The 57671-nt window shown below is 56.7% G+C and carries 52 protein-coding genes (2 of these 52 only partly in view); 21 read left to right on the top strand and 31 right to left on the bottom strand.

The features are described from left to right. A protein-coding gene (locus ORG26_RS03345) for a beta-propeller fold lactonase family protein (protein WP_266367108.1) crosses the window boundary here: on the top strand, positions 1-1978 show its 3' portion. 443 nt of this gene lie to the left of the window's left edge; only the last 1978 of its 2421 coding nucleotides appear in the window; the start codon falls outside the window, past its left edge; its stop codon occupies positions 1976-1978. Positions 1979-2064: 86 nt separating this feature from the next. Here ORG26_RS03345 and ORG26_RS03340 read toward each other — a convergent pair whose 3' ends face one another. From ORG26_RS03340 to ORG26_RS03325, 4 genes are all read right to left on the bottom strand, one after another. Continuing rightward, positions 2065-2742 carry a hypothetical protein gene (locus tag ORG26_RS03340; RefSeq protein ID WP_266367107.1) on the bottom strand — a complete coding sequence of 226 codons (678 nt, stop codon included), beginning with the start codon at positions 2740-2742 and terminating at the stop codon, positions 2065-2067. A gap of 36 nt (positions 2743-2778) precedes the next feature. Beyond that, positions 2779-3153, bottom strand: a complete 375-nt coding sequence (locus ORG26_RS03335; protein WP_266367106.1) for a GntR family transcriptional regulator — start codon at positions 3151-3153, stop codon at positions 2779-2781. Positions 3154-3156: 3 nt separating this feature from the next. After that, the gene (locus tag ORG26_RS03330) at positions 3157-3939 is read right to left on the bottom strand and encodes a hypothetical protein (RefSeq protein WP_266367105.1); all 783 of its coding nucleotides are present in this window, start codon (positions 3937-3939) and stop codon (positions 3157-3159) included. A 129-nt stretch (positions 3940-4068) separates the two neighbouring features. Further along, positions 4069-4917 carry an ABC transporter ATP-binding protein gene (locus ORG26_RS03325; RefSeq protein WP_266367104.1) on the bottom strand — a complete coding sequence of 283 codons (849 nt, stop codon included), beginning with the start codon at positions 4915-4917 and terminating at the stop codon, positions 4069-4071. 172 nt (positions 4918-5089) lie between these two features. Here ORG26_RS03325 and ORG26_RS03320 point away from each other — a divergent pair, with 172 nt between their 5' ends. Beyond that, positions 5090-6142 carry a PA14 domain-containing protein gene (locus ORG26_RS03320; protein WP_266367103.1) on the top strand — a complete coding sequence of 351 codons (1053 nt, stop codon included), beginning with the start codon at positions 5090-5092 and terminating at the stop codon, positions 6140-6142. A 5-nt stretch (positions 6143-6147) separates the two neighbouring features. Here ORG26_RS03320 and ORG26_RS03315 read toward each other — a convergent pair whose 3' ends face one another. Continuing rightward, the gene (locus ORG26_RS03315) at positions 6148-8832 is read right to left on the bottom strand and encodes a DUF5686 and carboxypeptidase regulatory-like domain-containing protein (RefSeq protein WP_266367102.1); all 2685 of its coding nucleotides are present in this window, start codon (positions 8830-8832) and stop codon (positions 6148-6150) included. A gap of 224 nt (positions 8833-9056) precedes the next feature. Next, on the bottom strand, positions 9057-10136 hold the full coding sequence (fbaA, locus tag ORG26_RS03310; RefSeq protein WP_266367101.1) for a class II fructose-bisphosphate aldolase: 1080 nt from the start codon (positions 10134-10136) through the stop codon (positions 9057-9059). A 213-nt stretch (positions 10137-10349) separates the two neighbouring features. Between fbaA and ORG26_RS03305 the strand changes: the two genes are divergently transcribed. The 4 genes from ORG26_RS03305 to ORG26_RS03290 are packed head-to-tail and all read left to right on the top strand — an operon-like array spanning position 10350 to position 12300. Continuing rightward, positions 10350-11159 (top strand): sugar phosphate isomerase/epimerase family protein, encoded by an 810-nt coding sequence (locus tag ORG26_RS03305; protein WP_266367100.1) that lies wholly within the window; start codon positions 10350-10352, stop codon positions 11157-11159. Positions 11160-11208: 49 nt separating this feature from the next. Then, a complete protein-coding gene (locus ORG26_RS03300; RefSeq protein ID WP_266367099.1) occupies positions 11209-11415 on the top strand; it encodes a hypothetical protein in 207 nt (68 codons plus the stop codon). Continuing rightward, positions 11405-11794 (top strand): type II toxin-antitoxin system VapC family toxin, encoded by a 390-nt coding sequence (locus tag ORG26_RS03295; protein ID WP_266367098.1) that lies wholly within the window; start codon positions 11405-11407, stop codon positions 11792-11794. Before ORG26_RS03300 ends, ORG26_RS03295 begins: the two co-directional genes overlap by 11 nt. A gap of 2 nt (positions 11795-11796) precedes the next feature. Further along, on the top strand, positions 11797-12300 hold the full coding sequence (locus ORG26_RS03290) for an MOSC domain-containing protein (protein WP_266367097.1): 504 nt from the start codon (positions 11797-11799) through the stop codon (positions 12298-12300). 66 nt (positions 12301-12366) lie between these two features. On the opposite strand, the gene ORG26_RS03285 is transcribed toward ORG26_RS03290, so the two are convergent. The 5 genes from ORG26_RS03285 to ORG26_RS03265 all read right to left on the bottom strand — a co-directional run bounded on the left by ORG26_RS03285 (position 12367) and on the right by ORG26_RS03265 (position 17704). Next, the gene (locus tag ORG26_RS03285; RefSeq protein ID WP_266367096.1) at positions 12367-13107 is read right to left on the bottom strand and encodes a hypothetical protein; all 741 of its coding nucleotides are present in this window, start codon (positions 13105-13107) and stop codon (positions 12367-12369) included. An 87-nt stretch (positions 13108-13194) separates the two neighbouring features. After that, positions 13195-14211, bottom strand: a complete 1017-nt coding sequence (locus ORG26_RS03280) for an alkaline phosphatase D family protein (protein ID WP_266367095.1) — start codon at positions 14209-14211, stop codon at positions 13195-13197. 72 nt (positions 14212-14283) lie between these two features. Next, positions 14284-14988: an HAD family hydrolase gene (locus ORG26_RS03275; protein WP_266367094.1), complete on the bottom strand. Its 705-nt coding sequence runs from the start codon at positions 14986-14988 to the stop codon at positions 14284-14286. 107 nt (positions 14989-15095) lie between these two features. Beyond that, on the bottom strand, positions 15096-16214 hold the full coding sequence (locus ORG26_RS03270; protein WP_266366121.1) for an IS110 family RNA-guided transposase: 1119 nt from the start codon (positions 16212-16214) through the stop codon (positions 15096-15098). Positions 16215-16510: 296 nt separating this feature from the next. Next, the gene (locus ORG26_RS03265; protein WP_266367093.1) at positions 16511-17704 is read right to left on the bottom strand and encodes an MFS transporter; all 1194 of its coding nucleotides are present in this window, start codon (positions 17702-17704) and stop codon (positions 16511-16513) included. 295 nt (positions 17705-17999) lie between these two features. Here ORG26_RS03265 and ORG26_RS03260 point away from each other — a divergent pair, with 295 nt between their 5' ends. From ORG26_RS03260 to ORG26_RS03250, 3 genes are all read left to right on the top strand, one after another. Beyond that, a complete protein-coding gene (locus ORG26_RS03260; RefSeq protein WP_266367092.1) occupies positions 18000-18854 on the top strand; it encodes a helix-turn-helix domain-containing protein in 855 nt (284 codons plus the stop codon). A gap of 42 nt (positions 18855-18896) precedes the next feature. After that, positions 18897-19394 (top strand): GyrI-like domain-containing protein, encoded by a 498-nt coding sequence (locus tag ORG26_RS03255; RefSeq protein ID WP_266367091.1) that lies wholly within the window; start codon positions 18897-18899, stop codon positions 19392-19394. A gap of 135 nt (positions 19395-19529) precedes the next feature. Continuing rightward, positions 19530-20669 carry an NAD(P)-binding domain-containing protein gene (locus ORG26_RS03250; RefSeq protein WP_266367090.1) on the top strand — a complete coding sequence of 380 codons (1140 nt, stop codon included), beginning with the start codon at positions 19530-19532 and terminating at the stop codon, positions 20667-20669. Positions 20670-20695: 26 nt separating this feature from the next. Here ORG26_RS03250 and ORG26_RS03245 read toward each other — a convergent pair whose 3' ends face one another. The 10 genes from ORG26_RS03245 to ORG26_RS03200 form a co-directional block, all read right to left on the bottom strand. Continuing rightward, a complete protein-coding gene (locus ORG26_RS03245; protein WP_266367089.1) occupies positions 20696-22033 on the bottom strand; it encodes an SWIM zinc finger family protein in 1338 nt (445 codons plus the stop codon). Between the two features lie 77 nt (positions 22034-22110). Continuing rightward, entirely contained in the window at positions 22111-22722 is a 612-nt protein-coding gene (locus ORG26_RS03240) for a hypothetical protein (RefSeq protein ID WP_266367088.1), read from the bottom strand. 226 nt (positions 22723-22948) lie between these two features. Then, a complete protein-coding gene (locus ORG26_RS03235; protein WP_266367087.1) occupies positions 22949-23308 on the bottom strand; it encodes a DUF4279 domain-containing protein in 360 nt (119 codons plus the stop codon). Further along, complete coding sequence (locus ORG26_RS03230; protein WP_266367086.1) at positions 23309-23539, bottom strand: hypothetical protein; 231 nt, start codon at positions 23537-23539, stop codon at positions 23309-23311. It lies immediately after the preceding gene. 197 nt (positions 23540-23736) lie between these two features. Continuing rightward, positions 23737-26838, bottom strand: coding sequence for a DUF6493 family protein (locus ORG26_RS03225; protein ID WP_266367085.1), 3102 nt, complete (start codon positions 26836-26838; stop codon positions 23737-23739). Positions 26839-26978: 140 nt separating this feature from the next. Continuing rightward, positions 26979-27716 carry a sugar phosphate nucleotidyltransferase gene (locus tag ORG26_RS03220; RefSeq protein ID WP_266367084.1) on the bottom strand — a complete coding sequence of 246 codons (738 nt, stop codon included), beginning with the start codon at positions 27714-27716 and terminating at the stop codon, positions 26979-26981. A 22-nt stretch (positions 27717-27738) separates the two neighbouring features. After that, positions 27739-28896, bottom strand: a complete 1158-nt coding sequence (locus ORG26_RS03215; RefSeq protein WP_266367083.1) for a LegC family aminotransferase — start codon at positions 28894-28896, stop codon at positions 27739-27741. 95 nt (positions 28897-28991) lie between these two features. Continuing rightward, a complete protein-coding gene (locus ORG26_RS03210) occupies positions 28992-29966 on the bottom strand; it encodes an NAD-dependent epimerase/dehydratase family protein (RefSeq protein WP_266367082.1) in 975 nt (324 codons plus the stop codon). Then, positions 29963-31141: a glycosyltransferase family 4 protein gene (locus tag ORG26_RS03205; protein WP_266367081.1), complete on the bottom strand. Its 1179-nt coding sequence runs from the start codon at positions 31139-31141 to the stop codon at positions 29963-29965. The genes ORG26_RS03210 and ORG26_RS03205 overlap by 4 nt, the downstream gene beginning before the upstream one ends. A 156-nt stretch (positions 31142-31297) precedes the next feature. After that, positions 31298-33415: an outer membrane protein assembly factor BamB family protein gene (locus ORG26_RS03200; protein ID WP_266367080.1), complete on the bottom strand. Its 2118-nt coding sequence runs from the start codon at positions 33413-33415 to the stop codon at positions 31298-31300. 144 nt (positions 33416-33559) lie between these two features. Between ORG26_RS03200 and ORG26_RS03195 the strand changes: the two genes are divergently transcribed. Both ORG26_RS03195 and ORG26_RS03190 read left to right on the top strand, forming a co-directional pair. Then, complete coding sequence (locus ORG26_RS03195; RefSeq protein WP_266367079.1) at positions 33560-35014, top strand: L-serine ammonia-lyase, iron-sulfur-dependent, subunit alpha; 1455 nt, start codon at positions 33560-33562, stop codon at positions 35012-35014. 96 nt (positions 35015-35110) lie between these two features. Beyond that, positions 35111-36184, top strand: a complete 1074-nt coding sequence (locus tag ORG26_RS03190) for an AI-2E family transporter (protein WP_266367078.1) — start codon at positions 35111-35113, stop codon at positions 36182-36184. A gap of 192 nt (positions 36185-36376) precedes the next feature. Here ORG26_RS03190 and ORG26_RS03185 read toward each other — a convergent pair whose 3' ends face one another. Continuing rightward, positions 36377-38335, bottom strand: a complete 1959-nt coding sequence (locus tag ORG26_RS03185; protein ID WP_266367077.1) for a glycoside hydrolase family 127 protein — start codon at positions 38333-38335, stop codon at positions 36377-36379. Between the two features lie 284 nt (positions 38336-38619). Here ORG26_RS03185 and ORG26_RS03180 point away from each other — a divergent pair, with 284 nt between their 5' ends. The 3 genes from ORG26_RS03180 (at position 38620) to ORG26_RS03170 (ending at position 41269) form a co-directional block, all read left to right on the top strand. Next, positions 38620-39711 (top strand): cellulase family glycosylhydrolase, encoded by a 1092-nt coding sequence (locus ORG26_RS03180; protein ID WP_266367076.1) that lies wholly within the window; start codon positions 38620-38622, stop codon positions 39709-39711. Positions 39712-39951: 240 nt separating this feature from the next. Further along, entirely contained in the window at positions 39952-40677 is a 726-nt protein-coding gene (locus ORG26_RS03175) for an endonuclease/exonuclease/phosphatase family protein (RefSeq protein ID WP_266367075.1), read from the top strand. A 94-nt stretch (positions 40678-40771) separates the two neighbouring features. Continuing rightward, complete coding sequence (locus ORG26_RS03170; protein ID WP_266367074.1) at positions 40772-41269, top strand: vitamin K epoxide reductase family protein; 498 nt, start codon at positions 40772-40774, stop codon at positions 41267-41269. Here ORG26_RS03170 and ORG26_RS03165 read toward each other — a convergent pair. Next, on the bottom strand, positions 41266-41529 hold the full coding sequence (locus ORG26_RS03165; protein ID WP_266367073.1) for a hypothetical protein: 264 nt from the start codon (positions 41527-41529) through the stop codon (positions 41266-41268). The two genes, ORG26_RS03170 and ORG26_RS03165, sit on opposite strands and share 4 nt — an antisense overlap. 136 nt (positions 41530-41665) lie before the next feature. Between ORG26_RS03165 and ORG26_RS03160 the strand changes: the two genes are divergently transcribed. From ORG26_RS03160 to ORG26_RS03145, 4 genes are all read left to right on the top strand, one after another. After that, a complete protein-coding gene (locus ORG26_RS03160) occupies positions 41666-42202 on the top strand; it encodes a GAF domain-containing protein (protein ID WP_266367072.1) in 537 nt (178 codons plus the stop codon). A 73-nt stretch (positions 42203-42275) separates the two neighbouring features. Further along, entirely contained in the window at positions 42276-43238 is a 963-nt protein-coding gene (locus ORG26_RS03155; RefSeq protein WP_266367071.1) for an MBL fold metallo-hydrolase, read from the top strand. A 101-nt stretch (positions 43239-43339) separates the two neighbouring features. Continuing rightward, positions 43340-43531, top strand: coding sequence for a cold-shock protein (locus ORG26_RS03150; protein ID WP_266367070.1), 192 nt, complete (start codon positions 43340-43342; stop codon positions 43529-43531). A gap of 146 nt (positions 43532-43677) precedes the next feature. Continuing rightward, positions 43678-44898, top strand: coding sequence for a L,D-transpeptidase family protein (locus ORG26_RS03145; protein ID WP_266367069.1), 1221 nt, complete (start codon positions 43678-43680; stop codon positions 44896-44898). A gap of 124 nt (positions 44899-45022) precedes the next feature. Here the strand turns inward: ORG26_RS03145 and ORG26_RS03140 are convergent, their stop codons facing one another. Together ORG26_RS03140 and ORG26_RS03135 are read right to left on the bottom strand one after the other, a co-directional pair. After that, complete coding sequence (locus tag ORG26_RS03140; protein WP_266367068.1) at positions 45023-45706, bottom strand: murein L,D-transpeptidase catalytic domain family protein; 684 nt, start codon at positions 45704-45706, stop codon at positions 45023-45025. 73 nt (positions 45707-45779) lie between these two features. After that, positions 45780-47657, bottom strand: a complete 1878-nt coding sequence (locus ORG26_RS03135) for a sensor histidine kinase (protein ID WP_266367067.1) — start codon at positions 47655-47657, stop codon at positions 45780-45782. 222 nt (positions 47658-47879) lie between these two features. On the opposite strand from ORG26_RS03135, the gene ORG26_RS03130 reads away from it, so the two are divergent. Together ORG26_RS03130 and ORG26_RS03125 are read left to right on the top strand one after the other, a co-directional pair. Then, positions 47880-48524 carry a M48 family metalloprotease gene (locus ORG26_RS03130; RefSeq protein WP_266367066.1) on the top strand — a complete coding sequence of 215 codons (645 nt, stop codon included), beginning with the start codon at positions 47880-47882 and terminating at the stop codon, positions 48522-48524. 41 nt (positions 48525-48565) lie between these two features. Beyond that, complete coding sequence (locus ORG26_RS03125) at positions 48566-49207, top strand: response regulator (RefSeq protein WP_266367065.1); 642 nt, start codon at positions 48566-48568, stop codon at positions 49205-49207. 113 nt (positions 49208-49320) lie between these two features. On the opposite strand, the gene ORG26_RS03120 is transcribed toward ORG26_RS03125, so the two are convergent. The 3 genes from ORG26_RS03120 to ORG26_RS03110 form a co-directional block, all read right to left on the bottom strand. Next, positions 49321-50799, bottom strand: coding sequence for a M48 family metalloprotease (locus tag ORG26_RS03120; RefSeq protein ID WP_407704822.1), 1479 nt, complete (start codon positions 50797-50799; stop codon positions 49321-49323). Between the two features lie 249 nt (positions 50800-51048). Further along, positions 51049-52482 carry a hypothetical protein gene (locus tag ORG26_RS03115; RefSeq protein WP_266367063.1) on the bottom strand — a complete coding sequence of 478 codons (1434 nt, stop codon included), beginning with the start codon at positions 52480-52482 and terminating at the stop codon, positions 51049-51051. 79 nt (positions 52483-52561) lie between these two features. After that, positions 52562-52909 (bottom strand): hypothetical protein, encoded by a 348-nt coding sequence (locus ORG26_RS03110; RefSeq protein ID WP_266367062.1) that lies wholly within the window; start codon positions 52907-52909, stop codon positions 52562-52564. A gap of 198 nt (positions 52910-53107) precedes the next feature. On the opposite strand from ORG26_RS03110, the gene ORG26_RS03105 reads away from it, so the two are divergent. Next, on the top strand, positions 53108-53905 hold the full coding sequence (locus ORG26_RS03105; RefSeq protein WP_266367061.1) for a fasciclin domain-containing protein: 798 nt from the start codon (positions 53108-53110) through the stop codon (positions 53903-53905). Positions 53906-54004: 99 nt separating this feature from the next. Here ORG26_RS03105 and ORG26_RS03100 read toward each other — a convergent pair whose 3' ends face one another. From ORG26_RS03100 to ORG26_RS03090, 3 genes are all read right to left on the bottom strand, one after another. Further along, positions 54005-56299, bottom strand: a complete 2295-nt coding sequence (locus ORG26_RS03100; RefSeq protein WP_266367060.1) for a glycoside hydrolase family 20 protein — start codon at positions 56297-56299, stop codon at positions 54005-54007. 113 nt (positions 56300-56412) lie between these two features. Continuing rightward, the gene (locus tag ORG26_RS03095) at positions 56413-57201 is read right to left on the bottom strand and encodes a DUF5958 family protein (protein ID WP_266367059.1); all 789 of its coding nucleotides are present in this window, start codon (positions 57199-57201) and stop codon (positions 56413-56415) included. Positions 57202-57307: 106 nt separating this feature from the next. After that, positions 57308-57671, bottom strand: partial view of an alpha/beta fold hydrolase gene (locus tag ORG26_RS03090; RefSeq protein ID WP_266367058.1) — the 3' end only. Its footprint extends 641 nt past the window's final position; the window shows 364 of its 1005 coding nt (coding positions 642-1005); its start codon lies beyond the right edge, outside the window; it ends in the stop codon at positions 57308-57310.

The following is a 57671-nucleotide window of genomic DNA, read 5'->3' as shown; positions in this document are numbered from 1 at the left end:
GGTGAAAATCTCAGTGGCCGGGGTTGAACTGGACGCCAAAGGCCAGACGGTGTACGCCGTCACCAAGGAGGACAGCGCCCTCTACATCTGCGACGCGGCGGCGGGCACCATCCGCTCCAAAGTAAAACTGGATGCCGAACCGTATACGGTGCTGCGGGCACCGAACGGCGAAGACCTCTACATCTCCATCTGGGGCGGCGAAAAAGTCGTCATTTTTAGTCCGGCACAGAACAAAATTACGGGACAAATCGCCACGGGCAGCCACCCCAACGACATGACCATCACCCGGGACGGCCGCTACCTGTTTACTGCCAACGCCAACGACAATTCGGTTTCGGTCATCGACCTGAAAGCCCGGAAAGTGGTCGAAACGCTCAATACGGCCCTGTTTCCCGACGCACCGGCGGGCAGCACGCCCAACGGCCTGGCGCTGACGCCCGACGGCAAAACGCTGCTGGTCGCCAACGCCGACAACAACTGCCTGGCCCTGTTCGACGTCGAAAAACCGGGTCGCAGCCGCTCCGTGGGCTTCATCCCGACGGGCTGGTACCCAACGGCCGTGAAGGTGGTCGGCAGGAAAGTGCTGGTCGCCAACGGGAAAGGCATGACCTCGCTGCCCAATCCGCAGGGTCCGAACCCGTACAAGCGGCGCGAAGAAGGCACCCAGTACATCGGCGCGCTGTTCAAAGGTACGCTCTCGGCGTTCGAACTGCCGGGGCGCGGCGAGATGGCGGCGTATTCGCAGGTGGTTTACCGCAACACGCCCTATTCGAAGGAAAAGGAAAAACTGGCGGCCGGAGAAGCCAACAACCCCATTCCGCGCCGTGTGGGGCAGAAATCGCCCATTAAATACGTCTTTTACGTCATAAAGGAAAACCGGACGTACGACCAGGTGTTTGGCGACATGAAGGAAGGCAACGGCGACGCCTCGCTTTGTCTTTTCCCGGAAAAAGTAACCCCGAACCAGCACGCGCTGGCGCGTGAATTTGTGCTGCTCGACAACTTTTACGTCGATGCTGAAGTGAGTGCCGACGGGCACAACTGGTCGATGGCGGCCTACGCGACGGATTACGTCGAAAAGACGTGGCCGACGAGCTACGGCGGCCGCGGCGGCACCTACGATTACGAAGGCAGCCGGAACGTGGCGTTTCCGAAGAAGGGCTTCATCTGGGATTACTGCCGTCGGGCGGGCCTCAGCTACCGCAGCTACGGCGAGTTTGAAGCATATTCCAAGAAGAAAGGAACGGCCCTGGCCGGGCACCTGAGCCCGAAGTACCCCGATTATGACTTGAAAATCAAAGACATCGACCGGGTGGAAATCTGGAAGCAGGAGTTCGATTCGTTGCTGGCCGCCAACGCCGTGCCGCGTTTCAACACGCTGCGGATGGGCAACGACCACACCAGCGGCGCCCGCCTGAACGCCCCAACGCCCGCCGCCCACGTGGCCGACAACGATCTGGCCGTCGGTCGGTTCATTGAGTACCTGTCGAACAGCCCTATCTGGAAAGAATCCGCGGTATTTATTCTGGAAGACGACGCCCAGAACGGCCCCGACCACGTGGATGCCCACCGTTCGCCCGCGCTGGTCATCAGCCCGTATACCAAACGGCGGCATGTCGAGCATACGATGTACTCGACCTCGGGAATGCTCCGGACGATGGAACTGATTCTGGGCCTGCCGCCGATGAGCCAGTACGACGCGGCGGCCTTGCCGATGTTTGCCTGTTTCACAAACCAGCCGAACCTGACGCCCTACAGGCACATTCCGACGAACATTGATCTGGAAGAAAAGAACACGGCCATGAACGAACCGGCCCGTAAGTCGGAGAAATTCGACCTGCGTCATGCCGATACGCTCAACGACGACGAGTTCAGCGAAGTGATCTGGAAGGCCGTGAAGGGCGAGAACGCCGTCATGCCCGCCCCGCGCCGGGGTGCCTGGGTGCGCCTGGCCGACGGGGATGACGACGACGATTGACCGTCAGAAAAAGGAAAAGGGACCGCCGGGCGGTCCCTCTAAAACCGTCCGCAAGACGGTTTTTTCATTTGCCCAACAGGAATCGCCTACAATTTGCTGAGCAGTGCGCCCGGCAGATCCACGTGGGCGGTGGAATCGACGGTCAGCGTAAGTTTGTCGAAGCGGTCGGCTTCGGCGGCGAACCTTGCCCGGTCGCGAACCTGGATGCGGGTGTCGCCGAGGCGGACGCTGTGGCCGGTTTGGAGCAGGGCGGTGGTCCGTACGGTGGCGTTCAGCCGCCCAATCCGGCTCTCGGCCAGCGCCAGCCCACCGGCCGAATCGCGGACGACGGCCGTAAGGCTATCGAGCTGCCAGTTCATTAATTTAACCGTGGCACCGTTCACATCCACGGCCGTCAGCCGCGGAGCCTGGATAAGAATATGCGGGCTGCTGGAAAAGTAGCTGCCGGCGTCGGCTCGATAGCCGTTGTTCTGGGGCAGGTGAACCACCAGCGTATCGCCCTGCATCCGGTACGAAACCTCTTCAGACGCATTTCGCTGGGACCGGAATTCGAAGTCCGGCCCGCTGGCAAGTCCGACCAGCAGGTCGTTGCGGCCTTCTATTCGCACCACCCGGAACGGTTTTAACGGCCGGGTTTCAAGCATGGAAAGCGGGTCTTTCGGATTTATCCGGGTCAGGTCTGCTTTCAGGGCAGCGTTGAAGGCCACCAGTCCGGACAGGCCCAGAAACGCAAGTCCAAGTATCAGTTTATTGCTCGTTTTCATGGTTTTCGCGCCCTTCGGCCGGGCGGTTTGGGGTGGTTACACCGGATAAGTTTCCTTGACAAAGTCCCGGTAGCGGCTCTCCAGCTCGTCCAGGCTGATGTTGAGCAGGTACATATTTCGGAACAGGTGAGGCAGTTCGCCCGCCAGAAACTGTTCGCGGCGGTAGGCGGTAATGCGGTCGGCGGCATCGTCGGCCACGAAATACCCGACGCCCCGTTTGTTGAAAATAACCTCTTTCTGCTGCAGGAATTCGTAGGTCCGTACCACCGTGTTGGGGTTGACTTCCAGTTTCGCGCCGAGGTCCCGCACCGACGGAATCCGTTCGCCGGGGGGCCACTGCCCGAGCAGCACCCGTTCGGCCACATAGTCCGCGATTTGTAAATAAATAGCTCCTTTTTCTTTAAAATCCATTCGTCAAAGTTCTTTCTCGGTAAACCGGATGTACGAAATTCCGTAAAGCGCCAGTATAAAAAAAGCCAGAAAAAGGTGGAGCCAGATCCGCAGGGAAGACGCCAGTTCCAGGGTAAGAAAACTGTTTTTCTGATTGGGCATGACCAGAATGGCGTTGAGAAGCGGAAATGCATTCCCAACGGTGCCAATGGCGGGGTCGCTGATGATCCAGTCGGCAATTTTGGTATTCACCAAAAAGGTGACGACAAAAAGGGCGAACAACAAAGCCGTTCCTTTGATAAAAGCCTGCCGAGGAAACAGCAGCGAGGCCAGCAGCGCGTAGGCGTGGACGCCGAAATACATACTGACGATGACTTTGAAACCGCTGTCGGGCCAGAAAAATACCTCTTTGGGATACTGACCGTTCGGGTCGGCTTCCCGGAAATAGTCGAGCATAACGGCCGTAATCGGGTAGTACAGCAGCAGCATCACCGGCAGGACCAGCAGCGAAAACAGGAAGGAGACCAGCCATTTCTCGAAGCGCGAGGCGGGCACCATCAGGAACGCAATGCCCCGGCCGGTCTCTGCAAACATGCCGAACGTGACCGACGCCTGAAAGCCGCCAAACAGCATGAGCGAAACGACCAGCAACACCGGCTGTCGGTCGTCACCGGGGCGGACCAGGGCGTGCCAGAGCAGCATGAATCCGGCCATGACCAGCATCCCGTAGCTGTACACGAGGCGGTGCTCGGCCCAGTGCCTGCGCACCATCAGCCCAAAGCGGTGAAAGTGGAAAGTTTGGTTCATAAACGGAAGGAGAGTTTATGGTTTAGGGTTTATGGTTTGGAGTTTAGGGTTTATGGTTTAGGGTTTGAAGCTTATGAATGTCTCTGATAGCTAGAGGCTTGCTGACTTTTTAACTCTAAACCATAAACTTTAAACCCTACCCCCCTTACCAAAAAGGGTTTTTACGCGGTCGCGGTTGTTGACGGCGGCATTGAAGAGCCGTTCGAGGTCGATTTTGCTTTCTTCGCCCGCGTCGTTTTCCATCACCACCGAATAGCCCCGCAGCGATGGCTCGGCGTACAGGACGCGGGTATCGGCTTCCACCTGCGGCAACGTGGCAAAACGCAGACGCTCGGTCACGTCGTCGAGCCGGTGGTTGAGCAGCAATTCACTATTGTCCAGAATCATCACGGTGTCGATCAGGTTGTCGAGGTCGCGGACCTGATGGGTTGAAATCAGAATGAGCCGGTCAGGGTCTACGGCCGAAGCAACCACTTTTCGAAACTTACTTTTGGACGGGATATCGAGCCCGTTGGTCGGCTCGTCCATGATGAGCAGGCGCGTGTTGGTGGCCAGGCCAAAGCTGATGAGCACCTTTTTTTTCTGCCCGTACGACATGTCCGTGAGCCACTGCCCGGTCGGCACGTCGAATTCGGACAGGTACCGCCGGAAAAGCGCCTCGTCGAACCTCGGGTAGAACGGGCTGATGGTGGCAAGGTAGCGTTCCAGCGACACGGTTGGCAGGTAGATTTCCTCGGGAATGAAAAACAGGTCTTCCAGCAGCGCGGGCGGGCGCAGGCGCGGTTCCAGGCCGTTCACCCGGATGGTGCCGCTCAGGGGAAACAGCAGCCCGACGATCAGCCGGAGCAGACTGGACTTGCCCGCGCCGTTTTTGCCGAGCAGGCCGTAAATGGAACCGGGCTTGAGCACCAGATTCAGGTCCCGAAACAATATCTTCCGGCGGCCGTACCCAAACGTTACTTGCGTGACGTTGACCATGAAAGGATTGGTTTAGTGTAATAGATAACTAATACACTGCAACAATCCAAAATTCCAACGGCAATTGCAAGTGTTTTACAAAAAATCCGAAAAATAAATTGTGCCGGGTTAAGTGGCTGGAATTGTGGTCGTTCGCTTACCTTGCTTTGGCCATAGGACTTCCCTAATCCCGATGAAAAATGCCCGTAACCGGATACTGCTCGGACTCTGGATCTGTCTGAGTCTTCAGGCCCGTAGCCAGCCGGGAGGGGCGGCTCCCTCGGCCGGCGACGGACTGCTGGGAGAATATTTTACGGACTGGAGCTTTCGGCAGAAGGTCGTTGCGCGCCGCGACCGGCAGATTGATTTCAGTTACGATGGCTACAGTGCGCCGGTCAAAGGGCTCCATCCGCAGCGTTTTTCGGTCAGGTGGACCGGACAATTGTACGCCCCCGTTTCCGGAAGCTATAAGTTCACGGCCGTCGTGGACGATGGCATCCGAATCTGGGTCAATGGCGTGCTGGCGATGGACGAATGGCGCTACCGGCGTCAGAAACTGACCGGACAAAGCATTCCGCTGAAGACCGGGCAGTTTTATGATTTCAAAGTGGAATACTACAACGCCAGGGCGGGTGGTTATGTGCAGGTCAACTGGAATCTGGTCAGTGGCAGTGCCGGTGGGTCAACGCTGACGGATTCGCCGCAGGAAAAAATCAACGGAAGTTATTTTTACAGCCAGCGACCGAAGCCTGCCGTCGCCGTTCCGCCGCCCAAACCCAAGCCGGTACCGCCGGTTGTGGCGAAAAAAGCGCCGAAGCCGACTGCGACCAGGTCACTTCCGCCCGGAAAACCCGCCGCGCCGGACAGCTCAAAAGCCGTTCTCACGCTGAAGCCACCGGTCGGGCAGATCAATCCGGCGATTATCCAGTTTCGACAGAGCGATTTCACCCTGCTTCCCCAGGCCTATCCGGAACTGGATAAATTAGCCGCCGCTTTGCGGAGCCAGCCTTCCGTTACCTTACAGGTGATCGGGCATACGGACAATGTGGGCGAGCCCCGACTAAACCAGCTGCTGTCGGAATACCGGGCGAAAGTGGTGGTCAGTTACCTCATCCAGAAAGGGATTGAACCGCATCGGCTGAGCGCCGCCGGCTGCGGCGGCACCAAACCACTGACCGGCAACGCGACCGAAGCCGACCGGGCGCAGAACCGCCGCGTGGAGTTCGTCCTCCGTTCGCCGCAATGACCGGATTACCGGCCGAATTTCAGCGTCGTGCCGACCCGGAAGCCAATATTCTGGTATTTGAAATCCTGCCATTGCGTCACGACTTCCAGCCGGAAGAACGGCAGCACGGCCGGAATCAGCCCGTCGAGGCCGTACACCAGTTCGGTATAGTTGCGCGAAGCGGGCGTGTACAGGTAGTGTACCGACACCTGTTCGCGTAGACCCGCCAGCCGGGCGTACAGAATCTGGGTCAGCAGAAACTTGCGGGTTTCGAGCAGGGCGTGGCCTTCTGCAAACCGGCGACCCGTGCTGTAGGTGTAGTACGGCAGCATCCGGAAGCGGCTCGTCGGGTCGCCCTGTTGCAGGAAAAACTGGTTGCCCAGGAAGTGCTTGAAATCCGGAAAATACACGCGCCGGTTCGTCAGGAAACCGCCCGCACTGAGCTGGTAGCTGAACTGGCTGCGAATCCCCGTTTCAAACGAATGGCCCAGCCCGACCTGCAAAAAGTCGTAATCCGACGACTGACCGCCCACCGGAATGGCTTTGCGGTACTGGATGCCGACCAGCGGGCTTTTGTTCCGGCTGGAAACCCGCTGGCCGTTCCGGATGAGGTAGCGGGTGTCGCCCAGGTGCATGGAAGCCCGCAGTTGCAGCACCAGCGCCTCGTGGGTCGGAAAGCCGCTGAAGGCTTCGGCATTAAACGGTCGGTTCGGCGTGAACGTCCGCCGGTCCCAGTTGATCCAGGGCCGAAGGTCTTCCCGGTAGTTTGCCAGTTCCGAGCGGCTGGCGTATTCCAGCCCGCCGAAGAAATCCGCTTTCTGCCGGATTCTGAGATAGGCATTCAGGTTCAGGAAGTCCTTCTGGTACAGCTTCATAAAATTCTGCTCGAACAGCAGCGTCGTGATGGTGTTGAGCGCCGGACTGATGGGATTGGCCGGGTTCAGTTGCTCCACCGTCCGCCCGCCGTTCAGGGAAACGCTGGTCGATTTGAAGCGGTAGCTTAGCGTGCCGAATCCAATGAAGCGCTGGCGGCCGAACTCGTACCGGCCCGTTGCACCCAGCGACCAGACGGGCAGCGGTTTGGCGGGGACTTTTTTCTTCGTGCTGTCTTTGGGCGGTACCGGGCTGTACCCCAGCGAAATCCCTGGCTGCAGCACGTAGCCTTCCACCGTGTTGTACGTAAAGCCCGTGAAGAGGCTTTCCCAGACCAGCGAAGTCTGCCGGTTAAGCTTCCAGGTGTTGCCGGTGATGAGTTGTTCGGGCGAGAATTTGGTTTTCTTTTTGGCTGATTTTTCCTTTTTGACCGAATCCTTCACCGCCTCTACTTTCCGGACGACCACCAGACTGTCGCCGCGGACGTAGCTTTTGATTTCGGCCTGGGTCAGCGGCACCGTGCGGAGGGAATCCCAGAAGGCGATGTTGCGGCGGTTGGCGAGGGAATCGGTGATGGTAGTGTCCGAACGCATGGGCGGAACTTCCTTTTTCTCACGCCGTTCCTGAGTCGCCTGGCGGTCGTACTCGCGCATGATGCGCCGCATGTCTTTGGCTGTCAGTTCCTTTTGCTGGGCGATCAGTTTGTCGAGGTCCTTGCCGCGGATGTCGCTTTTCTTCAACTGGGTGGCGGGTTTTTCCACTTTTTCGTCAATCACCTGCACATCCTCGGCGTATGCCGGATTGACTTTCAGGTCTTTGAATGTCTGGGTCACGACAAACTGTCCGTTACCCGCCACGCCCATCACGCGCCCGCCGATGTCGTACCGCTGGTTGACGGGCATCCAGACGTTCTGGACCGGGCTGAACTGCTGCCGAATTTTGACGGTAAGGCCCTGAAAAGCAATGGTTTCGAGCTGAAGGCTGTGAATGGCCCAAGTGTTTTCAATGATGTAAATCGTTCCCCGAAAAACGCCCTCGCCGTACGAGCGTGGGATAACGGTGATTTTGGAAATATCGACACCCTGTTCGCGGAAGGTGCCTTCGTATTCAAACTTGTAATAGGCGAACGCTTTGGGAGAGAGCGGCGAAACGGTACCGGCGACCTCCGGACGGTAAAAGCTGGCCTGAAAATACTGGTTGGGAGAGGGGAAATTGTTGTCCTGCGAATTGCGGGTGGCAATCACGCGCTGTTTGTAGGTGTTTGGCTGCCGGAAGGTGACCTCCACCACCGATTCGTTCAGCACCGGAACGCCTTTCTTGAAATTGGCTTCTTTCTCGGCTTCCTTGAGCTGCTTTTTGTACATAAACTCCATCGGCAGGTCCGTAATCGTCACCGAAGCCTTGGAATACACCCGGGCCGTATAACTGTCCACCTGGAGCAGGTGAATCCGGCTTTTGGCAATGGCGCGCCGCATGATGCTGTAAGCCGGGTCTTCCTTTCCTTTGCCCACCGCCACTTCGTTGAGCCGGAACGTTTGTTCTTCCAGTTTGATGTCCAGCGTCTGAAAGCCGTCGCTTATCTCCACCGGCCTCTGAACGGCCTGAAAACCAAGGTACTGAAAAATGATGTCGTGGCGACCCGGGGGCAGTACCAGTTCGTACCGGCCTTCTGCATTGGTGATGGTTCCGTTGGAGGTACCCCGGACGACGATGGCGGCGTAGGGGAGCGGTTCGCCTTTACTGGTCGTAACCGTGCCCCGCAGTCCCGAGGGGCGGGGCGTCTGGGCGGTTGTCAGGTGGAGAATAAAAAGGCAACCGACAAAAAGGAGGAAGCGCATAAGGACAGGTTAAAACAGTCAGGGAAAAATAAGCAATCCCGCCGGATGGTCAAAATCGGGAATGCCTGCTTATTTCCAGATGCCGTTTCGCCCTGAATGGTTGCCCCGGAGGGAGTTAAAAGTTACAAGTTAAGAGTTAAAAGTTGGCTCCGCCCATTCAGCTTTCTGATTAGGCGGAGCCAACTTTTAACTCTTAACTCTTAACTCTTAACTCTTAACTTCCTTTAGGCAAGGCGATTGATGCAGTTCAGGTCTTCGAACGCAACTTTCAGGCGTTTGACCATGCTGTCTTCGCCTTTGCGCAGCCATACGCGCGGGTCGTAGTATTTTTTGTTCGGCGAATCCGGACCTTCGGGGTTGCCGAGCTGCGACTGCAGGTAAGCTTCTTTCGACTGGTAATAGTCTTTTACGCCTTCCCACATCGACCACTGCATGTCGGTATCAATGTTCATTTTGATAGCGCCATACTGAATGGCCTCACGGATTTCTTCCCGGCTTGAGCCTGAACCGCCGTGGAAAACGAAGTTCACCGGCATCGGGCCCGTTCCGAATTTCTCCTGGATATAGTCCTGCGAGTTTTTCAGGATGACGGGCTGAAGCTTCACGTTGCCGGGCTTGTAAACGCCGTGGACGTTTCCGAAAGCGGCCGCAATCGTGAAGTTGGGGGAGATTTTCAGCAGTTCTTCGTAGGCATAGGCTACTTCCGAAGGCTGGGTGTACAGTTTGGAGTCATCCACGTCCGAGTTGTCCACGCCGTCTTCTTCACCGCCCGTTACGCCGAGTTCGATTTCCAGCGTCATGCCCAGCTTGGCCATCCGCTCGAAGTATTTGGCGCAGATTTCGATGTTTTCCTCGATCGGTTCTTCCGACAGGTCGAGCATGTGCGAGGAGAACAGCGGTTTGCCGGTTTGGTCGAAATGCCGCTCGCCCGCTTCCAGCAGACCGTCGATCCACGGCAGCAGTTTCTTGGCGCAGTGGTCGGTGTGCAGAATCACCGGGACGCCGTACAGTTCGGCGATATTATGCACGTGCAGCGCCCCGGAGATGGACCCGGCGATGGCTGCCTGCTGTTTGTCGTTGGGAAGGCTCTTGCCGGCGTAGAAAATCCCGCCGCCGTTGGAGAACTGGATGATTACCGGGGAGTTAACGGCTTTAGCCGTTTCCAGCACGGCATTGACAGAATTCGTACCGACTACGTTTACTGCGGGCAGTGCATAGTCGTTTTCGTTGGCATGACGGAAGATTTCGGAAACTCCTTCGCCCGTTACAACTCCGGGCGTGAAGCGGGTGGCTACCTCACTCATAGGCTTGTCAAAAAAGAGTTTTAACAAATAGGAATAAAAAAGGATAAAATTAGCCCCAGCAGGGTCAGGACTGGCTTTATCGGAATATCACCGCAAAGTACAATATATTTTAGAATTGGCCGGTCTCGCTTCCCGAAATCTTGTCTGTCGTTCTCATCGATTATTATTGGGGCTTTGTTATTTTGGGCGAAACATTCATCGTTTCCTAACCCTGTGAACACTCTTTTTTTCTGTCCGATGTGGGGACTGGAATCCCTCGGTTATGCGGAGGCAGCCCGCCGCGTGAAAGCCGCCGGTTACGACGGCATGGAAATCGCCGTCTGGGACGGTAAATACGACGAAGCCGTCAAGGCCGTCCGCGACAATAGCCTGGAACTGGTGCTGATGGCCTTCTGTGTCGGCAATACCTTCGACGAAATGAAACGGAGCTACCGGCAATGGCTCGACAAAACGACTTCCTACAAGCCGCTGTTTGTCAATTCGCATACCGGCAAGGACTTTTTCACCTTCGAGCAGAATGCCGAGCTGATTCGGCTGGCCGCCGAGGTGCAGAAGCAGACCGGCGTGCGGATCGTCCACGAGACTCACCGCGGCCGGTTCACCTACAGCGCCCCGGCCACCCAGCATTACCTGGCGAATTTCCCGGATCTGCGCCTGACGGCCGATTTTTCGCACTGGGTCAACGTGGCGGAATCCTATTTGGCGGACCAGCCCGAAAACGTCCGCCGGGCCATCGACCGTTCCGAGCACATCCATTGCCGGGTGGGCCAGCCCGAGGCCCCGCAGGTCAGCGACCCACGCGCGCCGGAATGGAAAGACGCGCTGGAAACCCATGCCAAATGGTGGGACGCCATCCGCACCGCCCAGCAAAAGGCCGGAGCCCGGACGCTGACCATCACCTGCGAATTCGGCCCGGCCCCGGGGTATCTCCCCACGCTGCCCTACACCCAGCAGCCCGTCGTCAGCCAGTGGGACGTGAACGTGTTCATGAAGGACTTCCTGAAAAAGCGGTGGAGCGTCTGAATGGTTTCCTGGCAGGTTTCGTTGAATAAATTATTCCATCACATGAGACATGGACAAGCAGCAGTTGATTGAAACAATAGATCGGCTGAACGATCAGCAACAACAGGAGTTACTGGAGTTCGCCCATCAACTCCTCCACAAATCGGAGAAGAAACAAAGACTGGCCCGGCTAGCGGGAACAATCTCAGAAGAAGATGCCGGTCGCATGAATTCAGCAATTGTCGAAAATCGAATAATTGACAGAAATGACTGGTAATTACCTTCTGGATACCAATATAATTGTAGCGTTCCTGAAAGGTGAGAGCAGTATTGTGGAGCGGGTCGTATCACCAATTGAACTGAAGGTCTGTTCAATAATTATCGGCGAACTACTCTACGGCGCCTACAATTCAACAAAAGTTGAAGCCAATTTGGAGCGAGTTGAGCAGGTGAAAGAACTGATTGATTCGATTCCGATTAATGACGGAACAGCAGCCGTATACGGGCGATTGAAACAGCATTTAAAGCGCAACGGCACTCCCATTCCTGAAAATGACGTCTGGATTGCGGCTATCGCTTTGCAAAATAACCTCACGCTGGCAACCCGGGACAGGCATTTTGACAAAATTGACGGGCTGGTCGTAGAAAACTGGTGACTATGGCTGAAACAATAAAAGACCTTTTTGAGGTCTTCCCCCGCCCCGGTCGGCTGGACTGGATCGGCATTCGGCCCGTTCGGCGGGAGGCCGTTGACGTTGTCAGTGAAGCGATCCTGAGCGAAACGGAAGGCATTCAGGGCGATCATTATTCGGGGCGGAGCGGCAACCGGCACGTCACGCTCATCCAGGCAGAACACCTGCCGGCCATTGCGTCGTTTGTCGGGCGTGAACAGCTCGACCCCGCCCTGCTGCGGCGAAATCTGGTCATTTCGGGCCTGAACCTGCTGGCGCTAAAGGACAAACAGATTCAGGTCGGGGAAGTGGTCCTGCAAATTACCGGACAGTGCCATCCCTGTTCCCGGATGGAGGAAACGCTCGGTCCCGGCGGTTACAATGCCGTGCGTAGCCACGGCGGCATGACGGCCCGGGTGGTGCAGGGCGGCCGGATTCAGGTCGGCGACACGGTCCATGTAAAACAGAGCAGCGCACCGTTGCCCGGTTAGGAAGTCCAGACGCGGACGCTGCTTTGTTACTATCAAAAAAAACACCGGAGCGCCGCTCCGGTGTCCTCAATGCATGCCTAAGGCATTCTGAAACTTCTTGTGTTTCTGTAAGATGGTATACGTCAGGTCGTAGTCCGAGGCGCTGAGGATGAAGTCGTCTTCCAGCTTACAGTAGTCCATAAACTGGTCGAGTTTGTCGCCGCTCAGGTCCGTGGCGTTGCCCGCGACCAGCCGGAAGCGGTATTCGGCGAGTTGTTTCCAGCGGTATTTCTGCCAGAGAACGGCCGCTTTCCGGTCGGCTTTGGCCTTTTTGCTGAACGCCTCGTAAAGCAGCGTCACGGGCGACTGCGCCAGCGAAAGGACCTGATCGCCGGTCAGCTTTTCGCGCAGCTCCGGCTCGGCCAGCGCCCGCTGCAACTCCCGGCGCAGCTCTTCTTCATGCTTGCCGATGACGGTTACTTCATTGAGCTGAACGACCTTTTCATCAGACAGTTCGCGTTTTGAATACATGACCTGCTCTTCCTGAACACCGTTCCAGCGAATGCCCGACCGGGCGTGCGTCTGGCTGGTGGCAATCAGCGAATCACCGGGCAGGGCCAGCACCACGAACCGACCGGCTTCGTTGGTCCGGGCTTTCTGGCCCGTGCGTTTGTTGAGGACCACCGCCCGGTTGACGCCTTTTTTGGTGTCCTGATCCAGCAGGCGACCCAGCACGTATTTCTGCGTGCTCTGGGCCTGCAGCGTTCCGGCAGAAGCCAGCAGCAGGATAAACAGGAACAGACGAATCAGTGGTTTTTGTGGCAACATCCCTTTTGGGTTGAGGGTAAGCTGCAAAATTAACGACCGCTGCCTTACTTTTTTGTTAAAATTTCCTAATTAAATGGCGCCGCCGGGTCAAAACCGGATTTCCTGCACCAGGTGAGTGGCTCGCTCGTCGCCGTTGATGCGAACCGTAGCCGTCAGCGGTTTCTGGCCCCAGTTGATCGTGATGAGCCCATAATTGAGCTGGGTGATCATGGCGCCGACCCGGTGCCGGTTGGGTTCCTCGTGCGGCTTCGAAACGTGCGTCAGGCCGCTGCTGGTGATGTCGAAAACGTCATAACCCAGCCCCGGAATACTTACCTTCGACACCTCCGCCATGTGCCGGTCGCCGCTGATGAATAGGGCTCCTTTGGGCTTGGTTTTGGCCAAAAGGTCCAGCAATCGCTGGCGGGAGGTTGGGAAGTTGGCCCATTTCTCGTACGGATGTTCTTCCGGCAACACCTGAACGCCGCTGCCGATGATGTGCACGTCGGCATCCGAGCCCGTCAGTTCGCGCTCCAGCCATTGCCACTGCGCTTCGCCCAGCATGTCGCCCGTGGGGTCCGGCACGTTGGCCCGGCCATCTTTTTTCAGCGGATCGCGGAAGTAGCGGGCGTCCAGCAGGATCACCTTCACCCGCTGCCCTTTCGGACCGTAAACGTGCGCGGAGTAGCCGCCTTCCTGCCGACGAAGCGGGCTGCTGGCGGGAACGTCCAGAAAATCGAGCATCAGCTGCTGGCTTTCTTTCCGGCGCGGGTATTCCTTGCCGCCATCGTTGACGCCGTAGTCGTGGTCGTCCCAAACCCCAATGATGGACGTCGATTGCCGCAGTTGCTGGTAGACCGGATTGGACTTCTGGCGGTTGTATTTCGCCTTCAACGTGTCCATATTTTCCGAATCCCCGTAAATGTTGTCCCCGAGCCAGACCCAGACGTCCGGTTTTTGGGCAACGATGTCATCCCAAAGCGGTTGCGGCCGTTTCTGGTCGCTGCACGAACCAAAGGCAAGGGTGGTGACGGGCTTTTGAGTAGATTGAGCGGTGTTTCGGGAGGACTGACAAGCGGAGAGCAGGGTACAGCCCAGCAAGCCAACGGCAATGAATCTGTTCATGATGATCAATTTGGTGGGGCAAAAATAAGCCAACTCCGCGCTGAAAACCCAGGTAGGGCGGCCTGAGCTCGATTATTTTTCCGTGAAATCTGCGCTTCCCGTCCGGCCGTAGGAACGTTCGGAGACCGGCATGTCCATCAACTGTTCCAGACGCAGTTCCGTAAAGTCGCGCACGACCAGGCTTACGTTGGTCAGTTCTTCCGGCTGGTGGGTAGTGGCCAGCCCGACGACTTTCGCCCCGGAAGCCAGTCCCGCCTGAATCCCCGGAATCGAATCCTCGAACACGACGGCCTCGGAAGGCTCGACACCCAGCCCGGCCATCGCCAGCAGGTAGATTTCGGGATGGGGCTTCGGATGCGTCACCCGCGAAACGTCCAGCAGCAGATCAAAATACGGCTCCAGACCCAGCGCCTCGACCATGAACGTCAGGTTTTCGGGCGGCGCAGAGGTCGCCACGGCGGTTTTGATTCCGGCGGCTTTCAATTCCTTCAAAAACGGAATCAGGCCCGGCACCGGCGCGGCATGCGGGGCGTAGACTTCCCGGAAAAGAGCTTCCTTGGCGTCGCCCATGCGGATGACCTCCTCCACGGGCAGGGTCTCGCCCTTCAGCAGGTACTCCACAATGGCGGCATTGGTGCGGCCGGAGACATGCCGGGCAAACTCTTCCTCGGTCAGTTCGTGGTTAAAATAGCGGCGGGCGTATTCCCCCCACGTAATCAGGTGATGCGGATTCGTGTCGGCAATCACCCCGTCCATATCAAAAATGGCAGCTTTCATTGGAAATGAATAATGAAAAATGAATAATGAACCGCGGCGGGCGGAGCAACCGCTGGTACTGTCGTGCTTTGCAAGTTTTGAGTTAGTATTTTTTCAATATCTTTGAATTACCTGTGGGACAAGATGGCTTCGGCCTCTTGATCCTGTGTAGTCCCGCTAGTCGGGACTATTTTTTTAGCCTGGTCCGATACGTTCTTTGTCGTAGTTGGAGAGTAACTAGGCTCGTACTCAGACCCGTTGCGCCAGAGAGCATAACATAGAGTAAGCAGCTTTTTCTGGACGGCTACATACGCTTTCATTTTGATGCGTGATCGGCTATAGACCCGCTCATAAAGGGCGGCACAGCCAGGTTCACCAAAACGCACCGCATTGAGAGCGGGTAGATGCAAGATACGACGAATGCGACTGTTCCCCTTTTTTGAGATGCGCGTCTTACCGATATGTTTGCCCGATTGGTTTTCCACTACGTCATAGCCAGCAAAGCTCACTAGTTGCCGTACGTTCTCAAAGCCCGTGAAGCCATTTGTCTCTGCCACTAGTGTAGCGGCCGACAGTCGGCCCAGCCCCTTGATGGCACTCAGCCGATCAATGCCTTCCCGTAAAGGTTGATCATCGTCCAGCAGATCATTAATGGCCTGACTGATTTCGGTCAACTGCCTGTCATAGAGAGTAATGAGGTTGTCAAGCTGTTTGAGGATGAACCCATCGCTGAACTGGCTGTACTCAATAGAGTGCTTTTGATTCTGGCTTTGGGTCTTCAGTTCCTGTAACCTTTGGTGTTGACGAGTTAGCATCCGCAGACTGTATATGTTCTTCGAGAGTGGTTGCCAAAGCGGCAGTTGCTGTTCAAGCGTCATACGAGCCAGCCCTTGTGCATCAATGCGGTCATTCTTAGACTTGAGACCCAGGCTTTTGAGGTAGTGCTTTGCTTTGTTTGGCAGGACCACACTGACCGATTGGTCTTTGGTAAACAGATACCAGGCCAGGGTCTCATGATAAACGCCTGTGGCTTCCATGACATAGCGAACCGGTAGGTCTGTCTGCTTACAGTGCTTTCCTAGCCAGGTCATTAGTCCTGAGAAAGCGGCCGCCTTGTTAACTAGTTTAGTGGTTCCTTTGACCGTCACTTTTCCGGTGGTGTCCATAACGGAAACACAAACGTGAATGGTGTCTTTGCCAATGTCAAAGCCCACCCCGTAACGTAGGAAGGTAGCTGTCGCTTTCATAGTGGATAAGGGTTAGAAGTGAACTGACCGCTTTTCTCGTCTTTTGCACATGTATGCAGGATTACAGTACAGAACCGTATCCATAGGTACTGTTGAAGTTACTGAGAAAAAGCAGGGTGGACAGATAGACCAGCGGTACAACATCGTCATCATAGACGTGTTAGCGGCGGAACCCGGGCTGCTGCCCACCCCTGTCAGGGACTAACCCAAAATTGCACTCTTTCCAACTATATCAAAGAAAACCAAAGATATGAGCGGCGGACCGCTATAAACTATAAACCCTAAACTATAAACCATTACAGCTTTACTTTTTTCGTCAGGAGGGCGGAGGCGAGCAGGAGGAGGGCCACGACGCCGAGGCCCCAGCTCAGGCCCCATTGCCCGGCGACAAAACCGATGACCGGCGGACCCGCCAGAAATCCGATGAAGCTGAACGTGGCGAAGGTCGCCAGCCCGGCCGCGGCCGGAATCCCCGGCACCCGCATGGACGCGGCGTACAGAATCGGGGCGCCCAGCGAACTACCGGCACCCAGCAACAGAAAGCCCAGCAGAACGGCTACGGGAATGGGCACCGCAATGGCCAGCACCAGCCCGGCCGTTGCCAGCAGCGCGCCCCAGAGCAGCAGCCGCTGTCCGCCGTAGCGCGGGATGATGGCGTCGCCCATAAATCGCCCGGCGGTCATGGCCAGCGAGAAACAGCCAAAGCCCAGCGCCGCCACCTGCCGCGAAGCGTCGGCGACTTCCCGGAGGTACACGGCACTCCAGTCCAGCGCCACGCCTTCGCCCATAGAAACGGCCAGACCGATGATAATCATGATCAGCAGCGCCAGATTCGGCCGGACAAAAGAGGTCGTGCTTTCGGCCGGAATAGTAGGAATCGACCGGATGACCGGCCGGACCGCCAGCGTCAGGGCCAGCACGCCGAGCGCCATCCCGGCCATGTGAACCGAGGGCGAAATTTTGAGGGCAATGGCCAGCCCGGCCAGTCCCGAGCCAATCATGCCGCCCAGACTCCACATGCCGTGGCAGGAGGCCATGATCGAAATGCCATCGGCTTTCTCCACGTCCGTCGCGCAGGTATTCATCGCCACGTTGAGCAGCGCCCCCGACAGACCGACCACAAAAAGCCCGGCAGCCATGACATAAACGTTGGGCGCGTTGATGGGGACGCAAATCGCCAGACACAGCACCAGGGCGCTCAGCAGGCAGGCGCGGGCCTGCCCCAGCCGTCCGACCAGCCAGCCCGTCAGCGGGTTCATCAAGATCAGTCCGACCGGCATGGCAAACAGGGCCAGACCCAACTGCTCGTTCGAAAGCTGTAGTTTTTCTTTGATAAACGGAATATGGGCCACCCAGCTTCCAAACAGGAGGCTGTCCGACGAAAAGACCAGACCGACCGCCCGGGCCCGTGGATTGGTGAAAAACGTGGTCAGGTTTTGCCGGAATAACCGACGCTTGCTGAACGGCGCTCCGTCAAGGGATACATTCATGGTGAGAGAGAGTTGTATTCTATACTTACGCTTACAAAAATAAGGCAACCGGGAGCGGAATGCTGTGCTTTAATTATCCAGTCCTGATGCTGTATTTGCTCTTCGAGAGAAAAGCTGGTTAATTTTTTGTTAATTTGGCACTAAACAGGTTTGGGCTCGCAGGATAAACGAAGAATCGGGCGGACTTTTTCCTTTTGTCCGGAGAAAGAAACAGCGGGCAGCAAAGCCAACGGCGGAAGGATGCGCCCGTAACCCGGTCGGGTGGCGACAAGCACCGCGATTAAACCTCCTTTTTATGAAACCTCAGTTTGAAAAAATAGAACCCGAGTTCGGCAGTTCCTTCCGGGTCATCCACAGCACCGCGCCGGACACCTGCTGGATGTACTGGCACTACCACCCTGAGTATGAAATTGTTTACATCCCGCGAGGGAACGGACGGCGGCATATCGGCCACCACGTTTCGGCCTATGAGGACGGCGAGCTGGTGTTTATGGGCCCGAACCTGCCGCATCTGAACTACAGCCACGGGGTGATCGGTGAATTTGAAGAGGTCGTTGTGCAGCTCCGGGAGGATTTTCTGGGGAAGGATTTTCTGCAAAGCCCCGAAATGGCCGCTATCCGCCGGTTGTTCGAGCGGTCGAAAGTGGGTGTTTCGTTCGGGGGCGAAACGAAACGGCGGGTCGGGGCGCAGGTAGCGGGTCTGGTCGGTCAGCCGCCGTTTGAGCGCATGCTGAACCTGCTCGCCATTTTTCAGCAACTCGCTACGTCCACGGAGTACACCGTCCTGAACGCCGAGGGCATTCACCTCGATCTGAACGGGCGCGAACAGGAGCGTATCAACCGCATTTACGCCTACGTGGACCAGCATTACACCGAACCCATCGACATCCGGGATGTAGCCTCGCTGGCGAGCATGACCGTTCCGGCGTTCTGCCGCTATTTCAAGAAAATGACCCAGACCACGTTCACCGATTTTGTGAACGAATTCCGGATTACGCAGGCCCGCAAACTGCTGACCACCGACCGCAGCGTGGCGCAGGTCTGCTACGAAAGCGGCTTCAACAACCTCTCGCACTTCAACAAGGTCTTCCGGCATCGGACGGGGCAGACACCGGGCGGCTACCGGCGGGCGCTCGGATTTAAGGAATAATTTGCCAAACTTCCCGCCGTTTTCCTCAAAATCGCCGTCAGAATGCCCCTGCAAACACCCCGCTTCGAAACCTTACCGCCCACCGGAATGGTCGGCATCCGAATCCGCACGACCCTCGCCGACAACCAGACCTCCGTTCTCTGGCGGCAATTCATGCCCCGCCGGAACGAAATCGGCAACCCGGTCGGTACGGATTTGTATTCCGTGGAAGTGTACGACGCGGATCTGGATTTTGCCCGCTTCACGCCCGAAACGCCTTTCGAAAAATGGGCGGCCGTTCGGGTGACGGATGCGCCGCAGGTGCCGGAGGGGATGGAGACATTTACCATTCCGGAAGGGCTGTACGCGGTTTTTGTGCACAAAGGCCCGTGGCGTACGTTCCCGCAGACGTTCGGCTACATTTTTGGCACCTGGCTGCCCGCTTCTGACTACACGCTGGACAATCGGCCCCATTTCGAAATCATGCAGGAAGGCTATGACCCGAACCGGGAAGATTCGGAAGAAGAAATCTGGATTCCCGTTCGACCGAAAATTGGGTAGGGGCGCCGGGGAGCGGGGCCAATCGCTTTGCGGGAAGAATGAAAAGAAAAATTCATCCGGCTTTTCTGATAATCAGCCCGTTCTGTACATTTGACAAGGCTGATTCCGGCCGCCTTTTCTCCTGAACCCTACCACATGATCTCTCCAATCGCTACGCTCATCGTCGGGGCCGGCCCCTTTGGCCTCGGACTGGCTTCCTATTTGCAACGCCGCCGCCACGATTACCGCCTTGTCGGCAAGCCGCTGGAGTTCTGGGAGCGCCATATGCCTAGGGGCATGCTGCTGCGCTCAAGCGCAAACTGGTATCTTGACCCAGATCACGAGTGGACGATTGAACGCTTTTTTGCCCAGCATCATCCGGACCGGGCACCCGCTGAGCCGATTTCCCGGGAGCAGTATCTGGCGTACATGAGCTGGTTTATGCAGCAGTCGGAAATTGGTGCGCAACCGCACTACGTTCGCCATTTGACGCGCAACGGCACCGCCTTTACGGCCGAACTGGAAAACGGAGAAACGATTCGGGCCAGGAACGTGGTGCTGGCAACGGGCTTTCGGGATTTTGCCTGTTACCCGGCGGGTTTGGTGGCCCGACTCCCCGAAGGCCGTTACCAACACACCTGCGACGCCGTAAACCTGGACCTGTACCGGGGAAAACGGGTACTGCTGATCGGCGGTCGCCAGAGCGCCTTTGAAACGGCGGCCCTGCTTTGCGAGGCGGAGGCCGCTCACGTACACCTGAGCTACCGCCACGATACGCCCCGGTTTGTGGAAGCGGACTGGTCGTGGGTGGAAACCATCGTGGAGCAGATGGCCAGCCATCCTGCCTGGTTCCGCGAACTGACCCCGGAGCAGCAGGAAGCCTACCGGCATAAACTCTGGGCGGAGGGCCGTCTGAAGCTAGAACCCTGGCTGGAAAGCCGGATTTGCCGGGACGAAGTCACGCTGCACCCGCGCACGGAGGTCGCCTCGGTTACCCGGAAGCCGGACGATTCCCTGCTGGTGACGCTTACCGACGAAGAGACGTTTGTCGTCGATGACATTATTCTGGCGACGGGCTATCAGGTGGACATTAAGCGATTGCCTTTTCTGTCCGAGGCACTGCAGGAGGCCGTAGCGGTACGGAACGGTTTTCCGCTGCTGGACGTACATTTTCAAAGCACCGTGCCCGGTTTATACTTTAGCAGTTTCCCGGCGGGACAATCGTTTGGGCCCTTCTTCGGCTTTACCGTCGCGGTGCGAACGGCGGCGAAGCTGATTGGCGAAGCGGTTTGCTGAGCCGCATACCGGCTGCTTCCAACGGCTCATTCACCCATCATCTTCACCGCCAGCACGTGCTTGCACAGGCCCCGTTTGCCCTGATGACTGGTAAACCACTCGCAGGTGCAGCGGGCGCGGTCCCCTTCCAGAACGACCGTATGCGTTACGCCGCCCGATCCGCGAACCCGGGCTTCGGTATAACCGGCATGGTTGGTTAACAGTTGAATATCGTTGTCGGCCACCAGCTTGCGGGCAGACTTCAGACGCGGGTTCAGGCTCAGAATGCGGGCGGTTTTGAACGGCAGACGGCGGTAAAAGTGCTGGTTGTTGACCAGATCGAAACCCAGCAGCCCGATGCTCGCCAGTTGGGCCGTCAGCGTGTCCATCGTGCCAAACGACAGGTCGGCCTCCAGCGCCAGCAGACTGGGATTGAAGGTTTCGTTGGCCTTTAGAATGCCGTTGAGGCCATAAGCGAGTTCGAGCGGCAGGTCGGTGGTCAGGTGTTCGAGGGCCTTGCCTTCGCCCGAAAAGCCCCGGTAGGCATCGGCCGAAAACGCAAACACCATTTGCAGCGGCCCCATCAGCAGCACGAAGCCCGCCGCCTGCTCGTCGGGACTGCCATACACCGCCAGTCCGTCCACGAACGGCAGCAGCCCCTCCATCAGCCGCAGCCGGTGCGCCCCGCCGACCCGGATATTCGTGCCCGTTTGCAGGGGCGAAAACAGGAACTTCCCGGCCCGCTGCACCAGAAACAGATCGCTTTTGACGGTGCCTCTGGGCAGACTCTGGAACAGCTGCACCGCCTGCATCCGCGTCAGGGTAAAGGCCGGTTCCATGTCGGCGAGATAGTGCTGCACGCTCGTCAGGCCCTTGATCCAGCGGTTCGGCAGGGTCACTTTCCGCTCCACGGCCTTCGCTTTTTCGGTTATGACCGTCACGGACTGCTGCCCGACCGACAGCAGCATGTTTTCGGTTTTTGTCACGCCATTGAGGGCGTTGAGCATCGGCTCGTTGAAGTCTACATTGGTCGTGCCACTGGCCAGAAACTCGCCGTCAAGGCCTTCCGGCAGCACGTCGAGGCGGGCATAGACGCCATTGCAGGACGAAAAGCCTTCAAAACGGACCTGCCCAGCCCCGGCCGTGACAATCGGGTCACGGAGGGCGGCCAGTTCCTGACTGCTGAGGACAAACCGGGAGCGCACCGTTTTGGCGACCGTCATCAGGCAGCGGGCCGCGAGGTACGGCTGGGTGAGGCGACCCCAGAAAAAGCAAGGTACGCGGGCCACCTCTTCCAGTTCGCTCTGGTGGGCAAGGAGCAGGGCGCGCCCCGTTTCGGTCTGGTCGATGACGGAAGCGGAACGGTAGGCGTAATCGGGTTGCATGAAAAGGGAATTACGAATTAGAAATTACGGATTATGGGGTTTGGGCGAGGAGCCATGTTACCGGCAAGTGCTCCCGTTCACACGACTGTTTGTCTGCCTGAGATTGCACTTGTTTTGCCGAACTCATTGTAGCAACTGTTTGAGTCGCCGTACTGAAACTTGCTGTTGCCCACAAACGACTTCAAAGCTTTGTCAGCCTGTTCGTTTAATGTTTCCAAATGCAGGTTGCCGTACTTGCAAATACTACCAACAATAGTTTGGCCCTCATCAGTGAAATTGAAATTAGATAACGTGGCATTGCAGCGTGTCAGCCATGCAAGGTGTTTGACAAACGTAGGCAGTTCCGCAGTGTTCACCTGTAGAGCACCACAGAAACGCTTTCCAATTTTGTTAGCGGTCAAATACTCCTCCGCTTCTCTCACGGGTTTGTAGTCATTGTGCTGATACAGCCAGGGTGCTTCTGTGTCGCCTAGAAAAATCAATGTGTTGGCGTTAAAGGCTTTCGTCAATTTGGTCATCTCTATGCCTAAAGCCTTAACATGACCAGTAAAGGATTTGGAAGCAAGTACAAGAATGTAATTTTTATAAACCTTTGGATAAAAGAACTTTTCTTCGTCCTCGTCGTAACTCCTCAAAGGAAATGACCGGTACTGAGCTAAGCAGTCCTGTCGTTTGATTTTGGTTAACATGAGATTTCAATCGCGTTGATGCGTGACGTTAAATCCTTTGCGATGGCATGGCAACATTGTTATGCCTGCCTGGAACAAATGCTATATTGTTTTTTAATGTTGAAGTATAGAACCGAAGCTCAAGAGCGTAATGTAAATTGGAGTCACAATTGAGAAAGAATTTAAAGTAGATTGAGTAATGCTCAGCCATTCTATTTGCAAATGCAATGGTGGTTCTAGGGCATGGTCAATAAAGCTCTTTTCCTTCAGCATAAATGTCTAAATCCAATTCTGCGCCTAGTTCAATAATTCTTCTCATGGTAATTGGATCAAGATGCAGTCCCCACATTTGGTCATAATAGCCGAAGTATTGAATATTTATTATTACTGAATTAGCTTTTGAAATTTCACTGACTGGCATTTTGTGTGGTTCAAGATAATCCAAGAGTTTGCTTATTTTATTTTCTATATTGTCTGGTTCGTCAATGTCAATACCATATATTTTAAAGTCCTTATATATCTTGTCTGGCGTTAATGCTAATTCGTTGTCTATTTGATTTTTGATGCCTACGGAAAGATATACGGAAGTTCCCGCTTCTGTTTCCACTCAACGAATTTCAATTTCTTTCTCAATGTCTAAATAGATAGCACAAAAGAAATTTTCGTCTTGTACTGGAAAATATACAGTAGCACTTTTAGCTGATTTGTCAATTTTAATTCGTCTAACTACAGGGTTTCCTTTTTTAGTTTGCACTTTGAAAACTTGCAAAAACTGCTTTGTTGTCCCAAAAGTTGGGTTAAGGATTTCTTGGATAGCGGCTTGTTTGATTTCTTTCATTGGCTTAATGTTAGTTTGCCTTACGGCCAACTCGTTGCACTAGTATTGACAGATATATTTGTAAACTTCAAAAGTAAAAAACGCAAAGTCGTACTTCATAAAAAGTTGTCTCCTAAACAATACAAAATGCGCGTACTCATCATTTTTAGCATTGTGCTTTTTAACATCAACCCGACCAAGCTTCCAGACAAATTGAATTACTCCGTCGCTAGTCTTCTCAAAATGTCCGTACAAACCTTCTTCACCGCCCCGGCCGACTGCCAGTTTCGCAGCAGAGCGGCCGTTTCGGAAGACGGGCTTTCGGCCAGTTTGACGAGTAAATCAAAGTAAAGTTCCAGCAGTTTCTTCGTGTTTTTGGGCAAGTCCGCCAGCGCGGCGAAGTGGCCCAACAGGGCTTCCAGCGTGATCAGTAGGGCTTTGTTGTGCCGCGGGCTGACGTCTTTCACCAACGCCAGCGCATCCACGAGGCGCTGCACCGGGGCGTAGTTTCCGGCCAGCAACCAGCCGAGCCGGTCGCCGAGGCGGTAAGCGTCGAGGGTTTGCTGTTCAAAATGGTGAATCAGGACTTCGGCCCCCAGTGCGGTGGTTTCTTTCTGTTTCGCCAGCAAACCACAGGCCAGCACCAGCCCGGACATTTCCCGGAATTGAAAACCGGGCAGGATCATCAACCTGAGGGTAGCAGCCAAAACGGGAGCCTCTTCGGAAGCATTAACAGCGCCAATTTTTGCTATAAAGGTGAACAACGGCTCAGGCTGATGAGGAATAAGACTGTGCCAGTAGAAAATATCTACCAATGGGAGGTTGGCATAGTATGAATTATGTTGGGAACCTGTCAGGTCGTTGCTGTATAGAAGTGCGGCGTTGAAACGACTATGTTGTGGCATTTCTACCTGTAGCACATGGTGGGTATATACCGTATTTTGCCAGGATGTGGTGCTTGTCTGGTGGCGATAAACGGGTATAAAGGGAGCTTGTACGAAAGGTGAATTAGCAAAATCGGTATTGGAAAAGACCGCAAACCTTCCGTCTTGGTCAAAGGTTCGGGCGGCTACAGCCCATATCGCCTGAAGGTCTGACAACGGATTTGCTCGCTGAAAAGCAGCAAGAAGCCGTTGGCCTAAGGTGGAGGTAGGCAGTGGGATGTCAGTAAGCTGTCCGAGGCAGTACCGCATGAGCGCCTGTAGTTCATTGTTAAGGCGTTCACAAAGCGGAAGGGCATCCTCCACTTCTTCCCGCACGAGACGCGTAATCGCAAGAGCAAAATCAAGCGGATTTACAGTTTCGAGGGCGTTTTGGTAATCAAGCAGCCGCTCCAGCAATGTGCGGGGCCTGATCCAGCAGGGCGCATGTGTAGGTAGGCTCAGCAGGGGAAGCGTCGATCCGTTTACAATCTTTTTGTCTAAGTGCTGAAGCCGATGGCCCAGCGCCCGGAAACTGTACAGATAGGCATTAACGGAAGAATTGAAAGGTGTCTGACTGGTGGAGAGCCAGTGCAGTAGGTACTCTTTCATTAACTGTTTGGTAACCGATGGAAAGAACGTTTTGCGAAGGTTGGTTTCATAAACTTTCAAATCTTCCCGGTACGCCTCCGGCCTTTCGGCTGGCAATTGAAGCAGAGTGTTCAGAATCAATTCAAAATCGAGGGGGGCGTCTGTAGTGAAAAAGCGACCCATCAGAAACAAGAAGTCATTCCACGTCTCCGCCAGTTTCACTTCGTTCTCCGGCAATAGCCGCCGCACCGGCTTCGGCGGGGCGTACGCGTAAGTGACCGGCGCGACCGGCTCGGGGCTTTCGGGCGTCAGAAACGCTCTCAGCTCCGCCGCCACCGTGCCCAGCATCTGCGGGGTGTACAGCTTCAACTTGTCGGTCAATTCCCCGTCCTGCGGATTGCCGTATTTGAGCAACAGCGCGGCGGCTTTGGTTTGCAGCGGCAGGTCGTTCAGCGCAAACACGTCCGCCAGCAGGCCGGAAATGGCCGGTCGGAGGTCAGGGCTGCTTTTGGCCAGTTTGTCAAAAATGCCGAGCAGGGTTTTCAGCGCCACTTTGCAGTCGGCGCGCATCATTACGGGCGCGGCCCACTCCAGCAGGTCGGTGGCCTGAAAGCCGGGTTCGGCGGCCACCGTCTTCACTACGCCCGCCGCCCAGTTGACCACGTGCGGATGCGGGGCCGCCAGCAGCGGAAACAGCGCCGGTTGCAGTTCCAGCCATTCGGCCGTTGTCGGCTGGGATTGCTCAATCTGTTGTCGCCAGAAGGCCCGCAGATTAGTGTTCCAATCCTTGGTCTGTACGCTCAGGCAGCGCTCCAGAAACCAGAGGCGGTCGAGCTTACCGTCGGAGAGGAGGCGGGTGAAGACGAGGGGCCAGAGAAGCCGTCTTTCTCCTTTCCAGGTCCAGGGAATTTGGATATACCAGCCGCAGGAGTGTACGCTGACCTCATAGTCGAACAGGTGGGTAAGGTCCCGTTCAAGGACGGTTTGATCGGTGGTCAAAAAGTCAAGGTAGGCGTGAAACTGCTTTTCGCTCCCGGTGGACATTGTGCCCAGCGAATGCGCCGCCAACTCCGGCTCGAAATCGACCAGATTAGCCGTCTCCAGTTCTCGATAACGTTGGTATTCAATAACCTGCGAACCTTGACGCGCCAGATTCAGCAGATAGTCGGTCAGCCAGGCAGGTCGGAACAGATCCAAAGCCTGACGGACAAGCGCGGTCTGCTTATCGTTGACCAGAAGCTGGTAGATCGTCAAGTTGTTTCGGACATCTTCCCGGCGGTAAACCGCTAACTGCGAAAGATGAATAAGCGCTTGCTGCTGCTCCGACCCCCGTCTTCCCCAGTCCGACCCCGTGATGATATCGGTAAATTTACGCTCCTCAGGTTTTAACTCGACATAATCACACCAGTACCGTTCTGCCTGTTTGGTTTTTTTGCGCAGGGCTTCGTGATGTCGTCTGTCTACGTTCTGCAAAAAAGGCAGCAGACTCTCCGTCTGCGTTTTCCGAATCAGGGCGTCATACCGCGCCAGCACCGCTTCCAGTTCATCCGGGTCGGCCTGCTTTTCCGGTTTTCGGGCAGCGACGGGCAAGGCCACGCCGTCCACCACTTCCACGTAGCCTTTGCCGGTTTTTTCGCGGATAAGCTTGTCGGCTTCCCGCTGGCAGCGTTCGGGTGTATCGAAGGATTTGGTCAGACGTTGCCCGGTCGTGCCGAGGCGGCCGTAGGTGACGGTGAAAGACGTGTCCGCCGTGTCGATCTGCCAGAATTTGGCGGATTTGTCGTCGGTGAAGGTAAAATAGCGAGACATGCGTTACGGGAATACAGCCCGTAATTTACCAAAATTATCAGACAAAAGTCCGTAAAATCCCTGAAAAGAATTCGGCCCGCAAATCTGCTTGCGGGCCGATTAAACAACAAATCAAAGGCTACGCCCGGCTGGTTGACGGACTAGGCGGCGCTCATCCGGTCGGGCATGCGTTCTTGCTGTGCCACCAGGGCGTTCACTTTTTCGTACTCGGCCAGACTGCCGATGTCGTACCAGTAGCCGTCCATCGGCACCGAGACGATTTTACTGCCTGCCTGCACGGCGTCCGAGACCAGATTCCACGCCTTGTACGGGGCATTCAGCGGAATCAGCGAGAGCAGCGACCGCCTGAAGAGGTAAATGCCCGCATTGGCCTGAAAGACCAGCCGCGGCTTTTCGCAAATGCTCCGCACCCGGGCCTCTTCCACGTCCAGAATCCCCCACGGAATGCTGACTTCGTGCCGGAAGGACGAAACGGCCATATCGGCTTCGTTGGCGAGGAGGTCGGCGTAGAGCGTCCGTACGTTCACGTCGGTGTACAGGTCGGCGTTGATCAGCAGCAGATGGTCATGGTTCCACTGCAACGGTCGGCCCAGCACGCCTGCGTCGCCCATCGGCACTTCTTCGCGCAGGTAACGGAGCCGCAGGCCCCGGTCCCGGCCGTCGCCGAGGTGCTCCATAATCTGTTCGGCCCGGTAGCCCACCGTAACCGTGATGTCGCGGATACCCTGCCCGACGAGGTGGTCCAGCAGCCAGTCAATGACCGGCCGCCCGCCCACTTCCAGCAGCGGTTTCGGTGTCGAATCCGTCAGGGGCGAAAGCCGGGAGCCCCGCCCGCCCGCCGCCACAACCGCGCTGACGGGCAAATGCTTGGTCATCATACAGAACAGGGGATCGAAAGGGTCAGGATGCAGGCACAGGAACGGATTGCTGGTGAAACGACCGGACGAGCCCGCAGACGGTCTGGAGTTCGTCGTCCGTGATGGAGGTCGAACAGGGAAGCATGATGCCTTCCCCGGCGACCGCGGCGGTATGGTCGTGGCGGCTGATGTACCAGTCCTGCGTAAACGCGGGCAGCCGGTTCATCGGAATCCAGAGCGGACGGCTTTCGACCCCGTTCTGGGCCAGGTGCTGCACCAGTTCATCGCGGCGCGGCGTGCGCACCACCACGTGCCAGCAGTTGGACGAAACGCCTTCGTTCAGCCGCTGGAAACGGAGGCCTTCCAGCCCCGCGAATGCCTGTTCATAAAAGCGGTTGATTTCCTGTTTCCGGCGGACAAAATCGGGCAACAGTTCCATCTGGGCCACGCCCATCGCCGCCAGAATGTTGACGAGCCGGTAGTTATAGCCCACCTCGTCGTGCAGGTATTCGAGCGTGGAGGCTTTGGCCTGCATCGTCAGGTGTTTGGCGCGTCGGGCGTCGGCTTCGTTATTGGTCAGAATGATGCCGCCGCCGCCGGTCGTGATGATCTTGTTACCGTTGAAGCTCAGGCAGCCCATCCGGCCGAAGGTGCCGGCATGTTGACCCTTGTAGAACGAGCCGAGGGCTTCGGCCGTGTCTTCGATCAGAATCAGGTGGAACCGTTCGCAGAGGGCCAGCATCCGCTCCATGTCGAACAGATTGCCGAGCACGTGGACGGGCATCAGGGCGCGGACGGGTCGGCCCGTTGCCCGGTGAATGGCCGTGCCGTCGCGCAGCTCGGTTTCATTTTCCAGAAACTCTTCCAGCAGATCGAGGTCGAGCAGGTAGGTGTCGGGGTCAATGTCGCAGAGCAGCGGGTGGGCGCCCATGTATTTGACCACGTTGGCCGTGGCGACAAACGTCAGGTTCGGCACAATGACGAAATCACCGGGCTGGATGCCCGATACGATCAGGCTGATGTGCAGGGCGGTGGTGCCGCTGCTGACGGCTACAGCATGGGCCGCTCCGGTGTATTCCGCCAGCGCTTTTTCGAAGCGATTGACGTACTGGCCGGTGGCCGACACCCAGTTGGTGTCGAGACAGTCCTTGATATAAGCCCATTCGTTTCCGGCGAGATGGGGCACGCAGAGGGGAATCATGGGTAGGTGGGTTTAGAAAATGCAATGAATAATGAACCGCGGCGGCGGACCGCAATGAACCGCGGCGGACCGTAATGAACGTGACCGGACCGCAGTTAGATGTTACGGTAACGTTCTGAATAGGAATCCGAGATAAGCCCGTTGCGGATCAGGCGGTTCACTTCGCGAATGCCTTCCGGCACGGTGCGGGTAATCCGGAAGCCCAGTTTGCGTCCGATCTTGTCGCAGTTCACCCGGTAGTCGCGCGGATCTTCGTCCTTGTGGACATACTGCACTTTCAGGTCGGGCACCACGCGGTTGATCTCTTCCACGAGCATCTTCTTGGTGTAATTCTCCGCCGTATTTCCCACGTTGAACACCTCATGCCGAACGGCGTCCTCCTCCGATTTGAGGGTCAGGGCCATGGCGTTGGCGAGGTCGTAGACGTGGCAGTAGGGCCGCCAGAACTGTTCACCGAAGATGGTCAGTTCCTGCCCGGTCGTTACGTCGCGGGTGAACTCGTTGACCGTCAGGTCGAAGCGGATGCGGGGCGAGATGCCGTACACCGTGGCGAAGCGCAGGATGGTGAAAATCATCGGCGAGTCGGTCCGGCTCATCAGGTATTGTTCGAACTTCACTTTTGTTTCGGCATAATGCGAAACCGGCGCCAGCTCAGATTCTTCCGAAACGTAGACCGACGGGTCTTTCATTTTCCCGTAATTGCTGCAGGTCGAAGCGAAGACAAACCGCTTCACGCCCGCTTTTTCGGCTGTTTCAAAGAGCAGTTCAGACGCAACGCAGTTCACTTCCGTCGCTTCTTCCGGGAAAATCCGGCAGGCGGGGTCGCCCACGATGGCGGCCAGATGGCAGATGGCATCCACGCCTTCCACCGCCCGCTGCACATCGCCCGGAATCCGCAGATCGCCCTTCTGAAATTCAAACTGCGGGTGGGACATCACTTCAAGCAGCGCTTCTCCGCCAAATTTCAGGTTGTCGATCACCCGAACCCGGTAGCCTTCGTTCAGGAGAATACGCACCAGTTGCGAGCCGATGTAACCGGCCCCGCCCGTCACTAAAACTGTGTTAATCATGCAGGTACTGATTGTTTATGGGTATTGAAACGATTGAAGCTGGCAACCAGATCGCGGTGCACCGCGTCCGGAGAAAAATACTCAATCAACTCCCTCGAAACCTCACCCATCGCCGCAAACCGGTCGGTCGATTGAATGATAAGCCGCATTTTTGCCACCAGATCGGGCACGTTTTCGGGGTTGAAAGTGTACCCGTTCACGCCCTCCCGGATCAGATCGGGAACGCTCCCGCACCGCTCGGACACCAGTACCGGAAGCCCGTAGATCATGGCCTCGTTGACGGCAAACCCGAAGGGCTCAAACAGGCTCGGCAGCACCATCACATCCGCCAGCGTATAGCGGCCCGGCACTTCGTGCCACTCGCAGGGGGGCAGCATCCGCACATCCGAAACGGCTTCGGTCCTGATGAGGGCTTCCAGATCCGCTTTCTGTACGCCGTTTCCGCTCAGAATCAGGCCCCAGTCGGCGGATTCCGGCGTCGTGCGTTTCAGTTCAGCGAAGGCTTTAACCAGAAAAAGCAGGTTTTTCTCGGGAGCGAACCGGCCGGCAAAAAAGAAGTTGTACCGCGGAAGCTGCAAACGAGCCTTCGCTTCTTCGCGAGCCGGGAGAGCCTGTCGGTACAGCGCGTCGAGGGCCTCGTTATCGACCCCGATGTTGCGGATGGTAAATACTTTTTCGGGCGCGCCGCCCAGTTGAATAATGTACTGGCGCGCCGCCGTGCCGAGGCATAGAAAGCCGTCGCAGAGGCGGACAAAAACCGGCTTGAGCTGCTCTTTCCACCAGACCCGGCGGCGGCTGATGGCCGTGGTTTCGATTTCGGCCAGGACCCGGATGCCCCGCAGTTTGGCGTAGACGAGTACGGCCCAGCTTGCGGGGTTATAATACCCGTTGAGCTGAATCAGGTCGGGTTTATAGCGCCGGACGCCCCGGAGCAGGGCCAGGGTCCGGTCTTTCAGGCTGATTTTGTCGGTACTGGTATTGAAAAGGAGGTCGTAGCTGTACTGGTGCTGACTCAGATCGGCTTCCCCCAGTTCGGTGCGGCCGGGCTCAGTGGCGGCAATCTGCAGGACGTGAAACTCAAATTCGCCGGTAGCTCGGGCATGCTGGTACAGCCGCGTATAAACGGCCGCCTTGTAATGACTCCACAGCACGCTGTGAATGGCAAGGACGCGCATAACAAGTTAAGGTCGGTAGGGGTACAGGATGAACAACGCGGAACGGACAGTCTAAACATATGACCGCCTGTTTGTGTATGTTCAAATGTAACTTTTCCCTAACAAGTTGCAAACCCCTCATTTGCCGGACAATAAAAGTTGCGCCGCCTTTTTATCTTACGGTAAGGCGAACGCAACGTAACTGTCTCCTTTCTTCGTGCCGAGCTTCGTCCCGCCGCAGGCGACCACGACGTACTGTTTACCGGCGACTTCGTACGTACTCGGCGTAGCGAAGCCCGCGGCAGGCAGTTGGGTCTGAAACAAGAGTTTGCCGGTTTTCCGGTCGAAGGCCCGGAACATGCCGTCCTGCGTGGCGGCGATGAACAGCAGTCCGCCCGCGGTCACGACCGGGCCGCCGTAGTTTTCCGTGCCGGTGGGCGGGATGCCTTTGGCCGTCAGGGCTTTGTGCTCGCCAAGCGTGACCTGCCAGAGGTGATTGCCGGAGTTGAGATCGATGGCCGTCAGCGTACCCCAGGGCGGCCGGATGCCGGGATACCCCTTGCTGTCCAGAAACTTGGTGTAGCCGTTGAATTTGTACCGGACATACGGCGCTTTTTTGCCCGCCTGTACCGTCGCTTCCACTTTTTCATCCCCGAAAAGATAGGCCGTCAGGGCCTGTTTTTCGGACTCCGAAAGGCCCGAAAAGCCCGGCATCATGCCCTTGCCGCTGGTGATGAGCTTGTGAACATAATCCCGCTCGCGCCGCTGCCCAATGTTGACCAGCGACGGATAGCCGCTGGACGGATTGCCTTTTCGTTCCGGGCCGTGGCAGGTGGCGCAGTTGAGCGAATACAGCCGCTGGCCGGGACTAAGGTGAGCTAGCTGCTCTTCGCTCGGCGTGTCGCGCAGGCTGAGCAGCCAGGCCATTTCGTTGGCGTTGACGTACATAATGCCGTTCGGGTCGACCGCCGCGCCGCCCCATTCGGCTCCGCCGTCGAGGCCGGGGTAAACAAGCGTGGGTGTTTTGCCGAGCGGCTGGAAAACACCTTTGCGGGCCCGCCGGTACGTTGCCAGCAGCGAGTCCCGGTTTTCGGCGTACGGATTCAGATCGGCTTCCGCGATGGTTTGCCGGGAAAACGGCGCGGGTTTCAGCGGCAGCGGCTGCGTCGGCCAGGTTTCTTCGCCGTCCAGGTCCGTTTTCGGAACGGGCGTTTCTTTGATCGGGAAGAGGGGCTTGCCCGTCACCCGGTCGAAGACGAACACGTGCCCCGACTTGGTCACCTGCGCCACGGCGTCGATTTTGCGGGGCCGTCCGTCGGGGCCGTTTTGGGTAACGGTTACGAGGTTGGGCGGGGCGGGAAAGTCGCGGTCCCAGACGTCGTGGTGGACGGCCTGAAAATGCCAGAGTCGCTTGCCGGTGCGGGCGTCGAGGGCCAGCAGGCAGTTGGCAAACAGGTTGCTGCCTTTGCGGTTGCCGCCGTAAAAATCGAAGGCCGCCGAGCCGGTCGGGACGTAGACGATACCCCGTTTGCGGTCTACGGCCATGCCCGCCCAGTTGTTGGCCGCGCCCACTTCGGTATTTTTGTAGACTTCTTTCGGCCAGGTATCGTAGCCGAACTCGCCGGGATGAGGAATCGTCCGGAACGCCCAGACGAGCCTGCCCGTCCGCACGTCGAAGGCCTGAATGTTGCCCGGAGCGGCGCTGGAGCCTTCGTCGAGGCGGAGCGGCATGATGATGAGGTTCTCGAAGAGGGTCCCCGGCGTGTTGGAGATCACGAATTTGTCCTTGGCGGTTTCGCCCAGGCCGCTTTTGAGGCTGATACGGCCACTTTCGCCGAACGTGGCAACAGGCTGTCCGGTTCGGGCATTGACCGCGTAGAGCCACGAGCCGAGGGCAAACAGGATCCGTTCGTCCTCGCCGGACCGCCAGTAGGTGACGCCCCGGTTGGTGTTCAGGCCGTTGACGTTCTTTTCGGAAAAACGCCATTTTTCGGTGCCGGTGGCGGCATCCAGCGCAAAAAGCCGGTTGGTAGCCGTAACGCCGTACAGCGTCCCGTTGACCATGATCGGGTTGCACTGCGCCTGTCCGGAATCGCCGCTATGGTATTCCCAGGCCATTTTCAACTGGCTGACGTTGGTGGTATTGATCTGGTCGAGCGGAGAGTAATGATTGCGGTCGGGGCCGCCCAGGTACTCGGGCCATTCGCGGGAAACAGCATCTAAGGAGGCTTCCGGACGGGTGGCCAGAAGCGTGACGGCGGTAATGAACGCGGCGGGGAGTAAAATTCGTTTCATAGTCGGTCGTGGACCGGGATTACACAGATTTGTGGATGAACCTGATCGCCCAGCGAGGCGAAGCATTCTACTTAATCGATAAATATGGGTAATCCCGGTGCAGGTAGTATCTTTGAAGTTAAACTTCATCAACGAAAAATACCAATGAATTCAACACCGATTACCACTTCGGTTTTCGATTTATTCAAGATAGGCCCCGGCCCGTCGAGCTCGCACACCATCGGGCCGATGAAGGCGGCTTTTGACTTCCTCGAACGACTGCAAAATCTGCCGGACGACCAGCTGGAAAAGCCTCGATCCGTCGATATTTACTTGTACGGCTCCCTAAGTGCCACCGGCAAAGGCCACGGAACCGACCGCGCCATCGTGGCCGGACTGCTGGGCTGGCAACCCGAAACGGTGGACCCGGACGAGCTGCTGAATCTGCTGAAAGACCCGGCCGTGCGGTATCCGGTCCGGATCGGCGGGACTGAGGTCTTCATTGGCCCCGAAAACATTCATTTTGAGCGTAAACGCTATAATTCGCCTTACGCCAATACGATGGTGTTGCGCTGCACTTCCGGGCGGCTGCAGCCCTCGGGTGATACCGCAGGAAACATTGAGGAAGCGGCTCACGGACTAAAGCCGACCGGCGGACCGTCCGGGAATACATTGCTGGAGGAAGAATACTATTCCATCGGCGGGGGCTTTGTGCTGCGAAAAGGCGAACCGGAGGCCAAACCCGCCCCGGTGGACCTGCCGTTTCCGTACAGCACAATGAAGGAGCTCCGGCAGCACCTGACCCGGCATCCGCTGACGCTGGAAGAACTGCTGCTCCGGAACGAAGAAGCGCTCACGGGCCGCTCCCGCCGCGACATTTACCGCCGCCTCGACGGGATTGTGGACGCCATGCACCGGGCCGTCAAACGGGGTCTGAAGCAAAGAGGCGTGCTGCCGGGTTCCATCAAACTGCAGCGTAAGGCACCAATCCTGTACAAGCAGGCCTGTGGTCTGGCGCAGTCGTCGGACAGCTTTCTGATCTTTTTGAACGCCTATTGTCTGGCCGCCAGCGAAGAGAACGCGGCCGGCGGCATCGTCGTGACGGCTCCCACCTCCGGCGCTTCGGGTGTGATTCCGGGACTGACCTACCTGGCCCGCCATCATTTTCACTACGACCGGGAAACCCTGCGGCGGGGCATGCTGGCGGCGGCGGCCATCGGATTTCTGGTCAAACACAACGCCAGCATCTCCGGGGCCGAAATGGGCTGCATGGGCGAAATCGGGACCGCCTCGGCCATGGGAGCGGCCTTTCTGACCTACTGCGCCGGGAAACCCATTGAGTCGGTGGAGGCCGCCGCCGAAATCTGCATCGAGCACCATCTCGGTATGACCTGCGACCCCATCGGAGGCTACGTCCAGATTCCGTGCATCGAACGGAACGCCATGGGAGCGGTCAAAGCCTACAACGCTTTTCTGCTGGCAACCTCTGGCGCACCAGCGCTGCAGAAAATCACGCTGGATTCGGTCATCAAGGTCATGAAGGCGACCGGCCGCGATATGTCGACCAAATACAAAGAGACCTCCGAAGCGGGTCTGGCCCTGAGCGCGACGGAATGTTAAGGTAGAGAAATCAAACAAATTGAGTGATTGAACGATTGAGTGAAGGAGTGAAGCCCTTTTAGGTAGCATTGCTCAGTCACTCAATCCTTCATTTCAATGGCTAATGTTTATACGCCCCGGCAACAGCGGATTCTGCTTATCGCCAGTATCCTGGTAATTGCCGGGTTTATTTTATTCGGGCTCCGGCAGTACATGTCCGCCTTTCTGGGTGCCGGCATCCTGTACGTGGTATTCAGACCGTGGTTCACGAACCTCGTTCATAAACGAAAAGTAAACCGGCGTCTGGTGACCATCCTCCTCATGCTCTTTGCGCTGATCGTCATCATCATGCCTTTTCTTGCCCTCAGTCTGCTGCTGGTGGACCGGATTCAGTACTACAGCCAGAACTCCGGTGAAATTCTCCAACTGGTCAATCAGCTCGAAAAAACTACCGGCATTGCGCTGACCAGTCAGGAAACCGTGCAGTCGGCCATCCGGCAGGGGACGCAGTTTGCCAGTCGGCAGTTTCCTTCCGTGGTCGGCGGGGCGCTGGACATCATCATCATCATCGGCCTGCTCTTCGTCGGACTCTACTTTATGTTTATGGAAGAAGAAGGCTTTCTGAAAGGCCTTCGGCGCTACCTGCCGTTCCGCGACGAAACGATCGACGAACTGGGAGTAGACCTGAAAAATATGGTGAACGCCAACGTACTGGGCCAGGCGCTGGTTTCGCTGGTACAGTCCCTCCTGACGGGCCTGACCCTCTGGATTTTCGGCATTCCGGACGCGGCGTTCTGGGGTGTGGTTGCCTTTTTCTTTGCGTTTATTCCGATTCTGGGAACACCGCTCGTCTGGGGTCCGGCCGGACTCATTCTGCTCTCGCAGGGCGAAACCGGACGGGGAGCGGGCATATTGATTGTCGGGGTGGTGGTCATCATCAACATCGACAACCTGCTGCGGATCGTGCTGGCCAAACGAATGGGCGATGTGCATCCGCTGATTACTCTGGCGGGTATTGTGCTCGGCGTTCCGATCTTCGGCATCCTGGGTCTGGTCATCGGGCCGCTGCTGCTGGCTTATTTCATCGTGCTGATGCGGGTGTTTGAGAAACAAAACCTGCAATATTGCAAAGACCTGACCGAGCGCGAACAGAAGGAAGCCCGCTTTCAGGAAAAAGCGGCTCAGTCGTAGCTGGGGAGAGTTGCCCAGTCCGATTAGCAGACAGGAGATGAAATTTTTTGTAAAAAAATTGTGCCGGTCCCGTTACTTTTCAGGTTCCTTCACGTCTTAGGCAGTCAAAATCCGGAGTTGCAAAATTGTACATTAATTTTGCAACTCCGGATTTTGGTTTTACAGCCGTCCGTTTTTCAAATCCGGCAACGCTCAGTTTCCGCGCCTTTGCCCGAACCAGACAGTCATCTCGCCGGGCCCCCGGTTCGACCAGGCGTAGTACGGAATCAGCGTTAGGGCTGCTGGCGCTGAGGACTTCAGCACCGTGATCCCACCCAGCAGATCCTTTTGGACCACCGTAGAGAAGCGCTGACCGGGTGCCAGCGTGGCCTTCAGGGCCTGTCCGTTATTGTCGATGCCTTCGGCGCAGTAGACGAGCGGCCCGCGCTCAATGGCGATCAAGCCTTTATCGGACGTTACCTTTTCGTTGGCGACCACTTCCCGCACCGGCATATCGAGCCGCAGCGTGACCACGTCACCCGGTTTCCAGGTGCGGGACAGCCGGACGTAGCCATTTTCGGTCTTGATCGACTGGGGTTTCCCGTTGATCAGCACCTGGATGGGCTTGGAGGCGGGGTTGGTGTACTGGTACAGGGAGCCAGGCATCGGCTGTCCGGTGGCCCAGCCCGGAATGCGGAGCATCATCGGAAACGCCACCGGTTTTTCCCCCGAGACCGTCAGCCGGACGCTGCCTTCCCAGGGATAGTTCGTCTGTTGGCTGATCTTAACTTTCTGGTTGTTTAGGGTAACCTCCGTTTCGTTCTCGGTTAGGAGGTTGACATACAGTGCATTGCCCCGGAGTGCGTAGATATAGCCCGGCAGCGAGGGCAGAAAACGGACCACATTCGTCGGACAGCAGGAGGTGTTGAACCAGGGAGCGCGGGTAGCGGCGGTCCGGACGTTGAACTTGTGCTGCCCGTCGGAGGCCAGCGGGTTTACGTAAAAAAACTTGTCGCCTTCCAGCGAAACCCCCGCCAGAAAACCGTTGTACAGCACCCGTTCAAAGACGTCCATGTAGCGGGCTTCGCCGGTCAGCAGAAACATCCGGTGATTCCAGAGCATGTTGGCTACCGCGGCGCAGGTTTCGGCATAGGCTTCCTGATTGGGCAGTTCGTAGGGTTTCCCGAACGCTTCGCCGCTTTCCTTCGCGCCCAGGCCGCCGGTGATGTATTGTTTCCGTTCGACCACGTCGGTCCAGATGTCGGTAAGCGCCTCCAGATACGCTTTCTGCTGTTTCATGGCGGCCAGATCGGCCATAGCCGCGTACAGGTAGCCCGCCCGGACGGCATGGCCGGTGGCTTCCCGCTGCTGGGTCACGGGCAGATGGTCCTGAAAGTAGGCGGGGCCGTACCCGGCAAATTCATCGTACAGCTTGCGCTTGTCCGCGCGCCCGCGCATGTCCACCAGAAACTGGGCAAAGTCCAGATACCGCCTGTCGCCCGTGACCCGGTAGAGTTTGGCCAGTCCAAGCTCTGTTTCCTCGTGCCCCGGCACTACCACCAGCTGACCCGGCTGCGGCCCGATAACCTGCAGGAGGTGGTTGGCGTTTTTGACGGCGATGTCGAGAAAATTGCGTTTGCCGGTCGCCAGGTGGTGCGCCACGGCCGCTTCGTACATATGCCCGACGTTGTACAGTTCGTGGCTGTGGGCTTCGTAGCTGTAGCGCGTCGGGCCAGCCCCTTTATCCTTGCGGGCGGTGCTGTCTTTGAGGATGGTCCGGATGGTGTAGAGGTAGCCGTCGGGCTCCTGGGCCGCGGCGACCAGCGTGATGAGACTGTCGAGGTAGCGGTCGAGCCGGGCGTCGTAGTGCGTCTGCAGGGAATACGCCGCGCCTTCCATCACCTTGAACACGTCCGAGTCGTCGTACCGAATGCCGCGGAAGGTGCCCGGAGCCAGTCCGCCCGCCACGGCAAAGTTGGTGATCCGCCCGGTTTCTTCGCACTTCTTAAAATCAAAGGGAAGCGTCACGGTTCGGTTAATTTCCAGACGCGGAAACCAGAAGCCCCGGTTGATTTTTACGTCCGTAAACGGGACCGGAACTAGCGGATAATCCTGAGCCGGACAGAGCCGGCAAAAGAGGAGCAGACAGGGGAGCAGGAGCGAGCGAAGCATGGCTGATTAAATTGCGATTAGAAATGAAGATATTCTGACCGGGTAAGGTAATATCTGGTACTTTATTTGTGTTTATTCAATATCAAAGGGGCATAATTATCCGATTTACCTACTTTATTGGATTTATTTGATAAAGATTGCACAATTTTCAGTTCCGGAACGGCAATCAATTAAATGTCAATTAAATCCCCTGTCTGGCTGGTAGAGCAAGTAGGAAAGTTTAAACCCGGAGCCTAATTTTGAATCAAACACCCGTACATCAGTAACCGCACCAGCGGAAGACCATGAACCTGAACGTCATTTCATCCCAGCAGACTTACCGTTTTCAGGCGGGCCTGCCGAACCAAATTGTCGGACAATGGTCGGAGGAACAGGCGCACGCCTGGTATGCCGCCCAACCCTGGATGACCGGCTGTAATTTCAACCCCAGCACTGCCATCAACCAACTGGAAATGTGGCAGGCCGAAACGTTCGATCCCGAAACGATCGACCGCGAGCTTGGCTGGGCGCGTAGCCTCGGCTTTAATACGATGCGCGTTTTTCTGCATTACCTCGTCTGGCAGCATGACCGCGAGGGCCTGAAGCAGCGCATGGATCAATACCTGACGATTTCGATGAAGCACGGCATCCGCACGATGTTTGTCTTCTTCGACGATTGCTGGAACCCGAACCCGCAGATCGGGCCGCAGCCCGACCCGATGCCGGGCGTGCACAACTCCGGATGGATGCAGTGCCCCGGCCAGAAAGAGGTAAGCGACACGACGCTTTACCCGGTTCTGGAAGAGTACGTTACCGACCTGCTGGCGGCCTTTGCCGACGACGAGCGGGTGGTGATGTGGGACCTGTACAACGAGCCGGGCAACTCGGCGCACGTGAACGAATCGGTGCCGTTGCTGAAGAAGGTCTTCGAATGGGCCTGGTCGGTGCGGCCTTCGCAGCCGCTGACGGTCGGCATCTGGAACTTCTCGGAGCAGTTTGACCTGCTGAACACCATGTCGCTGTTCTACTCCGACATTGTCAGCTTCCATTTTTACTGGGACATTCCCGGCATGGAAAAGATCATCACGAAGTGCCAGGCGTACCAGCGTCCGGTTCTCTGCACCGAGTACATGGGCCGCACGACGGGCTGTTATTTCGAAACGCACCTGCCCGTGCTGAAGCAGCATAACATCGGCGCCATCAACTGGGGTCTGGTGTCCGGTCGCAGCAACACAATTTATCCCTGGGGCTCGCCGGAAGGTTCCCCGGAACCGGCGGTCTGGTTCCACGACATCCTGCGCGCCGACGGTACGCCGTTTGACGAGCGCGAAGTGAAGTTCCTTCAGGAGATTCACCGCGCTACGGAGCAAGTGCCGGTTGAAACTGTAACTGCATAAGGGCCACTTCGGTGGTTCGCAAACGATAAATCATAGTAGATTGGATTGGTAGAGGGGTTGGTAAACCCGCCGTACAGTTGTGCGGCGGGTTATTTGTTTTCCGGGGTTTTGTCCCTGGGCGGGCTTGCCCGCCGTGCCCTTCCGCCGCGACTTACGTACGCCTTTGCCTAAGGTTTCGGAGCGGCCGGCAACAAAAAAACGTTTACCGGGTATCTATTTGAAACCTTATTTCAAGCAGGTATGCCATCCGCATTTTCGCTCAATATTTCCGGATACGACACTCGTCATGGCAAATGGCAGGACCGCATAGGACAAGTCCGGGCGGCCATCGACCATCTGGACGCCGATGTGGTGGTATTGCAGGGAGTTGCGTACGATAGACGAATCAATATAAAAAATCAAGCTGAACAACTGGCGGAAATCCTGACCGATTACTCCTTCAGCCATTACGAACCCATGAGCACCACCGGGGGCGTTACCGAAAGTTTAGCCGTGCTTTCGAAGGTCGCGCCCTCCGATGTGTTTGTCCACCGCCTGAGCCGTCGCCCGGAGGTGACCGATACCGACCGGGTGCTGATGCACGCCGCTTTTTCGTTTGCCGACGGCCGGGCGTTCAACGTCTTCAACGTCAATCTCTCGCCGGTCTATGAGCAGGCGTTCGACAACATCCGGGATTTGATGCTATACGTCAATGCCTTCGAGTTGCCGGGGCTGATTATCGGCGATTTCAACCGGCCGCACAACAGCCCGTTGATGGCCAACATGCGCGAAGGCGGCTGGTCCGACGCCTACACGACCCTGTTGCCGAACGACGACGGGTATACCTTCGAAAGCCCCAACCCGACCGTCCGCCGGACGCAGGCCTGGGTGAAAGGCATCGAACCCAAAAAAGCCAGAGTAATCATGAGTGAAACCAACGACATCCGGATGTCCGGGCATCGGGGGCTGTATATTTCCTGGGAATGACTGAATGATTGATTGACTGAATGACTGCTTTCATTATTATTCAGTCATTCAGTCAATCAATCATTCAGTCATTAAAATTTAACAATTCAACGCTATGAACCCAACTCAACTAAGCTACGAACTCCGGGAAGGAGAGAGTGAGGACCTGACGCGCCGCCGCTGGATGGTGGGCCTGTCGATGCTGGGAGCCGCTGCCGGGCAGGTGGTCGGACTGTACCAGACCGGAATCATCAAACATCTGCCGGACCCGCCGATTTCCCTTTTCAATTCGGATAAAGTGGATGCTTCGGATTACGGGTACAAGCGGCTCGATACGCCGGATGCGCTAATGATGCTGGTCAATTACGGCATTACGGCCTGGCTGGCTGGAGCCGGAGGAATTAACCGCGCCGAGGAACAGCCGCTGCTGCCCATTGCCACGGCGGCCAAAGCGGTAGTGGATTCGGCCACGGCCCTGAAACTGGGCGTGGAGGAGTGGGAAGAAAATAAAGCTCTGTGTTTTTATTGTCAGGTGGCCACCGTCGCCTCGCTGGCAACGGTGGCGCTGGCCCTGCCGGAAGCCGTCAAAGCTTTCCGGAATCTATTTCGTTAGAGGCTGCTGACGCGAAGTTCTTCATAATTGCCGACCAGAACGGACGCTTCGTGAAGAAGCTCCGTTACGGCAATTTCTTCGCGCAGCGCTTCGATCTTCTCGTCCATTTTGGCAAGCTCAATAATGGTATCGGCAAACTGCGACCGGTTGCGAAGGTGGCTATGTTGAGCCAGCAGAACGCGACCCAGTTGAATCAGGCTTAAAGACGTCCGGAGCTCGGGAAGCTGCCGGCTGTACTTGGTAATTTTAACGGTGCTCATTGAAGTACGGTGGTTTGCTGCAAATGTACAAACTCATAACGCTGTTTAGAAGTGCTTGGTGCTGATTTAGTCAACATTAATCAAATTTTAAACCGCTCAGTATGAATGAATTTATTAATGTAAATTTAATAATGTGATGGCTACGCTGCCCGCTGAGTTTGAGGCCCTGCTGCATTCGTCCGAACCCCCGGAAGACATCCTCGAACGCCTGGTCCGGCGGGTGGGCGAGGTGCTGAAGGCGGACCGCTGTTTTCTGTATGTCCGCCGTCCCCACGAACGGCGGGGCCGCATTATGTTCTGCTGGCGCAAAGACGAGACCATTCCCGACGTGATCCAGCCGGACTGGCAGGAAGATACCACTACGCTGCCCGACGAAGACCCGCTCTTCAATGCGGCCCTGACCGGGCGGCTGTCCGTGTATGTCGACGATGTGGAAACGGCGCCACCGACCGTTCTGAACCGGGAATTTGAGCACCGCACCTTCGGCCACCGGGCGCTTATTCATGCCCACGCCACCGAAAACGGGCAGCTCTGGGGCATCCTCCAGCCCGCCGTTTTCGGAAAGCCGCGTCACTGGACCGATGCCGACCGTTCGCTCATGGAAATGCTGCTGCCCCGGCTCGTAGACGTGCTGAAACGGCAACCAGACCGGCAGGCGGACTCCGGCAGATAGGTAATTTCAAACAATACGTATCCCTATACGTTGTGTGGATTAGTTTGCTTTTATTCACACCTACAGATCACGTATGGAAGCTTTAACGAAGCCCGAAACCACCACCGAAGACGAATCAGCCTACTCGGTTGCCCCGGACGTTGCGGGGATGAAGATCATTTTTGTAAACGTTTACTTCGTGGGTGAGCCTCGTCCCGGTAGCGACTGGGTGCTGGTTGATGCGGGGACTTCCGGTTCGGCGAACCGCATCCGGCAGCAGGCCGAAAAACTGTTCGGGCCGAACAACCCGCCGAAAGCGATTGTGCTGACCCACGGGCACTTCGACCATGTCGGGGCGCTCGACGGCCTGCTGGCGGAATGGGATGTGCCAATCTACGCCCATCCGCTCGAAATGCCGTTTCTGCGCGGCAAATCGCATTATCCGCCGCCGGACCCGGCGGTGGGCGGCGGAGCGATGGCGTACCTGTCGTGGCTTTTCCCGACGCATCCCTATGATTTCGGCGACCGCGTAAAGCCGTTTCCGGAGGATGGGACCATTCCCGAAATGCCGGACTGGAAAGTAATCCATACGCCCGGCCACGCACCCGGCCATGTGTCACTGTTCCGGAGCACCGACCGGGTGCTGATTGCCGGGGACGCTATCACGACGACCAACCAGAACTCGGCCATTGCGGTCATGACGCAGAAGGAAGAACTGCACGGTCCGCCGGCTTACTTTACCATCGACTGGGTGGCTGCCCGCTCATCCATCCAGAAACTGGCGGCGCTGAATCCCACGGCGGTCGGCACCGGGCACGGCAAGGCCCTCAAAAGTTCGGCACTGCCGCAGCATCTGGATAATCTGCTGGCCCGCTTCGATGATATGGAGGTTCCCAAAGGCGGCCGGTATGTCCGCCAGCCCGCCCATACGGATGAAGAGGGAATTGTCGATATGCCCGCTCCGGTGTCCTACCACGTGGCACGGGCCATCGGCATCGGACTCATCGTCGGCACGGTGATGTGGCTCCTGAGCGGAAGCGACCGGGACGACGATTAAATGAAGGTCTTTTTCTGCATAAATTGACGACGAAAAATAATTTCTCAAGTGTTAGTTGTTGCAGGATATTTTTTCTTAATTTGTACAAATTTTAAAATTCAATGCAAACAGGTAAAGTAAAATTCTTCAATGAGTCCAAAGGATACGGATTCATTAAGCCGGACGATTCAAGTGAAGACATCTTCGTCCACGTTTCAGGACTGATTGACCAGGTTCGTGAAAACGACTCGGTTAAATTCGAGGTGGAAAAAGGCCGTAAAGGTCTGAACGCCGTTAACGTTGAGCTGATCTAATCGGAAGATTCTGAGATATTTTGGTTCCTTGTCAAAAACCACGCTAGCGGCGTGGTTTTTTGTTTTATATCGTTGCTACACTCAGTTCAGGAAACATTGTCGGGCGGTTTTGGTGTTTATTCACAAACACCAAGTTCAATACGTTCATGGAAACTGAGAAAAGAAATAGATTGATAGCGGGGATAAGTGTCGGACTGGTAGCGCTTGTGGCGATTTTTTTTCTGGTCAGGAGTTACATTAAAAAAGATCCGGCAACGGGAGAAATAACCTTTGGCGATCCCAAGAAACCCGCCTGGAACCGGACCGAAGCGCTGCAACTGATGAGTCGCCTGACTCAGTTTGCCGATTCGGTGGGCGTGGACACCAGCCGTTACAGCCTCTCGGGCGCGGCGACCGAACCGGAAGTGGACAAAAAATTCCGGCAACTGCTGGCCGAACTGCGCTACGGACAGAAGGTGACGGGCCTGATGCAGAATCCGTTCGAGGAAAAGATCGACACCGTCTGGGTCGGCAGCATTGAGCTCAAACCCGAACTGGTCGATTCGCTGCACCGCACCTCCGAATTTGCGCCCTACCGCCAGCTGGTCGAGCACTACGGGCGGCTCAAACGCACCGCAGGCGGAGATACGCTGAAACAGATTCAGAAAACGCTGAACTTCTACCGCTGGCTGAACCGCTACGAACTCGACCGGTTTGCCGTCGTGAACATCCCAGCCGCCGAACTGAACGTTTTCGACCGGACCGGCAAGCGGCTGATGCCTATGGAAGTGATTGCCGGCAGCCTCGACAACAAAACTCCGCTGTTTACCAGTTACGTGACGGACATCATCGCTTACCCGTACTGGAACGTGCCCGACGGCATTGCCCAAACGGAACTGCTGCCGCGGATTCAGCGCAACGTCGGCTTTATCGATAACCAGAACCTGGAAGTACTGGACAAGAAATCCGGGAAAGTCCTGGACCCGTACAGCATCGACTGGGCGTCTGTGTCGTCGGATAATTTCCCGTACCGGATTCGGCAAACGTCCGGCTGTCATAATTCGCTGGGTTTGATCAAATTCAACCTGAATGGGCCGGGGGCCATTTATTTCCACGACACCAACTCCCGTTCGCTGTTTACGGCGACGACCGACCGCTGGCGCAGCCACGGCTGTGTGCGTCTGGAAAAACCCGTAGAACTGGCGAATTATATGCTGGAGGCGGTCAAGTTTGACGAAGGTTTTTACAACCGCTGTTTAATCGATCAGAAGCCGTCTACCTTCCCGCTGCCGAAGAAATTTCCGGTCGTGGTCATCTACAACCTGGCCGACGTGAACCAGCAGGGGCAACTGGTCTTTTACAAGGACGTTTACAAAATGAAGGTGTAAGCGGGTTTCGCGCAGATGGGCGGTTCGCCGCTGCGACGCAAATTTTAAGGCGCAGATTAACGCAGAAAAATCTGTGAAAATCTGCGCCTTAAAATTTGCGTCGCAGCGGCGAGAGATTAATTTATTAACTCAAGAACGACGACATTTTCAGATACTGCTGGCTCGGGTGGTACAGAAACAGGCAGGTTCCGCCCTTGATGGCCTCGATGATGGTGGGCGTCAGGTCGTTGGGGATGGCGGGGCAGCCCTGGCTACGGCCCAGACGACCCGTGCGGCGGATAAAGTCTTCACACACATAATCGGCCCCGTGAATCACGATAGCCCGGTCGTAGGCGTTGTCGTTAAAGCCTTTTTCCAGTCCTTTCAGTTTCAGCGACAGACCGTGCTTGCCCTGGTAGGTTTGCATTGTCTGGTAAAAGCCGAGGCTGGACTGGTAGGATGAGTTTTTGTTGGAGAAATTCAGAGCGTTGAGTTCACCCGAATTGCGCCCGTGGGCGACGTACGTATTGAAGAGCAGTTTCCGTTTCGCCAGGTCGATGATGTACAGCCGTTTGTTGCTGGAAGGCTGGCTCAGGTCCGCGATGGAGATGACGGGGCGGATGGACGGCATCTTCTGCAAACCTTTCAGAGCGTATTCGAACACATCGCGGCGCAGGCCATATTCGTCGAGGCGCAGTTCTTCATAAACCGCCATGTATGAGGCCGTTCGGGCGTCAGGAGCAGTTACAGAGACGGGAGCGGGAAGCGAGTGATTACTGATCGTGGTGAAGCTGCACAGGGACAGAGCAAGCGCAAGAATCTTTTTCATACGTTCGGGTTAGAGTTCTGTTCAGGCTTATATCTTAACGAAAAGTCTACTAAAATAATTCGTTATTGGGTAATTATCCAATAGGTAAGATGACTTTATGCGACATTCCCTTTCCAGTATTTGGATGAATTTCAAGGTTACCGTCCAGTTTTGCTATGCTGGCTTGGATGCTGCGGAGGCCGATACCTACTTGCCGCTGATCGAGGGCTGAGAGGTCGTATCCCTGTCCATTGTCCACTACTTTCAGCAGTAGACTCCCGTTTTGCTGGTAGAGTTCCAGATCGATGATGGATGCCTGTGCATGTTTGATAGAATTATGAATCAGTTCACGGGCAACCTGAAAGACCAGTTGGCTCGTCTGTTCGGGCAGGGGGGCTGCCACGTTATGCGTAAAATTTACTTCCGGGCCGTTGGGGAGCCCGGATAATTGTTCGACAAACTGCGTGAGCGAAGGGACCAAACCCTGTTGGCTCAACTCAGCGGGCATGAGCGCGTGAGAGACACCACGCACATCGTGAATAATGCGTTCGAGCCGGGTGATATAGGCCCGCACAAAAAAGGTCAGCGGCTTTGGTAATGTAATTTCATCTTTTTCCATCTGGAGTTTCAGCACCGCCAAGTCGGGTCCAATCTGGTTGTGGAGATCGCGGGCGAGCCGCCTCCGTTCATCCTGCTGCACGTTGAGGGTGAGTTGGTGCTGTTCGCGGAGGAGCCGTTCCCGTTCGTCGCGATATGCCTTGAAGCGGTAAGCCAGCCCAAACATCAGTACGGCGGTTTCGAACACTACGGTAAGTCCATACACGGGCATAGGCACATACACCAGCTGGTTTGGAGTAAGCAGATTGGTCAGAAAGAACGTGGCGGCCACGAAGATGATAGGGACAAAAGCCAAAAGATAAACCCGTTGGCGAAGCCCCAGGTAGATAAAGCTAATAACGAAAATGAAAATGGGAGGGTAAAGAAGGTATTTTCCATCGTAAAGTACCTGTTGTAGCCTTTTCCAACCGGTGGACGCTGGCCCGAACCGCTGAATAAGCCAGGCTTCGGCAAAATAGCCGGCCAACCAGAAAGCCCATAGCAGCAGGACGCCATTACTGAGACGGTAAACCCAGCGGGGGACGTAGGTTTTACTTTCCAGCAGGACACGAAGAAAGAGCAGGTTGCCGCCCATGATAAGGCCAATAAACACGTCGCTGACGTGAATACCGCGTAGTCCGAGTTGCCCGTCGAGATACAACTCGCCCCAAACGCCTTCGCTCGCCATGAGTGCGCCGAGGTGCGCAAAAACGTAAACGCTGTAGAGCCCGTACAGGCTGCCGTGCCGGGAGATCGCCAGATAAGCCCCCCACACTACCGCAAACAGGAGCCAGCCCGTGATGCCGCCCCAGAGCGTATTGTCGTTAAGGGCGTGTTGCGTAAAAACGGCCGGTTTCCATAGCCGGACGGGCAGGCGGTGGGTTCCGGGCTCCTTACGCAGCTTCAGGTAGACCGTGCTGGTTTTTTCCGGCGCAAAAGCCATCGGCAGCACGAAGTACCGGTGAGGCACGGGCCGGGCCAGAAAGGGCGTCTGCCAGTGGAGCCTCGGCGACTGCCCAACCCACCGATCGTCTGTCAGGACGAACGCCTGAACCTCATTGAAATACGAATAGCCCACTTCCAGCAGCATCGTCAGCGGCCGCGACTCCGTGTTACGCACCGAAAACCGAATCCAGTGCGGCGCGGCGCCTTCCACGGAAACGGGCGAAGTTGTGGGCCTGAAACGCGACCGGGCGGCCACCTGCTCCACGTTCATGCGCCCCGTCGAATCCCGGAAAAGGGCCAATCCCTGCGGAAAAAAGCATTGGACGGTGCGGTGATTGACCGGATACACCGGTGGACCCACCTGCGCCACCGTAGGGCCGGGATAGCTTCCCAATACAAGCAGCCAGTAAATCCAAAAGACCTGTCTCATCTACTGCACCATTTGGTTGCAGACGGGAAAGGTACGGAGCGATAATAGCGTGTTCAACAGGGAATTACCCGTTTTTCGTGAGCGACGGAGGGAGATTTTCGGGTGGTTTTTACCACAAAAAGGGTAGGCGGGAAAATACAGGGTTGGGGTGATGCGGAAGAGGGGCGGGAGGGCTAGATTGGGTGTGGGAGAACCCAATCAACCATAAAACGTACAATCGCCATGTTCCTGTTTCAACGCATACGTTTCACTTTCGTAAAGTTAGCTGCTCTGCAATTGCTTTTTGCTTTCCATCAGGCCCAAGCCCAGGGCTTTCATATTATTTGTTCACTAGGAGGAAATCCCGGATATAACCCGCTCTATGACCAACCTCCTACAGCGTATGCCGTTGCAGAGATCAATCAGATTGCCAGCCATTTGTGCCCGATGGGTTGTGGAAGTTTTAGCCTGGTAGGAAATCCGTTTGTGCCCAATGCAGCCGCATTAACCCTGGCACCGGGCGTGACAAAGATTGCCTACAACCCGGTTTTTATGAATAACCTTCACTTCACGTATGGGCCGGCAGCGAGTTATGGAGTCCTTGCCCATGAATTTGGACACCACATAGACTTTTTCAATCCTGCCGCATGGATGGATCACTCGTGGGGGCGAGAATTAAGGGCCGATGCCTGGGCGGGGTGTGCGCTGGCAAAAGCCGGCTTAGGAATTCAGGAGATGAGTGTTGCACTACAGGCTATTGCAAACTATCCTTCTCCCTCTCACCCAGGCTGGCAACAGCGTCTCCCAGCTTTATATTCTGGCTTTATAAACTGCGGAGGGCGTCAGCAGAGGTGGCCCCAGCAAAGCTTACCTCTAACAAGTCGTTAACTAATTAATTTTCTTATTATTAAGTTGTGATCTTAATCCCCATGCCCCTCCGCCTCCTTCTCGCCGATGACCACCAACTCTTCGCCGATGGCCTGCGCTCGTTGCTGGAAAGCGAGCATCCGGTCGTGGGGTGGGTGCGGAACGGGCGGGAGGTAGTGCGGGCGCTGGAGGAACAACCCGTCGATGTGGTGCTGATGGACATCGAAATGCCCGTCATGGATGGCCTCGAAGCCGCCCGGCAGGTGAAAAAACGCTGGCCGCAGGTGAAAGTCCTGGCCGTCAGTATGCGCGGCGATTACGATTCGGTCCGAAAAATGCTGCTTGCCGGGGCCGACGGCTACCTGCTCAAGTCGGTTGGGAAGTCGGAACTCATGAAAGCGTTGGAAGTGGTGCAGCAGGGGCAGATTTACGTTTGTCCGGAGCTGGCCCCAGTGCTTTTTCACGGCGTGGCCCGGCGACCTATGCCTGCTAATCTCCCCGGCGAATCGCTGACCCGCCGGGAGAAGGAAATCACCGCGCTCATCGTGGATGGATTCAAAGATCGGGAAATTGCGGATAAGCTGAATCTCGCGCCGGATACCATCAAAACGCACCGCCGTAATATTCTTGCCAAACTGGGTTGCCGCAACACCGCCAGCCTCGTGAAATACGTTTTAGAAACCAGATTGTTGGAAAAGGAATAAGGAAACAGCCCTTTTCAAACGACTGCGCCCCGGACAATTTCCTGGTTGTCCGGGGCGCATTTTTTGCAAACTGGTAGCCGGTTAGGCAACCTTAGTTTGTGTTTCCTCCTTCCTCACCGGCTGATCACCTTCAGCAGCGTTCCCCGGCTGACCTGGTCGCCGGCCTTCAGGCTGTTAAGGACACCAAGTTCTTCGACCCGGCTGGCGGGCATGCCCATGGCGGTCATCACGTCGCGGAACGAGCCGTCGCGGGGGGCCTGCCGGATGCGGACGCGCTCGGGCTGGCGGTTCAGCTTGTCGGGGTCCGTGAGCGTCCGGAAGTTGTTGGCCACGGCCTGAAAGTTCGAGAAGTTGGCGTTGAACGTTCCCGCGGGAGCCAGGCCGTGCAGGGCGTAAATGCTGTTGCCGTGCTGAATCAGCCAGCTGCCGATTTGCAGGGTATTGGCCGCACTTTGCTGCTGCTGTTGCTGGCCCTGCTGGGGCTGCTGCTGCGAGATAATCACCAGCGCGGGATTGCCGTTGATGGTCGTCCGGCTGCTTTCCAGCACCCGCAGGCCCAGGTCCTGCACCATTTTCTGGCCCGCTTCATCCAGCGAACTGCCCTGCGCCGGCATCAGAATCATGGCCGATTTGCCGTCTTTCGGACCCATCTGAAACTGGGCCGGGGAGTTCTGGTGCTGCCAGCCGCGCGGAACGGGGAACTGGAACTTGAGTTCGGGATGGTAGAACATATCCCCTTCAACGAAGCCCTGTTTGGGATCTTCTCCAAAAATAATCCCGTCGATCATCCGCAGATACCCTTCCCGGTTAACCTGGTAGGTTTTGGGATTCTTCGCCTGAAAATCTTTGGCCATGTCGTGCACGCGGTTGTAGCGGTTGCCCGGGTCCGGGTGCGTCGAAAGCATGTTCGGAACGGCCTGCCCGGAATTATCCTGAATCCGTTTGATGGTGGCAAAGAAGTTGGCCATCTGGTGCGCGTCGTAGCCGATTTTGCTCGAATACTCGACCCCGATCTCGTCGGACTCCGATTCGTGGTCGCGGCTGTAGCGCAGGTTCAGGAGCTGGGCACCCTGCAGGGCCGTTTCCAGCAGCTGGCCCGAGCGGTCGAGCAGGATGGACCCCAGGATGGCCCCGCCGGTCGTGAAAATCTGGCTTGTCTGCTGCCGGGCTGAGTGCTGCGCCGTGATGTGTCCGATCTCGTGACCCAATACCCCCGCAAACTCGGCCTCGTTGTTGAAATGCGCCATGATGCCCCGCGTGAAATACACGAAGCCGCCCGGCACGGCAAAGGCATTGACCACCGGCGAGTCTACGATAAAGAACTGGTAGGGCAGGTCCGGCCGGTGCGAGATGCTGGCCATCGCCTTTCCTTTCTGGTTAATGAAGTCCTGGAGTTTTTTGTCCTCGTAAATCCCCATGGTGGCCACCACCGAAGGGTGTGACTGCTGACCGAGCGCAATTTCCTGCTCCTTGGACATGAAAATGACCTGGCGTTTTCCGGTCACCGGGTTGCGCGAACAGGTTACAAAACCGAACAGCGTGGCAAAAACCACCAGTCGGGTAAGCAGTGCATGAATTCGAATATGCCTCATCATAGCTCCTTTCATGGGAGTTAGTTGAACGATAGGATAGAAGCCGTCGGTAAGTCTTTTCAACAGCCATTTGTTAAGTATAACTGCCGAGCGGGTAATTTTTGTTTTATGGCTTACCAAACGAGCCGCGAAGGTACACCGAAGCCGCCTACAAACGCAAAAGCCGGGCAGAACCCGGCTTTTGTCGCGAACGTTAATCCCTTCTTAATCAACAGAAAAGAATTCTGCGGCTTGTTCCAAAAGCCGTTCTCAGATAAAGACCTGATATTGTAGCACCAACTGACCGCGTCGACCGGCAGGTGCCAGCCCCGTTCCCGAAGCCCGGTAGTACGGCCGGTTCTGGTAATCGAGCGAAACCTTGCTGTTGTGCCCGCGGATGAGGTAGTTTACGCCCAGGTTGTAAACGCCCATCGGTTTGGTCAGGCGCTGGTAATCAGCAATCTGGGCCGAAGCGTAGGGCATCAGCGTGCCGTTGCCGTTCAGCAGGTTCTGCGACAGCAGATAACCGATCTGCGAATACCAGACCTTGCCGGTGCCAAACATGGGAAACGCGTTGCCCTGCGTGCCCGAAACGCCGGGAAGTGCCACGGTCGTGCCGCTGGCCGGATTCATCAGGCCGTTATACCGCAGGTAGTTGACGCCGTAATTCGTATGGAAATAGCCCACGTAGGCCGAAAGGGCCGTGCCCTTCGCCCGGTTCACCGGCATATCCAGGTAGGCGGCCAGCGACCACAGATTCATGGCCTGGTAAACCGTGTCGGTCGCCGCCTCGCCGCGTTCCGGAGCGCCCCGGTGCCACATGGCGTTCTGCTGGGTGATGAAGCCGCCTTCCAGGTTGAAGATTTTCTTTTTTCCCAGATACGTTCCGGTCATGTAGCCCGGCGTGATGTGCGCTTCCTTGTCGAAGAACTGGTACAGAAAAAGCCCTTCGTACTGCTTCGAATGGCCTTTCTGCGCAAAGCTGGAGTTGGTCGAGAGGGCGGCCGGGGCGGTGCCGTTGGTGCTGATCGGGAACGGGTCACTGATGCCTACCCGGTAGTCGATGCGCCCGACCTGACCGCGGGCGTAAACCGAAAGTTTCCGGCCGAACTCGTCGGTCTGGTCAACCGTTGCCTGCGCGAAAACCGGCACGTCCATCGTCATGATCGAACTGATGCCCGGCTGGCTGAAGCGGGAAAGCCCGTTGACGATGGTCAGGCCGCCGCCCAGTTTGAGATAATCCCTGCCTTTGAAAACAGTGTATTCGCCGAGCGCGTCGTGGAAGAAAGCGGCAATCTTCCGGTTGGAAGGCGTTCCGTTGGTGTTGTAGCCCGGAAAAGCGTTGAGGTAGTTGAAATTGTTCATCCCGAACTGGAAATACAGAAACGTCCGGTCGTTGATCTGGCCGTACAGCTGAATCCGCGTGCGGCGTAAGCCAATGTCGACCGTCTCGGCGCGGGGCTCCTGGATGACCGTCGTGCCGGGGTTGCTCTGGTTGAAGCGGACCCAGGTCTGGTTCAGAAACGTGGCTTTGAAATAGTGTGAGCCATCGGCGTTGAGGTTGTATTTGAGTTCGTTCCTGTCCGGAGCAACCACCGGCCTGGGAGCCGCCGCGGCCGTCAGCGTGTCGGGCGTGTTCTGGGCAAAGGCGCTACCGGCAGCCCAAAGGCCACCCATTGCCAGCAAAATAGCTTTTGAGGTCATTTGAAAATAAATAAGGCGTTTCCCGGAACGATGACGTCAGGAATGCGTGGAAAAGACACTTGAAAAAGAAGAAACCGGCTCAGGCCGGAAGGTGGTGGCGCCACGCACAATGAAGCAGATAAAGCGGCCGCCGGAGAGCGGAGAAATCACCCGCGGAGGTAAGAGAGGTGGGTTCCGTTATCAGTAATTCCGACGGGGAACCGAGGGTCAACGGGCTGGCAGCGAGGCCAAACAGATCAGAATCGTCGGTGTCCACCTCGACGGCGGCGGAAAGGAAAACACCCTCCGGCGCGGCTTCCCCGGCCACGAATTGAGCGTTCTCCCGCCGGGCGCTAAACTCCGGGGCCGCGACACGATTCCACACCCACCAGCCGGCCAGCAGCGCCAGGACAATCAGTGTTATTCGTATCCAGCCTTTTTTCAGCATAGCGTCGTCCAGTTTAGCGCCAGTCGGGGCGAATGGCCGCCAAAAGGTGCAAACGTACTGGTTTTTTACCGGGAAGAAGGCAGATGGGGATAAAAATTAGTGTAAAAATCGACGAATCGGCAAACAAAGCGAACAGACAATGACTTACATGTCGGTGCGGATAGATTTCGGCACAGGAGAAAACTAACCAACCATACCATGAAAAAGATGTTTGTTTTGGCGGCCCTTCTTTCGAGCACGGTGCTAATGGGTGCGCAGGCAGTAGCCCAAACGACGCAGGGGTCAGGCTCCTCTTCTTCCAACACGCAGACTACCGATACGCAGAACCCGGCCGCTATGCCGGGCAGCACGACTTCAACGGGTCAGAATAATGGCTCCATGCAGAATCAGGGCAGCTCCCAGTCGCAGCCCGGCACCATGCAGGGGCAAAGCGGCACCGGCGCAGGCCGCGAAAGCCGCCCCGGAACATCCGGCTCTACCACCACGGGCAGCAGCACTTCGGGCAGTACCGCCTCGGGCAGCACCTCCACGGGCAGCGCCATGGGCAGCAGCGGGACGCTCTCGACGGGCAAAGACCTCGCCGCGAGCGCTTCTCTTTCCAATCGTCACACCATTCTGCTGACCGCCCTGAAAGCCGCCGGACTGGCTGACCGCGCCTCCAGCGGTGGCCCGTACACGGTTTTTGCCCCCACGGACGACGCCTTCAACCGGCTGCCTTCCGGTACGCTCGACAACCTGCTGAAGCCCGCTCAGAAGCAAAAGCTGACCCGGATTCTCGGCTACCATGTCGTAGAAGGCGCTGTAGCGGCCGCCGACCTGCAGGACGGCCAGACGCTCACCACCCTGGCGGGCGAAACGCTCACCGTCAAAAAACAGGGCAATACAGTAACGATCCGTGACGCCAAAGGCAAGTCCGCCAACGTAGTCCAGGCCGACATCCGTGCCACCAACGGCGTCGTGCATTCGATCGACACGGTGCTGATGCCGGCGAAATGAAATGACTGATTGATTGAATGACTGAATGACTGATTCGCTCCGCAGTGCTAGAATTAGCGAAGCAAATCAGTCATTCAGTCATTCAATCAATCAGTCATTTTATTCTACCACCACCTCATCCACCGCTACCGTCGTCGCCCGTCCGTCCGGGGCGGGGCCGGCGTTTTTGGCGCGGAGGCGTACATAACGGGCGCGGGCCGTTTTGAAATCGGCGATGACGGGTAAAATGCCCCAGGTGCCTTCCAGCGGATATTGGACCGGCTGGGCGATGGCATCTTTGTACGTATTGCCGTCCTGCGAAAGCGAAATCTCGACCGAAGACGGCGGGAAGTCACGCGCCGGGATTCGCTTCAGGAAATTGGCCGAAACCTTCGTCACCGGGCGCACTTCGCCCAGATCAATCACCACTTCGAGGTCCTGAGCCGATACCCGGACAAAATCCCCCGAATTACGCGGACTCTGGGCTACCTGACCGTCCGTGAGCTTCGTCCGCTGCGGGTCCGAACCCGGCGCTTCGCCCGTGTAGGTATACGGTTTGCCTTTGGCTCGGTGAATGTAAAATGTTTCTTCAAACGTGGCCCCGGCCGTCGAAATGGCCTTGATCGTCGTTGTTTTCTTCAACGCAATGGGCGCAAAATATTCCAGCGACGAGGTCGTGGGCGTTTTGCCGTTCAGCGTGTAATAAATCTTGCTGTCCGAATCCTGTTTGTCGAGCCGCACCTGAAGCTGGTCGTCCTGCGTGAACTGCGTTACGGCCCGGATGTCGTTCAGTTTTTTGGAGTAATTCACGTTCAGGTAGCCCAGCCGTTTCTGGTGTTCTTTCAGGCGCACCGCAAAATCCTCGAAATTGCGCGGCCCCTGCGGAATCCAGCCGATTTCGGCAATCGCCACGGCCCGGGGGAAGGCCATGTATTCGGCCTGCTGGGGCGTGCTGATGTATTCCGTCCAGACATTACCCTGTACGCCGAGGATGTATTTCTGCTGTTCCGGCGTCAGTTCGGCGGGGGTAGGCTCGAAGCTGTACACTTTTTCGATGGGCAGGTAGCCGCCAATCGCCAGCGGTTCCTGCGCCGGATTGCCCTGATAATAATCGAGGTAGACAAACTCACTGGGCGTCATAATGACATTGTGTTTCTGCCGCGCCGCCTCGATGCCGCCTTTGGTACCGCGCCAGCTCATCACGGCGGCGTTCGGCGCCAGACCGCCTTCCAGAATTTCGTCCCAGCCGATAATCGCTTTGCCTTTCGAGGCGACAAACTGCCCGATGCGACGGATGAAATAGCTTTGCAGCTCGTCCTCATTCTTCAGCTTCAGCTTTTTCATCAGGTCCTGCGCGGCCGGGCTTTTTTTCCAGGCGGTTTTGGGCACTTCGTCACCGCCGATGTGGATGTATTTGCCGGGGAAAAGCGCCATCACCTCCGTCAGCACGTTTTGCAGAAAAGTAAACGTCGGCTCGGTCGGGCAGAAAATGTCGTCTTTCACGCCCCAACTGGTGGCTACCTGATACGGCTTTGTCGGGTCGCAGGACAGTTCGGGGTACGCCGCCAGCGCCGCCGTTGCGTGGCCGGGCAGTTCAATTTCCGGGATGATGGTTACGTGCCGGGCGGCGGCATAGCGCACCACGTCCTTAATCTGTTCCTGGGTATAAAAACCGCCGTATTCCTGCCCGTCAAACTTCTGCGGGTAGTTTTCGGAAAGGTGGCCGACGAGCGTTTCGCGGCGCTTCGAGCCGATTTGCGTCAGTTTGGGGTATTTTTTGATCTCAATCCGCCAGCCCTGGTCTTCGGTCAGGTGCCAGTGGAAGGTGTTCATCTTGTGCAGGGCAATCAGATCAATGAATTTCTTGACAAACGATACCGGCATGAAGTACCGGCCCGCGTCGAGCATCAGACCCCGGTAGCCGTAGCGCGGCCGGTCGAGGATGTCGCAGGCGGGCATTGTCCAGGCGGTCGTGGCCGACGTGCTGCGACTGAAAATTTCGGCAGGCAGCAGTTGCAGCGCCGTCTGAACCCCGTAAAAGTACCCTTTGGGCGTCTCGGCTTCGATCACCACGCGGTCGGGCGAGACGTTCAGGACGTAGCCCTCCGGTCCGCAGCGCCCGGCTTTGTGCGCCCGGAAAAAAATGTGTTTGCCTTTCGAAAGGGCGGGAGAGGTCGTCGCCACCGTAACGGGCAGTCCGGCTGCGGTCTTGAGCGGTCCCGCCAGCAGCGCGGCGGCGGACAGTTGAGCGGCATTTTTCGGCTCTACGACCACTTTGGTAGCGGCCGTCACCGTGAAGCGCCCGTCTTTTCCGGAAAAACGAGCCGGAAAGGGAATCAGATTGTACTGGTTTTCCTGGGCTAGAACCGAAGAGGAAAAAAAGAGGAAGATCAGAAGGAGGTGCAATCTGCGCATAAAATACCCTTTGGTGGAAGAATAACGGGGGCAAAGGTAGAAACGTATGGGAAAATTTCTCCGCCCCCGTTTTTCATCTGTCGGGTTAAACCCGTTGTATGCCTCCCGGACCCTTACAGGCGCTGGTCGTCGGAGGGCTGGCCGGGGCCGTATTTCTCCTGGTAATGCCGCGCCGACACCTCGCTGACCAGCCGCCGGGCCGTGTTCGTGTCCAGTTCGTACTGCCGGGAAACGGCATTGGTCAGGGCCTTGAGCAAGTGGTAGGTCGCCTGGCTGTTTTTGTACAGGTCGTCGTTGAGCCGGAGCGAGGAGGTCATCAGGGTGTCGTAGGACACAAAATCTTTTTCGTCCACACTCACCGGCTCGGGTTCCCGGAACTTGGTTTTCATGAGCGTTTCTGATTCCCTAGTCAGCCGGGCCAGACTTTCAAATTCGGCGTAGTACTCCGGATTCGCGTAAAGGGCCTCGACCCGTTGCTGGTGCCGCTGGATAATATCCCGGACAACTTCCGGCTGCGACAGATCCCAAAATCTCCATTCCTCCGGTTTATCGGTCATTTCGGCGGGGCGATATCGCCCGTAAGTAGCCTTGAACAGGTAGAGCATGTACCGGTGCGCGTCGTCGGGATGCACGCCGGGAATAACGACCCGCTGCCCGGTACGGCCATCCGGCTGAATCCTCCGGATGATCATGGAAGGATTTTCCAGCACGTTGACGGCGCTTTCGGCGAGGGCCTGCTCGACATCGTCGGTATTCGGCTCAAATTCGGGCATCATCAGTCCGGGGGCGTACAGCGGCCCTTCGCCCGGTTGAAGAGAACGATCGATCCGGTCGAGGGCTTCTTCAATCGACAAGTGGCCCTGGGCAAATTGAATGAAGGTAATTTCCTGTTCAATGGTCATGGCTGTGGTTCCGTTGGCGATTTGTCCAGTAAGATAAAAAAAGGCTTCCCGGAATCACACCCGGAAGCCTTGAATTATGTAAGCGGAGAGCAGATCGCGCAGACGGTCAGTTGCCCCGGACAAAATCCCGCACCGCGGCATTGAAGCGGGCAGTCTCGGTAACGAACGGTTCGTGCCAGGAGTCGTGAAAGGTTACGGACGTGACGGTCGTGCCGGTCAGCAGGGCTTTGGTTTCGCCGCTGAGCTCCAGCGGAACCACGCCGTCTTTTGCCCCCCAGAAAAGCCCGATGGGTACCCGGACGCCCGCCAGCAGCGGTCCTTTCTCAAACCGGCGACTTTCGACCTCGCCGTAATAGCCGTACGCCTTGCCGTGGGTGAACTGCGCCAGGGCGGTGTTCGGCGAATCGAAGGCGTAATCCAGCACGAATTTCTTGTCGGAATACAGCGAAACGGGGTTGCCGCCCAGCTTG

The sequence above is a fragment of the Tellurirhabdus rosea genome (genome assembly GCF_026278345.1).
Lineage (GTDB): Bacteria > Bacteroidota > Bacteroidia > Cytophagales > Spirosomataceae > Tellurirhabdus > Tellurirhabdus rosea.
Note: the sequence above shows the minus strand (reverse complement) of the source record. Positions and strands in the feature narration are given on the sequence as shown.

Coding starts and splice junctions, on each gene's coding strand:
- ORG26_RS03325 (WP_266367104.1), bottom strand. CDS start 4,917: ATGGTCAACGTCACGCAAGTAACGTTTGGGTACGGCCGCCGGAAGATA.
- ORG26_RS03135 (WP_266367067.1), bottom strand. CDS start 47,657: ATGAGACAGGTCTTTTGGATTTACTGGCTGCTTGTATTGGGAAGCTAT.
- ORG26_RS03140 (WP_266367068.1), bottom strand. CDS start 45,706: ATGAAAAAGATTCTTGCGCTTGCTCTGTCCCTGTGCAGCTTCACCACG.
- ORG26_RS03195 (WP_266367079.1), top strand. CDS start 33,560: ATGAATTCAACACCGATTACCACTTCGGTTTTCGATTTATTCAAGATA.
- ORG26_RS03300 (WP_266367099.1), top strand. CDS start 11,209: ATGGACAAGCAGCAGTTGATTGAAACAATAGATCGGCTGAACGATCAG.
- ORG26_RS03340 (WP_266367107.1), bottom strand. CDS start 2,742: ATGAAAACGAGCAATAAACTGATACTTGGACTTGCGTTTCTGGGCCTG.
- ORG26_RS03290 (WP_266367097.1), top strand. CDS start 11,797: ATGGCTGAAACAATAAAAGACCTTTTTGAGGTCTTCCCCCGCCCCGGT.
- ORG26_RS03180 (WP_266367076.1), top strand. CDS start 38,620: ATGAACCTGAACGTCATTTCATCCCAGCAGACTTACCGTTTTCAGGCG.
- ORG26_RS03280 (WP_266367095.1), bottom strand. CDS start 14,211: ATGAACAGATTCATTGCCGTTGGCTTGCTGGGCTGTACCCTGCTCTCC.
- ORG26_RS03095 (WP_266367059.1), bottom strand. CDS start 57,201: ATGACCATTGAACAGGAAATTACCTTCATTCAATTTGCCCAGGGCCAC.
- ORG26_RS03245 (WP_266367089.1), bottom strand. CDS start 22,033: ATGCAACCCGATTACGCCTACCGTTCCGCTTCCGTCATCGACCAGACC.
- ORG26_RS03270 (WP_266366121.1), bottom strand. CDS start 16,214: ATGAAAGCGACAGCTACCTTCCTACGTTACGGGGTGGGCTTTGACATT.
- ORG26_RS03265 (WP_266367093.1), bottom strand. CDS start 17,704: ATGAATGTATCCCTTGACGGAGCGCCGTTCAGCAAGCGTCGGTTATTC.
- ORG26_RS03110 (WP_266367062.1), bottom strand. CDS start 52,909: ATGCTGAAAAAAGGCTGGATACGAATAACACTGATTGTCCTGGCGCTG.
- ORG26_RS03145 (WP_266367069.1), top strand. CDS start 43,678: ATGGAAACTGAGAAAAGAAATAGATTGATAGCGGGGATAAGTGTCGGA.
- ORG26_RS03335 (WP_266367106.1), bottom strand. CDS start 3,153: ATGGATTTTAAAGAAAAAGGAGCTATTTATTTACAAATCGCGGACTAT.
- ORG26_RS03100 (WP_266367060.1), bottom strand. CDS start 56,299: ATGCGCAGATTGCACCTCCTTCTGATCTTCCTCTTTTTTTCCTCTTCG.
- fbaA (WP_266367101.1), bottom strand. CDS start 10,136: ATGAGTGAGGTAGCCACCCGCTTCACGCCCGGAGTTGTAACGGGCGAA.
- ORG26_RS03175 (WP_266367075.1), top strand. CDS start 39,952: ATGCCATCCGCATTTTCGCTCAATATTTCCGGATACGACACTCGTCAT.
- ORG26_RS03165 (WP_266367073.1), bottom strand. CDS start 41,529: ATGAGCACCGTTAAAATTACCAAGTACAGCCGGCAGCTTCCCGAGCTC.
- ORG26_RS03250 (WP_266367090.1), top strand. CDS start 19,530: ATGATCTCTCCAATCGCTACGCTCATCGTCGGGGCCGGCCCCTTTGGC.
- ORG26_RS03125 (WP_266367065.1), top strand. CDS start 48,566: ATGCCCCTCCGCCTCCTTCTCGCCGATGACCACCAACTCTTCGCCGAT.
- ORG26_RS03260 (WP_266367092.1), top strand. CDS start 18,000: ATGAAACCTCAGTTTGAAAAAATAGAACCCGAGTTCGGCAGTTCCTTC.
- ORG26_RS03220 (WP_266367084.1), bottom strand. CDS start 27,716: ATGATGACCAAGCATTTGCCCGTCAGCGCGGTTGTGGCGGCGGGCGGG.
- ORG26_RS03255 (WP_266367091.1), top strand. CDS start 18,897: ATGCCCCTGCAAACACCCCGCTTCGAAACCTTACCGCCCACCGGAATG.
- ORG26_RS03285 (WP_266367096.1), bottom strand. CDS start 13,107: ATGTTGCCACAAAAACCACTGATTCGTCTGTTCCTGTTTATCCTGCTG.
- ORG26_RS03240 (WP_266367088.1), bottom strand. CDS start 22,722: ATGTTAACCAAAATCAAACGACAGGACTGCTTAGCTCAGTACCGGTCA.
- ORG26_RS03120 (WP_407704822.1), bottom strand. CDS start 50,799: ATGAGGCATATTCGAATTCATGCACTGCTTACCCGACTGGTGGTTTTT.
- ORG26_RS03115 (WP_266367063.1), bottom strand. CDS start 52,482: ATGACCTCAAAAGCTATTTTGCTGGCAATGGGTGGCCTTTGGGCTGCC.
- ORG26_RS03130 (WP_266367066.1), top strand. CDS start 47,880: ATGTTCCTGTTTCAACGCATACGTTTCACTTTCGTAAAGTTAGCTGCT.
- ORG26_RS03230 (WP_266367086.1), bottom strand. CDS start 23,539: ATGAAAGAAATCAAACAAGCCGCTATCCAAGAAATCCTTAACCCAACT.
- ORG26_RS03225 (WP_266367085.1), bottom strand. CDS start 26,838: ATGTCTCGCTATTTTACCTTCACCGACGACAAATCCGCCAAATTCTGG.
- ORG26_RS03295 (WP_266367098.1), top strand. CDS start 11,405: ATGACTGGTAATTACCTTCTGGATACCAATATAATTGTAGCGTTCCTG.
- ORG26_RS03160 (WP_266367072.1), top strand. CDS start 41,666: ATGGCTACGCTGCCCGCTGAGTTTGAGGCCCTGCTGCATTCGTCCGAA.
- ORG26_RS03105 (WP_266367061.1), top strand. CDS start 53,108: ATGAAAAAGATGTTTGTTTTGGCGGCCCTTCTTTCGAGCACGGTGCTA.
- ORG26_RS03320 (WP_266367103.1), top strand. CDS start 5,090: ATGAAAAATGCCCGTAACCGGATACTGCTCGGACTCTGGATCTGTCTG.
- ORG26_RS03315 (WP_266367102.1), bottom strand. CDS start 8,832: ATGCGCTTCCTCCTTTTTGTCGGTTGCCTTTTTATTCTCCACCTGACA.
- ORG26_RS03150 (WP_266367070.1), top strand. CDS start 43,340: ATGCAAACAGGTAAAGTAAAATTCTTCAATGAGTCCAAAGGATACGGA.
- ORG26_RS03170 (WP_266367074.1), top strand. CDS start 40,772: ATGAACCCAACTCAACTAAGCTACGAACTCCGGGAAGGAGAGAGTGAG.
- ORG26_RS03210 (WP_266367082.1), bottom strand. CDS start 29,966: ATGATTAACACAGTTTTAGTGACGGGCGGGGCCGGTTACATCGGCTCG.
- ORG26_RS03275 (WP_266367094.1), bottom strand. CDS start 14,988: ATGAAAGCTGCCATTTTTGATATGGACGGGGTGATTGCCGACACGAAT.
- ORG26_RS03190 (WP_266367078.1), top strand. CDS start 35,111: ATGGCTAATGTTTATACGCCCCGGCAACAGCGGATTCTGCTTATCGCC.
- ORG26_RS03205 (WP_266367081.1), bottom strand. CDS start 31,141: ATGCGCGTCCTTGCCATTCACAGCGTGCTGTGGAGTCATTACAAGGCG.
- ORG26_RS03330 (WP_266367105.1), bottom strand. CDS start 3,939: ATGAACCAAACTTTCCACTTTCACCGCTTTGGGCTGATGGTGCGCAGG.
- ORG26_RS03155 (WP_266367071.1), top strand. CDS start 42,276: ATGGAAGCTTTAACGAAGCCCGAAACCACCACCGAAGACGAATCAGCC.
- ORG26_RS03215 (WP_266367083.1), bottom strand. CDS start 28,896: ATGATTCCCCTCTGCGTGCCCCATCTCGCCGGAAACGAATGGGCTTAT.
- ORG26_RS03200 (WP_266367080.1), bottom strand. CDS start 33,415: ATGAAACGAATTTTACTCCCCGCCGCGTTCATTACCGCCGTCACGCTT.
- ORG26_RS03185 (WP_266367077.1), bottom strand. CDS start 38,335: ATGCTTCGCTCGCTCCTGCTCCCCTGTCTGCTCCTCTTTTGCCGGCTC.